Genomic DNA, 57,671 nt, shown 5'->3' with positions numbered 1-57,671 from the left:
TTGGATGGTGATTTCCGGACGGTTCTGGAATAAAGTCAATACTTCTTCCTGCATACGGATCATATCCGCAACATTGTCCTGAAATGCCTGTACCAGCGGATGACCACTTTTGGCAGTCATGGCCGGAGCGTTAGCGGAATATTGTTTTGGCGAATCGAAGGATTGAGCCAACGCTTTCACTTCTTTAAAATTACGGATGATAGGTGAACCTAATTCCAGTTTAATACCTTTTCCTGAAGCTCTTTTCGATTGATTTTGAATTTCTAAAAAGTCAAGGGCAATGGTTTTTCCTTCTACAAACAAGGAGGCAACTACCCTTTGTAATTGAGCCAATGCAGAACGGGTCGGAACGCTGGAAGCGATGGTACTGAAAGCTTTTCCTTTCAAGGTATCATCAATAAATCCAATCAGACCGCCAGTTCCGACCTGAATGAAGACTCTTGCGCCTTCTTCGTATAATTTATCGGTCAGTTCACGGAAACGGACAGGTTCTACCAAATGCTCGGCACTCAGTTTTCTGATCGCTGCCTGATCTGCAGGATAAGGTTCTAATGTGGTAGCAGACCACAATGGGATTTTTGTCTGCTGGAACTGTGCTTTTTCCATCCCCGCAAGGATCACATCCAATTTATCAGCGATAAAAGGAGAGTGGAATCCTGACTGGAACGGCAGAACCTGATGGAAGATCTGTTTTGCTTTTAACAAGGGAACCAACTCATCCAGAGCAGTATTGCTTCCGCAAAGAATCACCTGATTAGGGCAGTTGTCATTGGAAATATATAAGTCTGAAATTTCTGAAATAAAGTGCTGTACTACCTCAATTCCGGCTCCTATGGCGATGAATCTGGAATCTTTTAATTCAAAAGTTTCAGGGTTCAGCACGTCAATTAAAGCTTTTACAGAATTTGCTTCTGCCAGCTCGGACGAATATCCTGCCAGCCATTCTCCTAAACTGTGCCCTGCATTCATATCCGGAATAATTCCCAGTTTTTTTAATGAATTATCAAGGATACTGCAGCTGTTGAAGATGTTTAAGGCATCGGTTAGAAGCCCTTCACCTTCTGTTTCGATAGGTGCTGATAATCCGAAATAACGGCTTACCGTTTCTACCTCACCTTTTGCCAGACCATCTAATCCAGGGAATACAAAGGCTACTTTACCGCCATCTTTTAATAATGGAGTAGAAGTGTACCAGATATCCTGTTTGTTTTTCCAGGTGATATTTTTGGAAACAATTTTAATGGCTTTTTCTATTCTTGCTGGTGTTGGATCGAATATCGCAACCCTGAAATTTCCTTCACCAATGGTTGTTTCATTATTTTGTAATGCGGAAAGCAATTCTTCGTGTGTTGGTCTTGCCAGAATTAGCACCTTATCTTTTTTAGGCATATCATAGCCTTCCAGAACAACATGTGCGTTGATACCTCCGAATCCGAAAGCATTCACTGCCGCTACTTTAGGTAGTCCTGTTTTTGACCAGTTTCTGGCTTCCTGTACCGGTTCAAACCTTGTATTCTGCATCTCCGAATTCGGATTTTCGCAATATAGGGTTGGTGGTAAAGTATCGTGATGTAAGGCAAGACAGGTTTTAATTAATCCAGCAATTCCGGCTGCCGGCATGGCATGCCCGATATTGGACTTTACAGATCCGATACCCGCAGCCGGAGCTGTTTCTTCTTTTCCGAAGAACTGGGCTAAGGTCTGAAGCTCTGTTTTATCTCCAAGGGGCGTTCCTGTGCCATGAGCCTCAAGATATCCCACTTTATTTTTATCTAAATCAGCATTGATCCATGCCTGTTCCAACGCTTTCAGCTGACCTTTTACAGATGGGCTCATTACGCTGGTTCCGGTACCATCACTGCTTACGCCCACCCCTTTGATCACAGCATAGATTTTGTTCTGATCCCGAACAGCATCTTCCAGTCTTTTTAACACCACGAAACCACAACCTTCACCAATCAAAAGACCGTCAGCATCCATACTGAACGGCTTGATCTGCTGCTGGCGTGACATCGCTCCCAGTTGGGCAAAAATACTCCAGAAGGCAGCGTTCTGTCCTGTGTGTACACCTCCTGCGATCATGATGTCGGAACGACCTCTCTGAAGTTCCTGTACGGCATGATCTACAGCAATTAAAGCAGATGCACAAGCGGCATCCACGGTAAATGCAGTGCCTCCCAGATTGAAACGGTTGGCGACAAGTGAAGCAACAAGATTGGGAATTAATCCCATGGCGGTATCTGCTGCAAAACGGCCTTTACGTTCCTGAAAAGCATGTTTTACCTTTTCAATATCGGAGGAAGAAACATGAGGTAACAGTTCCTGTAATAATGAGGAAATCTGTTCTCCGGTTCTTACGATTTCGATAGCACGGGTTGCTCCCGGACCGGTATAGTTTCCTTTACCGATGATGATTCCTGCTTTTTCAAGAGAAGCATTCTTTTGAAATATACCTGCATCTTCCAGTGCTTTCTGTACCAGATCAAGGGTAAGCAAATGATCGGGTTCCGTTCCTTCAACAGCCAGTGGCAAAATACCAAATGCGGTAGGATCAAATGTATAATCAGGGATAAACCCTCCACGCTGACAGTAAAAACGGTCAACGGGACTTGTGGCATCACTGAAATGAACAGGATCTATCCGATCCGCCGGAGCGACTTCGGTAGAATCAACTTTATTGACAATATTCTGCCAGAAAGTGTTGGCATCCTGTGCCCCGGGAAAGACACAGGATAAACCAATTACAGCAACATCTGTTTTTTTCATACTTTGTTTATGCAGAGTTTTACCAATTATTTCCTGACATGATCAGCACCTGGCTTTCCGTTCCGTATTTGATCTCATTAAGGAAGATTTCTTTTCCTTCATCCAGCGGTATCATGGAAATACCTCTGCGTTCGTATTCTGATTCCAGGGTGGAAGAAACCATTCCGGCTCCTTTCCATGGTCCCCAGTTGATAGAGATTACTTTTCCTTTTAATCTTTTGTTTAAAGCATTGGCGTAATCATCCAGTACACTGTTGGCTGCCGCATAATCTGTCTGACCTTTGTTACCGTATACGGAAGCGATACTTGAGAATAATACTACAAACTGACAGTCGGAACGAAGCTGTTCTGCCAATACACGCAGGGGTTTCACTTTGGTGTCAAATACACGTCCGAAAGAGCTTGTGGTCTTTTGTTTGAATAATTTATCTTCTAAAAGACCTGCTCCGTGGATGACTCCATCCAGGCGGTCGTATTTTTCATAGATATTGCTGATTAATCTGCTCAAACCTTCTTCGTCACAAAGATCCAGTGATTGGTAAATGATCGTATTTCCAAGTTCTTCCATATCACGGATGGTGCGAAGAATCTGATTGTTTTTGAAAATTTTCGTTGTTTCTTTTTCAATCTCTGCCGGAGAAGTGAATTGTCCGGATCTGATCAGGAATCCTCTGATTTCCTCTTTGGTTTTCATTCCCTGAAAATCTTTCGCAGAAAGTTCATTTCTTGGGTCTGCGGATCTTCCTACCAGAATATAGGTACAAGGATAAGCCTGAGACATATGCTTTACCAGTTCGGCGGTGATTCCCTGTGCACCTCCAAGTACCAATACCACAGATTTTTGGTCCAACTGAATATGCGCTTCATGCAAGCTTGTGGATAATGGAGAAGGGATAATGTCTATTTTATGTCTCTGATCATTTTTGTAAATGATTTCAGCGGGTTTATCATTTGTAAGGATTTCCTTTAAAGTAATTTCAGCAATCTGATCCACTTCCTGAGGCGTGCTAAGGCTGATCAGTCTGCAGGCGGTATTGTCAAATTCTCTGGCTAAACTTTTGAAAAGTCCCGGATAACCCTGATGATGGCGCAATACGCTTACATCTGTGATTTCCTGAAGATGTGCAGAAATATCTGAGATCAGGTATACCCATTTTGCTTTATCAAAATCCAGTTTTTTGATCAGATCCACATGATCGATAATGCTTGGTTTATCAGCTGCTGAGAACAGGTCCAGCATAATTAATCCGTCAATGTTGGAAAGATCTTTTTCTGTATCTGCCACTTCTACGATGGCTCCGTGTTTTTCCAGAGCTTCTTTGATTGCGGAGGTATGATTGCTGTTATCCTGGGTAATGGCAAAACGTTTTCCCTGCAATACTTCTGTATTTTGCACTAAAGAAGGATCAGTAGGCGTGATGTCAAAACGAAGACGTGAAAGTACATTTTGAGCTGGTTCTGCTGTATTTTCTGTTTTCACTTCCTGAGTTGCTTCATTGGTTTCGCCATTCATTTCACTGATCCAGCTTGCCAGACCACGAAGGGTTTTGATAGCCGCCAGTTTTTCCATCACATCATCCGCCTGTTCAAGGTTTTGACCAAAACCGATCTTGGTTTTAAGATCACCTATGATTTCCATACGTTTGATGGAGTCTATGCTTAAATCCGCTTCCAGATCCAGATCAAGACCCAGCATTTCTTTCGGATATCCTGTTTTCTCACTTACGATATTCAGGATTGCATTTTGAAGATCTTCAAGAGAAAATGCCGGCTGAGCCTGTAGTTTTGAGGCTGCTGATTCAGCTGTAGATCCATTTTTTTCTGTGCCAGCAGTTGTTTCAGCACCTGAGAATTCAGTAAGCCATGAAACTAATCCGCTTAATGTTTTTATGCCTGCCAGCTGCTCCATAACGGTGTCTTCGCTGGTGTTTCCGTTGCCCAGAGTTCCCAGTTCGTTACGAAGTGTTCCGATGATTTCAACTCTTTTGATAGAATCGATGCTTAAATCCGCTTCCAGATCCATTTCCATACCCAGCATTTCCTGAGGATATCCTGTTTTGTCACTTACCACCTGCAGTAATAAGGATTTGATATCTTTTGAAGGAGCCTGTTTCACGGCTGCAACGGCTACTGGTCTTTCCTGCTGAACAGGCTGAACCGGAATAGCAGAAACTGGCTGTTGAGCCGGAGCCTGATAAACAGGAGCAGGAAACGCCTGAGGATTCTGTCCCATAAAGGAAAGCATCACATCGCGTTGTGCCTGTATCATTAATTTCATACTGTTTAAATATTCCTGCAGCATACGTTCAGCGGTAGATTGCGCTTCAGCTGCCGGTGCCTGATGATTCGTAGTAAAATTGTTCATGGGAATAGGGTTTATGAGTGGTAATGCACCGTTAGATGGCAGATTACCATGAGTTGGATGGGCAGTCTGCCCGTTAACACGCCAGATGGCTGGACTTTTCTTATAAAGCTCAGGTTGGTTAAGATCAATAACCTTCACGTTTCGTCCATCAAAAAGTTTTTCAATATTAAAGCTTCGGCCGGTTCCTAAATATTGTGCCAGCATACAAAGCAGGTGACTGAATTTATTGTGGCTGTTGTCTTCAACATATAAGGTCAGCTGATCTTTTTCCAGACAGGATTTGGTTAATCCGGTAAGAACTTTTCCCGGTCCTACTTCAATGAAGATTCTCGCTCCGTCATTGTACATGGCCTGCAGCTGCTCTACAAATCTGACAGGCTGTACCAGGTGGTCAGTAAGTCTTTCTTTTATTTCTGCCGGATCTGCCGGATATACTTCTGCCGTGGTATTGGACCACACTGGAATCTGCATTTCCCCGAAAGAAATATCTTTCAATACCTCAGCATATAATTCCTTGGATTTTGCTAACAACGGACTGTGGAATGCACAGGCAACTTCCAGTTTTTTAGCAGAAATCCCTTCCTGTTTAAGCGTCTCAAGCAGTTTATTGATCGCATCCGTACTTCCGGCGATCACACATTGTGTTGGCGCATTGAAGTTGACAGGATAACATCCTTCTACTTTCGCAATAATCGGTTGCAAACGTTCCGCTGTAGCGCTTGCTGCCAGCATTGAACCCGGATCTCCTCCTTCCACAGAATTTAAAATAGACTGAGCTCTCTGAACACTTAAGTCTACCAGTTTATTTTCATCAAATACTCCTGCAAAGCATAAAGCCGGAATTTCACCGTAGCTGTGGCCTGCCAGCATATCTGGAATAATACCCAATGATTCTAAGAATTGAGCCAATGCAAGGTCTACAATTCCTAAAAGTGGTTGTGCTAAACGGGTATCTTTAATGGTTTCTTTCTGTTGTTTTACATCAGCCTCATTAAAAGTTTTAGATGGGAAAACCACTTTTTCAAGCTCAGGATAATTATCAATAATCTTACGCATGGCCGGGAAAACGACAAATAAGTCACGGGCCATATTGATTCTCTGGCTGCCTTGTCCAGGGAATGTGAACGCTACTTTACCTTCTTTTTTATTTACGGTAAATGTATCTTTAGTCTCAATCCCTAGCAATACCAGCTCAACCTTCATCATCAGATCTTCAACCGTATCTGCCACAATGCTGAACTGGATAGGCTTTTCTGAACTGATGCTTAAGCTGTAGGCAATATCCTGTAACGGAATACCATCATTAATTTCTAATAAAGTTTTAATCTGACCGGACTGTTCTTTCGCTTCTTCATACGTATCTCCACGGAAAACAAACAGTTCTGAAGGCCATGACTGCATGGCAATTGAATCATCCTGTTTTGGATGGTTCGCAATAACGGTGTGGAAGTTTGTTCCTCCAAATCCGAAAGCACTGATTCCTGCATAACGGTTTTTCTCTGCCCATAATCCACTTTCCGCATGGAATGCAAACGGACTGGTTTCTGCATTGTAATACGCGTTAGGCTGCTGAAGGTGAAGGGTAGGTGGCTTTACACCGTGATATACTGCAAGAGAAGCTTTGATTAATCCTGCTAATCCTGCTGCGCATTTTGTATGACCAATCTGTGTTTTTACAGATCCTAAATGAGTCTGCCCCGGTAATGCCCCTGAACGGCTGAATAAATTAGTCAGTGCACTTAATTCGGTTTTATCACCTACCACCGTTCCTGTACCGTGAGCTTCCACTAATCCAACAGATGCAGGGCTTATACCTGCCTGGGTGTAAGCACGTTCTAATGCTCTTACCTGACCTATCTGTCTTGGAGCAGTCAAGCCCAATGCTTTACCGTCACTGGATCCTCCAACGCCCTTAATCACTGAATAAATACGGTCTCCATCACGTACGGCATCCTCATATCTTTTTAAAACAAGGATAGCAATACCTTCTCCAAGAGCAATACCGTCTGCATCGCTGTCAAATGTAGCACATCTTCCTTTTCTGGATAGGGCATGCGTGCTGGAAAACATCAGATAATCGTTAATTCCATTGTGTAAGTCTGCCCCTCCGGCAAGAACCATATCAGATTTTCCTAATACAAGTTCTTGACATGCCAGATCAATGGCTGCCAAAGAAGAAGCACATGCTGCATCTACCGTAAAGTTTCTTCCACCAAGGTCTAATCTGTTCGTAATCCTACCTGCGATTACATTTGCCAGAATACCCGGGAAAGAATCTTCAGTCGTATGTGGGAAGGCTTCTTTTACTTCTTCATGAAGTTCTCCGAAAACCTGCTTATAATATCCTCTGAAACTATAGCTGTTGGCAAGATCATTTCCTCCTTCAGCACCTATGATGACAGAAATGTTTTCTCTGTTGATGTGTTTTTCTCCATATCCTGCATCTTCCATGGCACGCTTGGCGACCAATAAAGTTAACAACTGAGTAGGTTCAATAGCGGCAAGAGATTGTGGCGGAATACCGAATGCCAGCGGATCGAAATCAATTTTGGGAATAAATCCTCCCCATTTGGAGTGGGATACATCCGGTCCGTCAGAATCCGGACGGTAGTATAATTCCTTATTCCATCTTTCGTCGGGTACTTCAGTGACACTGTCTTTTCCAAGAATGATGTTTCTCCAGTACTCATCAAGGTTTTTAGCTCCCGGGAAAATACATTCTATTCCTACGATGGCGATGTCCAGCGGTTTTTCAGTAGAAACGGGTTCTTCCGGTAATGCCGCCTCCTGAATATGTTCGTAATTGTCTACAACGCTTTGATGAAGTGCTGCCAATGAGATCACACGATTCTGCATGGTGGCTACCTGTCCGATCATATACATTCCTAAGTCCAGCTGATCCTCTTTAGGAATATTGACAAGCTTATCACCCTGACGTTCTATGCCTTTAGCAGCAATACGTAAACGGCCTACATTTAATTTTTCAAGCTGTTCCCAGACCTGTTTTTTATCCATTCCGGCAGCAAGAAGTTTTGCTTTTTCGGTGTTGAAATGGTGGGCAAATGCTGTATTTAAACAACGGGTTTCGTGTCCTGGAGCTGTTTCCAGCAAGACCGTATCTTTCGCCTGCATAGCCTGGGACTGAAATTCTTCCTGAATGGCACCTGTCTGTACAGCTTCATGAGTATACAGATAGGCTGTACCCATCAATACCCCGATTTTTACTCCTCTTGCAGCCAGCGGAGCTGTCATGATGGAAACAAATGCCGTTGAAAAGGCGTTATGGATTCCCCCTGCAAAAAATACACTGATGTTTTCAGGATGCTCTTCTTTTAAAATACGTTCAATTTGTTTTTCCCAAAGAACAGTACTGGACAGCGGACCTACGTGGCCTCCGCATTCACGCCCTTCAAAAATAAAGTTTTTAGCTCCTTCTTTAAGGAAAATATCCAGAAGAGCAGGGGACGGAACATGTAAGAATGATTTTATTCCCGCTTTTTCAAATACTTTAGCCTGTGCAGGTCTTCCTCCTGCAATTAAAACTACCGGAGGTTTTGCTTCCAAGATATAAGAGGTTTGCTCATCTCTTAATTCCTGAGGGGCAAATCCTAAAATTCCTACTCCCCATGTTTTTTCTCCGGCCAGCTTTTTGGTGTCCATTACCAAAGACTTTGCAGATTCTCCTTTCAATAAGGATAAAGCAACAAAAGGTAACGCTCCGGCATCTGCTACCGCGTTGGCGAATGAAGGAACGTCACTCACACGGGTCATCGGGCCCTGAGCAATAGGATATTGCAGTCCCAGTTCCTGAGCTAAAGAGTTTCCTTTATCAATTACTTTGAGTGCTTTTGCCTGCTTCAGATGTCCGTACATGGCTTCTTTGAAACCGAAGATAAGTTTTTTCAGTGTTTTAAAGTCTTCATACAGATCTATAGCCAGCGAAATGTCCTGTCCCATTGGAATATAACAAGTGCTGAGATCCAGGCCTGTAAAATATTGTTTCAGATCTCCGGCAGCTGCATTCTCGGGTAAGGAAGGTGAGTTGGGTCTCACCAATACACGATGATTGGCAATCACCTTAGTTTCTGTACCATTCAGTTTTGAGCATACTTCTTTCAGGTCCTGAGGAACTGAACTTTCGGGGAACAACGCTAGCTGGCTGTCCAGTACAATTCCTGTTGCTCCCAAAGCTTTTGTTGCCGCTGCGGTATGGAGACCTATTCCTCCCTGTACCCACACCGGAATGCTCTGGATTTCTTTGATCACACGCTGGAATAATACAAACGTGGATTCATAGCCTACCCATCCGCCTGCTTCATTTCCTTTGATAATGATTCCTTCTGCTCCCGCCTGTTCAGCCTGTCTTGCTTCTTCCAGACTGGTTACCTGATAAACTGCAGGCAGCGCAGAGGGCTTAGACATTCCGAATGGAAGGATCGCAAATCTTACCTTTTCAGGAATTTGAAGAGAGACGAAGTTGTCTGCAGAAAAATAAATACCATAAGATGGTACGTCTATCTGATCAAGTTGATGTAACGCTTCCTGTGCAGCCGTTATCTCATTTCCTAAACTTAAAACGGGAAATGCACCCGCCTGGTGTAGTCTGGATATAAGAGTAACGTCCGGCTTTTCAAAAGGCGTCAGTCCAATAATGGTTAAGTTTTTCATGGCGTGATAATTATTGAATGATAGCAGAGATTCATAACAATATGCTTTGCCTTTCGGTAATAAGGCAATTGCTTATCATTATGATATAATAAAATTGGTTTTTGTTAGATCGTTAACGAATTGAATCGTTTTATGGTAATTATTTAATGATCTATTGGTTTGGAATAGATTGCATAATATAAGGTTAGAGTCCGGTTGTTCAAAGGGCATCAGCCTGATTTTGGTCAAGTTTTTCATAGCATTTACGGTATTGGGATAGTTAATGTTATTTCATAACAAAACATCAATATCATTGGGATGTGCAATGATATTTTGTTATGATGAAATAAAAATAATAAAATTATATAATATGCTTAATCATAAATGCAATTTGATAACTATTTTTTAATATAAAAAGTTTAATTATTCAAATGCTATTAAAGTATATTTATTGTTTTATTATTCTTAGAAACGTGACGATACAATCTTAGTAATTTTAACTATAACTATTTATAGTTAAAAAAATGTTAAGCAAATATAGGAATAAAAAATAAAATATTTCAAAAACAAGAGATTTGTTTTGAGTAATATTACAAAAAGATAATATACAGTGATAAGAGTCGGAAAGTGTAAGAATCTCCTTTGTCAATCTGATAAATGGACAGCGCAAATTTATATAAAATTAATCAATGTATTGTGATTTACTTTAAATTATTTATGAATTTTTTCTATCTTTTTGATAAATAAACAGATAGGATATTTTAAGAATAATTAATATATCTTTTCGAAATTCATAAAAAAACAGTAAATGTATAAAATTGGTACTCTTTATTTTTTAAGGTAAAGAATCTGTTTATTAATGTGTTATCTATTGGTGATATTCTGGGATTTAAAAAAAACAATTGTTTTTTTTATTATAATTTTTTGATTACATGGGTATTTATAAAACTTTTGTATTTTTGTACTCTTAAGAACTCAATCATAATTTGATTTGATGAAATTATGATGTACATATGCCTGTATTTGTAATAGTGAGCTCGTTATCTCTTGTTTTTGCAATTAAGATAATGTAACGGGTTTCTAATCCTATCCATTACTCAATTCGTATTGACTTCCTTTTCTGAAATTGGCCAATTTCCGGTCGATCTTGAATAACTGTGGTCAGATTCCATAGATCCGACTTTTCGGGTGCATGATACAGAATTTGTTTTTGGATTTAAAAAGTACAACAAAAGAAAACAGGTATATGAAACAGACAACAATTTTCAGATCAGATGCTCACAAAGAAAGGGTGCTGGAGCAATATGATACTGCATTAGCAAATTTTAAAGGAAATATCCGTCAGCAGGCGGTCCCGACAAGCTTTGGAGAAACCCATGTTCTGAGTTATGGAAATGAAGATCATCCTAAGCTTATATTACTTCATGGAGCTAATTCTAACGCTGCATCCTGGATGGAGGATCTTGCTTTGTACAGCAAAGAATACAAAGTATATGCTATTGATATTATCGGGGAACCGGGTAAAAGTGAACAAAACAGACTTCCTTATAAAGGCAGTTATTACAGTGATTGGCTGTTTGAGGTTTTCCAACAGCTGAAAATAACAAAAGCTTCTTTGGTGGGATTGTCTCAAGGCGGATGGCTTGCGATAAAGTTTGCAGTCAGATATCCGGAAAAAATCAGTCAGCTTGTCCTTCTTTCTCCGGGAGGAATTGTAAAAACACAGCGTAGCTTTATTTTAAAAGCGATATTCTTTTCTCTACTTGGAAATGCAGGGAAGAGAAAAATCAATAAACTGATAACGGGTTCACAAAAAATAGATCAGTCTGTTCTGGACTTTATGAATCTCATGCAGTCTTCTGTGGATTCAAGGATGGACAAAGAGTATATTTTTTCTGATGAAGAATTAAAAAATATGACGATGTCTGTCTTTTTTATAGGGGGAGCAGGTGATGTGGTCAGGGATTCTCAACAAATAAAAGAAAGACTGGAAGGATTACTTCCTGATTTTGAATCCTATATTGATCCCGACAAAGGACATGTGCTGGTTGGGCTTGCAGATAAAATAAATACATTTTTACTAAAGAGAAGGAATGATTAATCCTTTATGCAAATTCTCCAAAACAAAATGTTTTGGAGAATTTGTTATATTCTATGTACTTGAACCTTTAAAAGATACTTAATCCATACTGTTTGGCCAGATCTAAAATCATATGATAGCCGGCCAGAGAATTTCCATGCTGGTCTAAAGCAGGACTGAAAACTCCGATTCCTATTTTTCCCGGAACACTTACGGTAATTCCGCCTCCTACACCGGATTTGCTTGGCAGTCCTACCATTCTGGAGTATTCACCGCTGAACTCATACATTCCGGCAGTCAGCATTTGTGATTCTATCAGTTTGGCCATATCGGCATTTTTAAAAGTGGTATCTCCGTCGAATCTTACACACTGGTTGGCAAAAAAGTAACCTATTTTGGCAAGATCCTCAGCGGTAAGTTCAATGGAACACTGCTTGAAATAGTTGTCCAGCTGGTCTTCGTTTCCTGAAATCAGTCCACTGTTTTTCATGATGTAAAACATCCCACGGTTGCGGTGTCCTGTTGATTTTTCAGATTCGTAAACTGATTTGTTGTAATCTATGGATGAATTTTTGGTAATATATCTTACCATATCCAGTATTTTCAGGAATGGTTTTTCTCCGTCACCGGAAATTAATGAAGTAGTAAGAATTGCCCCTGCATTCATCATAGGATTAAGCGGTTTTCCTGTAGTTTCAAGGTTGGAAAAATGGTTGAAAGGTTTGTCGGAACCGAAATATCCCATTTTCTCAAAGATGTTGGTTTCTCCTTTTTCATTGACAGCCACCATTAATGATATGATTTTGGAAATGCTCTGCATGGTGAATTTTTTATTGACATCTCCGGCATTGAATACTTTCCCGTTTTTGTCTACCACTGAAAAGGCTATTGCTTTAGCGTCCATTTTTCCCAGTTCAGGAATGTAATCAGCTACTTTTCCCTGGCTGTAATAAGCTCTGTTCTTCTCCAGGATGTTGTTTAGGGTTTTGTCCGAAATGGTTGATATATCTGCGGTTTTCTGAGCATAAACAATTGTGTTTAAGAAAATAAAAGCTGCTGTACAGATTCCTTTAGCAGAAAATAAAAAGCTGTTGTTTTTCATAGGAAAGGTGTATTCAAATATAATGTTGATGATAAGCCTTGAAAAACAAAGATAAAGTATTTTAATCTTGTCAGCAATTCTCATTACCGTAGTTACGAATATCGGTGCAGGTGGGCATAGGTGATGCTTATAGAAGAAGAATAAATTGCCGGATTGCATGAGAAATTTTTTAAGAAAAGAAACGGATAAAAGTTTGTTGTTTTACCTGTTTCGTATATGTGATTAATTTTAATTTAAATTATTATTTTAAAGTAAAAAATTAATTTTATTTACTTTTTTGTTGTTTGTTTTGGATTTTAATACGCTAAAATGAATGATTTTATTCTATTAAAATGGGGTTGGAGCGCTTAAATAGGCCGGAGCACAGGGATTTTTTTACATAACTAATGTGTTTGTGAAATAGTATATAATCACGAATTTGTTTATATTGTTGAAATTCAGTTGTGAAATAATGTTATTTTTTCACGATTAAATGATTTTTGTATTATTATTTTTATTAATTTGACAAAAAATTAATAACACTTTTTTAATAACTATGAAAAACAACACCTACTTTGGCAGGCAGCACGTCTTCAGATGGCTCCTGCTATGTTGGCTTCTGGTACCGTGGGTACTGCAAGCACAAGCTCAAATTACATGGACCGAAGAGGTCGGATGCCAGGAATTCCGCGGCGAAAAAGAAGGTCAGATCCCTGACAACGGTATCGCCAGTTCCTACATCAATTCTTCGCAGTGCCTCCGCGTCTGCGAGAAGTCAATAGACCCTGTCAAATATCTGGTTCAGGGATCCAACGTTTCTAATGTACAATGGTCAGTTTCGGGAGGAACTGCCACAATTTCCGGAACCGGAAATACCTTGGCGTATGTTACGTGGGGTGCCGCCGGTAATGGATCTTTACAGGCTGTTATCACATACAATGACGGAACTGTGGAAACACAGACCATCTGTATTGAAAAAATCAACAGGCCTATTGCTAAGTTTGAATTGCTTAATCTGGATTACACGGTATGTAATAATACAACGGTGTATTTTGATAACCTTTCCGAACAAAACGGAGGGTCAGATATTGTCAATTATTTCTGGCAGTTCGGAGATGGAACTACTTCCACTTCCACAGCTTTTGAACCGTCTCATGTCTACACTAATCCCGGTAATTACACCATTCAGCTTACCGTAACCAATAAGTGCGGATGCCAGAGCAAGTACAGAAAGGAAATCAAGGTAGTAAAATCTTATCCTGTACAGATCAATTGTGCTTCTGTAGTATGTGAAGGAAGTACTGAGAAATACAATGCTCAGGATGGATGTAACAAAGGACAATGGAAAGTTATTGGTGGAAACATTATAAACAATAACGGTAACGAAATTGAAGTAGTTTGGGATCAGGTGGATCCTCTGGACGGTTTCGGATATGTCATGTATATGTCTGAATGTGCCTGCCCTGAATGGACTACAGTTAAAATCCCAGTGATTTTAAAGAATGCAAAAGTTAAAGGACAGGATAAAGTATGCGCCGGAAAGCAATATACCTATTCTATTCCTCAATGGCCTACGACAAAAGTTAACTGGAATGTATCCGGGCCTGGAACAGGGCTGCTGGTCAATACCCAGCAGAGAAATGAAATTGTTTTCTCGGCTACACAGCCCGGAACATATCACCTTGAGGCAACCTACTACAATACTTTATTAGCTTGTGAAGGAAATGCTTCTATTGATATCACTGTTGAACAGCCTGTAACGATAAGCGGCGGTACGGATGAGATCTGTGCGGGAACAAGCCAGACATTTACAGCTACCCCTAACGTACCTGTTATCTGGAAAGTAACTACCGGAGGCTCTACTGTGACTTCGGGAGTAGTATCCGGGCCATTCAGCTATACTTTTAACACTGCGGGAACTTATACTATCGTTGCGGTGAAGCAAGGAGGAGATTGTGAAAGTAACCCAAGAATTATTAAGGTATTACCAATTCCACAGCCTCCTACAGGAACTATTTCAGGAGAGAATAAAGTATGTCCTGGAAAACCTTATGTGTATACCATCAGTTCAGTGGATCCGGGAATGGTACCTGTTTGGAGTGTCACTAACGGAACCATCCAAGGCAGTAATGCAGGATCGTCTGTAACGGTTATCTTTAATACGGGGGCTTCATCATATTCAGTATCTGCACAGAATAAATCGATGAGTAATGCAGGATGTCTTTCTGCTCCGATTTCGTTCAGTGTAGCGCCGTTAGATCTTAATACCATTACGGTTAATCCTAATCCGGGCGGACCTTTCTGTCCGAGCAGCACACAGACATTTACTGCAAATCTGAACGGTATTGTTCCCGATTTTATGGAATGGACATTCGCAAGTCCTAACTTCGGAAGTGTTGTAGGAGGACAGGGTACCAGTAACATTACTGTCAACTTCAACGAAATCTCTACAACAAGCAGCACTATGCTGAACCTGAGAGTTGTAAAATGTGGAGTTACAAAAATCATAAGTGTTCCGGTATCTTTATTACCGCTTCCTGTGGTAAGCTTCATAAATGTTGGAGGAATCTGTTTAGGTTCCAACCTTACATTCTCTGTTGATCAGGGATCAATCACTTCAGCAACGGGTGTAACTTTCACTTTTGCAAACGGAAATACCTATAATACCACTTATAATCCATCAGGAAATTACAGCTTCCCGAATAACGGATATATTCAAAACGGATCAGGAAGTAACGTTTCTCAAACGGTTACAGTAACTTATACAGGAACTAACGGATGTAACTATAAGCCTACTGCAAGCGCAAACTTTACAATCTATCCTGAAACTATTATTACAGTTTCTCCGGTATATAATATCCTGGTATGTGATCCTACAACAATGACACCGTATACGCTTACGGCAAATAGTTCTACAGGGCTTACCAATATTACTTCCTGGCAGTGGTTCCAAAACAATTCACCTATATCAGGTGCTACCACCAATTCATACACCATAGGCGGTGCAGGTGCTTTTGGAACTTATAGAGTGCAGGCTGTAGATATTAATGGTTGCGTGGTTTCTTCACAGAATATTAATGTGAGCCAGCTTTGCCCAAGCAGCGGAACTTGTAATACAGATCCTCAGATCAACTTTACAGCTGCGTGGTCAGGTTGTAATACAATTTCAGCATCAGGGTTAACGTATAACGGAACTCCTGATCAGATAGAATGGTCATCAGACAACGTACTTACTTTAACTTCTCCTCAGGGACAGCCTACAGCAACGTATCAGACTACACTTGCGGGAGCACATATTGTTTTTGTACGTTTAAGATATGGTTCATGCTGGTACAGCAAAGCAGTAGAAGTAAGAAAGAACTACGAGCCTAAATTCAGTGTAAGCACAGTGTGCAGCGGAGGCGGATATAACGTGACTCTGTTTAACAGCTCTACTATATTTGAGATTAACCAGTCATCTATTACATATACATTCACCAGCCCGGGTCAGCCAACTCAGACAGGACAGACGGCTACTTATAACAACCTTGCGCCAGGTACTTATACCTTTACCATGACAATGTCTGCGCCAGGGAAACCAGCGTGTACCACTACACAGACGATTACATTAGCTCCGGTTCCTAGTACCAGCTTCCTGGTTCCGGCATGGCTATGTGTACGTGAACCTATTACATTCACTGCACCGGGATACAACTCGGCTAATACCTACACATGGCTTTTTGATGGTACGGCGTATGTAGCTTCGGGAGCAACTGCTACGGTTACCTATAATACAAGTGGTGCCAAGACAATACAGCTAAAAGTAACTACTCCTAACGGATGTGTATATACTTCACCAATTGCAAACATTAGCGTGAATGAAGCTTCCATTGATGGTAATATTTCACCTGTTAACGTACTTGCCTGTGCAGGATCTGTTCCGACACTTGTATTTAATGGTTCGGTAGGAACTGCCAGCCAGTATATCTGGATGAATGGTTCACAGCCGGTGCCTGGAGCTCCAAATTCAATGACATTCACACCTACTCAGTCGGGAACTTACTGGCCGGTATTGGTATCACCTGATGGTTGTAAAACAAGCATCATGAGTACTAAACCTGCAACAGTAACGGTTAAAAATGCTCCATATGTAAATATTTCTGGTAAAGCTACTATCTGCGCAGGATCTTCTACCATACTGACTGGTCTTGTAACAGATAATACATTAGAATACCAATGGAAGAAAGCAGGTTCAGTAGTTATACCATGGACTTCTGCTCCTTATCCGATCACTCTTAATACAGGATCATTAGCTGCAGGTACCTATGTTTATACTCTTGAAGTAAGAACTCCGGGTACATCAGGATGTGTAAGCTCTAAAAACTTTACCCTTACGGTAAGTAATCCGCCATCATCTATTACGGCAACGTATAGTTTGGTGAGCTGCCAGCCTTATAAAATCCAGTTAACTGCATCAGGACCATCTACAGGAAATTATAACTGGAGTAATGGAATGTCTGGTCAGACAATTACAGTCAATGAAGGTGGTGTATTCCAGGTTACTTATACTGCGCCAAGCGGTTGTAAAGTATCCAGCTCTGTGGAAGTACCATTAAGCCTTGAAAGCCTGATGTGGGTATTCCCTACAGGATGCTATGATGAATGTCTTAGAGAGAAGAATTACATTATAGGACCAAAAGGGGTATTTGATCATCATGACTGGATGTTGTTCGGAAACAGTATTCAAACCGGGAACAATAACTTTATCTTCCCGTTATATATAGGCTCTCCTGGTACATACCAATTACAGGTCAATCACTTAGGATGCCAGTATACATCAGGAACCATGAATTATTATCCAGGTAAAGATTGTGGATACGAAACAGATTGTAAGATTGAAGGAGATATTAAACCAATGAAGTGGGTAGGAGACCATTACTCTGTTTCTGGTATTATTCACAATGCCGGAGGACAGCCGATAAGTCTTAATGTTTCAAGTGTTAACGGATACGGAACTTATATTCCGTCTATTATTACCATTCCTGCAGGAGGAGTGTATGATTTGAATGCTAATCCATTAGCTTTCTATCCAAATCCAAACTTCCAGGGTACAGACGAGGTTTTATTCTATAATGAGACATGTAAGTTTAGTACCAAAGCGGTAGATCCGGAATGGATAGGCATGAGAAGTGCATCAAGAAGTGTTACCGCTGCTGCTGTTTCTTCTCTGAAAATGATACCAAATCCTGCGAAGGAAAAAGTGAAAATCTCATACAATACAGGTAACGAAAAGTTATTGGCAAAACAGATTACAGTTTTTGATGCCATGGGCAATGTCAAATTCCGTAAAGAAGTGAAAGCGGCTTCCGGAGAGGTAGACGTGGAAGTTTCCAGCTGGCTGCAAGGCGTTTATATCGTTATTGTACAAACGGGAGACACATCATTACAAGGGAAACTAATTAAAAATTAGTGACTTATAAATCAGTGTTCTCTTCGGAGAGCACTGTTTTTTATAGTATGTGATAATTAAATGAATTTATATGATACAACTAAAAAACAAGCTTTGGGGATTACTATTGATGTTGCCGGTATTATCTTTTAGCCAGACTTACCAGTGGCAATGGGCAAAACAGGCCGGCGGCCAATCCGGTTCTGCCGATCCGGGGTTTAATTACCAATTTGATGAATCTATACGGGATATTGTTGTAGATAACAATAACAACACCTATTATCTCGCAAGTGTATGGAATGGAGGTCAGAATCTGAATGGGGTAGCTGTACCTAATTATGGACTACGTGATCTTATTTTGTTTGCTACGGATTGTCAGGGTAATGCACTGTGGTCTACCGTTATTGGCGGATCAGAAGATGGTGAAAATGCCTGGCATATTGAAGTGGATAATAATGGTGGTTTATATGTAATGGCTACTCTTTATAATAATTCTTACAGCGGCGATCCTACCGCTCTTCCTATGCATTTTGATGCTACTCACACCATGCCTTTGTATACCTATTATGATCAGACAGTAGAACCGGCGCATAAAGCGGCATATCTGCTTAAATATAAAACTTCTGACGGAACATTGGATTGGAGTAAAGCCTTGCAGGGAGATGTCAGTTATCTCAGCAGACGCTGTGATGTTCAGATGATGTATATGGATTCATCCAAAAATATTCATGCTGTTATGGGTTTCAGAGCAGGAAATCATTTAAATGGTTTAATTACCGTGCCTTCAACCTTCACTACCTCCTTTCAGTACTATCTGGTTAAATTCAACTATGATAACGGGAGTATGACACCTGCAACGCCACTGTTGCTTCCTATAAGCGGAGGACTGACTGCAGGAGGAACTGATGGTAAAGTAAATCTGCTGTACGATGAAAGCTTAAACAGATATTATCTGGCAGGAAAAAGAATGGTAGGAAACTACAGCAGTACTATGGAAAGTCTTTCGTACAATAATATTCCTTTTACAAAAAATGCCTATATACTTGCGTTTAACGGAAGTACCGGAGCTGAATTATGGAGAAAAGAATTTGACAATAGCTTACCGGCATTTATGGATGATGAAATTCATTCCGTAATCAAAGGTTCAGGTTCTTCAGATATTTATATTTCCGGACGTTATTTTTCAGGAACAGTTCCTACCACTTTTGGAAACTATTCTTTTCCTGTACAAAATTATCAGGGACAAACTCCTTTTGTGATGAAGCTGAATGCTGATGGAGCTGTACAATGGGCAAAAGTTCCGGATGGGCTTACAAGCTTTTCTGCGTACCGTTTCATGAAAGGAAAACTGGCACTGAACGGAAATGAACTGGCCTTCGCCAAAGGAAGCTGGAATGAGATTTGGGGAAGCTTTTCAATGACACGTCCTAATTCAGATTTATCAGATCCTTTGCTGGTACGTTTCAATAAAGATACGGGTGCAGTAATTGGTACCGGAGAAATTCATAGCAATTTTCAGGTTCAGGATGAATTTACAGCCATTGCTGTAGATAAAGATGGAAACTATGTACTAGGCGGTCTTTTTCATGACCAGCTCTTTACAGATTCCAATGATAATGTCAATACCATGACAGTAAATGTGACGGGAGGAAAATCCCAGTCTTTCATTACAAAATATTCTAAGTCAGCATGCAGCCAGATGTCCGTAGAGGAAACAGCCGTACAGGCAGGAATTCAATTATTCCCGAATCCGGTTCAGGATGTGCTTACCATCAGGAGTAAAGAGCCTTTGGTTTCTTATGAAATCTTTGGAACTACGGGACAACTGTTAAAACAGGGAACTTTGACTATGATGCAGGAACAGATCGTATTATCTTCTCTTCAGACAGGAGTATATTATATTAAACTTAAAACAAAATCTTCAACAGTAACAGAAAAGATACTGAAGAAGTAAAAAAACAAAACTGAAAATTAATAACCTTAGATATAAACAGCATTCTTTAACAAGGATGCTGTTTTTTTTAACCTTCATCTTATGCGATTGAAAACCTATTCCGTATTTTTGTGCAGAATTAAGCAGCTAAACTGTTTATTCCAACCTATGAGCACTGCATTTTCCGGCCATGATCAAATTGAGGTGGTTTCTTCTTTTTCTGAACTTGTCAATACCCGTTTTCAAGGCGTTATGAATGCCATTTGCTGGCATAGGAATTTAGTGGGTGACTTTAAAGAAATCGTCACAAAGCTTCAGCTGAAAGATGATATTACAGAAGTTTCCGGCGAAGATCTTTTAGCATTGGAATTGTCAGAAGAGGGGAGTATGGCGAGAGAAATTATTTTAAATGACCTGCAGTTATTGACAGATTTTGGTGCATCTCCGGTTCTTAATTTGCTTAAAAACTATGAGCGGGACGAAGAACTCGGTTTTATTTCAACGGATGTATACTCATATCATGTTGACCGTTCGCCTGTTGCAACAGATACTTTTCTATGCACTTATCACGGAACAGCTAGTGATATCATTGCTAATGATCAGGTGGAACAGAAAATTGTAATTCCTGAAGTCCGGGAACAGCTCAAAAAATTACATGACGGCACTGAAGACGAATTTGAAGACTTCCTGAAAGAGTATTTCTTTGATCTTCATTATCAGCCTAAGCCCGATGCAGAGCCTGTCAATTTAGGAATTGGCCATCTTTGGCGCATTGCAGTAGATCATCCTGAGCAATCCGCTTTGCCTTGTGTTCACAGGGCACCCGTGGAAAATGATGGTGAATACAGGCTTCTCCTGATTTGTTAATTCAATTTGCATCGAAATCATGAGGTCATGAAAAATCCAACATCTTCAGGATATTGGATTTCATAGTTGATAGACCGGATTACATATCAGTTATTTATTTTCAGAAGATCAGCTTCACCATTTTATTTTTATTTTGGGCACTACCTTTTTTATTTCTTTGGCTACATTAGTTCCTGCTTTTCCCAGCTCGTTACTAATGTTTCTGACCACTTTTACCGCTTCGTGATTTTTTCCGGGACCGTATTGTAAATCATGAACAGTCGTATTCCATGTTTTGACGATATCGTTATTAGGACCAAACTGACCTTTTAAAGCGTCTCCAATCTGGTTTAATCCTTTAACAATCGTATTATTTTTTCCGAAACATCCATTGTCACCACCAACTCCGTTTGTTAGACATTTATTTAATTCACGATAGGTTAACTGGCCGCCCGCACATCCTGCAAATGCGTACGGCTGGCCTCCGGTGCTTACCGCACATTCCACGGCTATTTGAGCTTCCGTATTCAGATTAAGCTTACTTGCTCCATAACACACGGCAGTTCCCATGAAAGATATTTCTCCACTGTTGGCCTGATCTTTAAAGCAGGAAACTAATTGCTTGAGTTCAGGATCATTGACTTTATCAGCAAAACAAAGGGGATACATTTCATAATTGCCGCCATATTCTTTATAGCACTTCATCATATCCCGGGTAATCTGTTTTTCTTTTGAACCGCCTAAAATACTGAGCATACAAAGGCTTTGTTCCTCCATGGTTGCTGAATTTTTGGCACATTTATAAATTTCAAGTTCTTTCTGTCCTGCCATATTCGTTACCATACAGTCCCCGAATTTCAACTGGTTTAATGATCCGTCAAAATTCAAAGAATTTTTATAACAGTCCACGGCATTCTGCTCACTGGTCATCATGACATCCCCATAAGGTTTTTGTTCATCAATAATCTGCGTAGGTAACGGTCTTAGTCCGTCAGCGGTTTCAATTCCTATCTGATGATCATATGTAGGCTTTGGCAGATACATAACCGGCTGCGGAGGAACAGGAATATTGGAATAACCCACGACGCGGTATCCATATCTGTAATCCAGCTCTATAATATTTTTATTAAAATCCAGAAAAAATGCCTTTTGGTAAGGAATGGCAGACGGCAAGAGTAAATAATTAATTCCGGTCTGATCATATACGGCCTGGCCGGCATTTCCCGGATTGCCATCCTGAACAATCACCCCGGTATTATACATCGTAAAAGACTGGCCATAAGTGGTCAAAAACATCTGTCCGATTGGATAAACCTGCGCAAACAGGAAGGAACAGAAACTCATTAGTGAAATCAGCACACTTAAAATGGATAGTTTTTTAATAATTGCGTTCATGATACTTATTTTTTGATAAAGTTACCGTGTAGACCATTACCAGGGAATTACCCTTTTTCGCTATTTTTTTGTTGAAGAGGCTTAATAAAGAAAAAAACAGCCTTGGAAAGGGCTGTCTTTATGTTTTTGGATTTGAAATTGAGTGGTGATAGAGGGAATTGGAGCTATCTTTCGATACGGAAAGTTGCTTCTCGCTTTTTATAGGGTGTTACAGATAATTAGTATCCAATTCATTACTTTGTAATCAATTTATTTAGATTTTGATTCAATATAACTTTTAAGTTTAGTTGATATTTTATCTAAAATTTCAGTTAATTTATCTTTATAAACTGATATAAAATTAAGTGAAATAAACATTTTTAAATTTTCAAGCTGTTCGTTTGTTAAATTATACTCTTTTGGTTCCCTCCCATCAAATAGACAAACTTCGATTTCATCTGAAATTTTTTTGAAAAAGTTATAGATTAATTGTTTTTCTTCACTAGATAAGCCATTCAATAATTCTACGTAACTTTCTATTATTTCTTTTTCGGCAAATTCTTTATTTAACCCCAGACTGAGATATTTGTTATTAATAATACCAACAGTTTGAGCGTCTTTAAAGCCAGAGCCTTCGTAACAATTTTGAATATCATTAATAGATAATTCTAAATTATGAAATGTACAATTTGCAAACTTTTCCCAAATACATCCTGAATAAAGTGATAATATTGTATGATAACATAATTGTGTATCTCTTGGAAATATCCAATGATTTACCCCTTCCTTAATTGAGTATTCGGTTCGTCCCCATGGTTTCTTATAAAAATCATCCCATGAAATTACAATATCTTCAACCTTTGGTTCAGGTTGTATGTCGTTTAAAAGAATATTAGCAATAAAATGTCCAGTTTCATGAGCAAGCACATTGATAATCAATCTAACATTTGTTTTTCTTAAAAAATCTCCCATTATCTTCAATAGTTAGTTGTTACTCTATATTCCTTATAATTCCACTTGTTGTCATAATAATTTTTAATTAAACCTTTGATTTTTAACCTTTCCAAAAGAATTCTATTATATTCTGTTTTGTCAAATGTTGGCTTGCGATTTTTAAATAAATTGTCATAGTTCCATATACTCTTCAATAGGTTAATAATATCATCGTTTGTTATTTTTTCAAAATATAAATTAATTAGTAATATTCTTTTTTCAGAATTTAGTTGATTAGTAACAATAGATTTTAAAGTATCAATATTGAAATCAACAGTTTTAGATTTTTGTAGAATAATTTCTCCTACTTTTTTTGAAATTTCTTTACTACCGGATACAGTACTTTCATTCAATATCATAATGTAATCAAATTTCTTATCAATCACTATTTTATCAGAATTTAGTAACAGTAAAATATCAATGTTCTCAGTTTCAAATTCTGTATTTTTATCTAAAAAAGTTTTAAAATTTTTCTCCAAAAGTTTTATGTGGTTATTTTTAAACCCTTCCTTTAACAAATCATAGTTGGTTTTAGTGGTATTTAATATCCTTTGTGTTAAATAATCAACTTTATCTTTATCTAAGTTTTCAAATGCTAATTTATCTCTGTAATAAATACTACTTTCCAATATTTTAGTATAACTTTCATTTGATAGTTCATTAGTTAAAAGTAAATTTTCTCTGAAAACACTATACTCAAAAGTATCACTTTTATGTATCATTTTCTCTTTGGATAAATCAGTATAAACATTTTCAAAATTTAAAAACTTAACCAAACTTTCATTTATTGTATCTTCGCTATCACTATAATAGTTAGTTACATTATTCCATTTAGGAATTACTTTATTATTTAAAAGTAATTGTTCTTTTATAACTGACTCATTGATGTTATTTAAATCAGAGATTTTCGTTTCTACTTTTTGAATAATTTTGATCTTTAATGTAATATCTAATTTTTCATTATTTAAGAGTTTAATTAGACTTTCTTCTTCATCAAACTTATTATCTTCTAATTTTAAATAAACTTTTTCTATATAGATAGATAAATTACTGCTAATATATTCAATAAGTGCATTACAATCTGATTTCAATATTGTTGAATAATTCGAACTCTTAAAATCTTCCTCATCAACATCTTTTCCAAATAATAAAACTTGTTGTAAAAGGTTATCACTGTTTATACTGTAATGACTATTATTGTAAACATATTCAAACAATTTCTCAGTGTCTTCATTCGGATTATTTAATCTTTCAAATTTAATGCTCAACCCTTTCAAAAGATTTGTAATCTTATTATAATAATCTTTCCCACTAACATTTTTAACTAATGATAAAAACTGTGGATTCGTTTCAATCATTTCATTTAAAAATTTCTTACTCTGATTATTTAGTATAGTTTCAGCTTTTGTGTAAATAATCATTAACCTTAAATATTCATCTACTTTACTTCTATCATAAACAGATTCTTCCACAATATACTCCCAAAAATCTTTCCAATTTTCTACTAACTTTTCAAAGAAAATTTCTAATGGTCTATCTTCACTTTTAATATAACCATCAATAAACTGTATCGAACGCTCTTTTTCATTACATAATAACAGAATTACTGCATCATATTTTATAGAATATTTGTTGTAGTTGTTTCCTAAATGATCTAATAAATCGAAATTTAAAATTGCATCTCTTTCAAAATATTTCAATTCTGATAAATGTTTATCTTGCAACAAGTTATCAATATTCACTAATTTGTAATTAAAATCTGAATTAAATCTACTTTTAACATTTTGTTCAAATTTTTTATCATCCTTTGTAAGAGAACCTTCATAAAACAACGATATATAATCATTATAATTTTCATTAATATATCCTTCCAAAATTAGACTTCTCAATAGTTTAACGTCTAAAAATCCATCTAAATATTGATTAATATCAACTTCGTTAAATATTTGTTTTAAATCCCAATTCTGTATTTCTAATTTTTTATTTTTTAATTTGTTGATTTCATTTTTTAATGAATTAACTTTATCTTCTTGTTTTAATTCTATAAACTCTACTCTTTCTTCATAAGTAAATTCAGGATTAATTTCATTTTCAATTTCAGAAAATTTAAAATCAAATTCATTATCAAATAAATCAGCATAACCTCTATTGTGATATTTATAACTCAACTTTTGTTTTGAAATTATCTCATCAAAATCATTGTTAATAGTAGTTCGGTTAATCAGCGCATTTGTAGGAATTTTTGATAATATTTTCTGAAAATATATACTTTTTAGCTCCTCAATGTTATCTATTGTTTCACTTTCAATATTTCCGATTTCCTTGTTCTTCTCTAAAATTTCTTTATCTATTTTGGTTACAAAGTTTATAATATATTCTTTCTTATTATTTATCAAATTATATAATTTCCCCTCATTCTTATTAAGTTCTGTAAAATCTGTTGGATATAAATTTTTATATGTAATCATCGCAAATAATTCATCATTTTTCTTAATAAATTCAGGCTTTAGTGTTTTTCTATAAATTACAAATTCTTGAAAAATATTGGTTAATAACCTCATGTCAATATCATCAATAAAAGTTGTAATATCTGTTATAAATTCTCTCGTAAATATATTTTCGTCTAATCCTGATTCTTTTATTAATAAACTTAATTGTTCATCAGCATTCGAAGAATTAATAAATGGAATAACAGGGATTATGTATTCAAAAAACTTAACCCTTTCTTTTCTGTCATTAAATAAATCATCTCCAACCGCATATACAAAATTAATTTCTCTATCTATTAACAGTGAGTTATTCAACAATATATTGATTTCTCTAAGTTTTGTAAAAATATCAGTACTATCAAATCTATCTAAATCTTCAATGATTACTACATTGTATTTTGTACGTTCAAAAAAGTACAAAATCTCTTCTAAGTGTTCATTAAATACAGATTTATTTACATTATCTCCTAATTCTAATTCTCCTTTTATATTTACTTTGTTAATTTTTGAATTACTAAACAAGTTGATTATAAGTTTAGATAATACACCCAAACCACTAAAAGAAATTAAAAATATTGGTACACTCCACCAATCAATACTATTTTTTGTATTCCAACTAGTTGGATTAATTTTATCTAAATAGTTGTATTTCAAAAGTAAAGTTGCACAAACAACCCATAAAACAAAACTTATAGATATACCAAATATCCTCCAACCCGAAATATTATCTATTCTTTTAAAACGTGATTCAGGAATTTGTTGTGGTTTAACGTGATAAAATATTTGTTGTAAAATACTTACTTCTAGCAATCTTTCCAGTTCTTCTTTCTGTACTTTTACATCTGTTTGATTATTATTTTCGTTTTCATCTTCTTTTTTCTTATTAAAAGAAGCCAATGATATATTTAGATATTCATACTGTTTGTTTAATGATTGAAACGTTTTTATTACTGTACTTTTCCCCGAACCATAACCACCAGTTAATGCGATATTACTAATTCCTTTCGTATCTATAGTTTCTTTGAGCTTATCTAAATAGGGTTGGATTTTCTCAATATCCTCTGTTTTTGTTAATATTTTTGGAGCAAGCGAACTTAGTAAAGTTTCGGTTTTTTCTTCATCAATTTCTTTATTTTTAAAGAATTTCGAAAATAAATTTTTATTCATATTTAATGGCATTCTTACAAATTTAACTAAAAAAGTCCTCTTTTCAAAAAGAAGACTTTTCCACGATTATCATAAAATCAATAGATTCTACCATTTTATTTTTTACATACATCAAAGTAAAGGCAAAGTCTCCTGACTTTGAGTCAGTAATAAATCTCCCAAGTTTGGAAATTTCAAACAGAGACTTCAATAAACAAAAAAACAGCCTCAAAAAAGGCTGTTTTTTATTTTGAATTCAAAATTCTTAAAATATGGTAAAGAAGGTCGGATCTATTTCCCAATACAAAACTTAGAAAAAATATTCCCTAGCACCTCATCATTGGTAACTTCTCCGGAGATTTCTCCAAGATGTTCCAGTGCATTTCTAAGCTCATACGCCAGTAACTCCGTAGAGATCTGGAAAGAGATCGCTTCTTTTACTTTATGAACGGCATCCATGGATTTTCTTAAGGCTTCAAAGTGTCGTTGGTTGGTGATGACAACGTTATTTTCTTCAGTTTTTAAATGTTCCACATACGAAGAAAGTTCATTTTTCAGATCCTGGATGTTTTGATTTTCAACGGCTGAGATTTTAATAAAATCAAAATCATGAGAAATGGCGTTTCTGAAAATATCTTCTACCGTTTCGTATTTTGTGGGAATTACTTCATCAATTTTTGTCGCGCAGATAATCAGCTTCAGGTCTTCTCTCAACAAAGATTGGATCATTTCAATATCTTCAGAAAAATCCTCGGTCGCAGCATCTGCCAGATACACCAGAATATTGGCGTTTTCTACCTTTTCTTTAGCTTTTTTTACCCCGATCGCTTCAATTTCATCCACCGTTTCACGAAGTCCTGCAGTATCAATTAACCGGAAAGCATGACCTTTAATATGAAGAACTTCCTCAATGGTATCTCTCGTGGTTCCGGCAATATTACTCACAATCGCTCTTTCTTCCTTCAAAAGAGAGTTCAGCAGCGTAGACTTTCCGGCATTCGGTTTTCCGATGATGGCAACAGCGGTTCCATTTTTAATGGCATTTCCGTATTGGAAACTTTCAATCAAAGAATTTAGTTTGACTTCAATTTTATCCAATAATCCACTTAAAGCACTTCTGTCAGCAAATTCCACATCTTCTTCCGCAAAATCAAGCTCCAGCTCAATTAAGGAAACGAAATTTAAAAGATCCGTTCTTAATACAGAGATTTCATTGGTGATGCCTCCTTTTAATTGATTGATCGCAACTTTTCTCGAAGCTTCATTTTCAGAAGCAATCACATCGGCAATTGCTTCTGCCTGGGAAAGGTCAATTCTGCCGTTGATAAAGGCACGAAGGGTAAATTCTCCTGCTTTGGCCATTCTCGCCCCGTTTTTGATCAGGGTTTCAAGAATACGTTTTCCGATATGCGGAGAGCCGTGAAAAGCAATCTCCACAGAATTCTCAGTGGTGAAACTTTTCGGAGCCAGGAAAATGGAAAGCATCACTTCATCAATCGCTTCATCTTCATCCATAAAATAACCGTAATGGATGGTGTGGGATTTCTGTTTTTCCAGGTTTTTGGCCGGAAAACTTTTCTGAACTACAGATAAAGCTTCATTTCCTGAAACACGGATGATGCCTAAAGCACCTATTCCATTGGCCGTAGCCAGCGCGCATATCGTATCGTTATTCATGCTGCAAATTTACGGTTTTTAATGTGAATTTGGATGGAAGTCTGTTATTCAGATTATCTATTGCTGTATTCAGTCGAAAACTGCGGAGATCTAAAACAGGCTGTGTTTGGAGAGGCTTGTTGTATAAAAGAGAAACCTGTTATATCAACAAGCGCAGAATTATTTCTATTAAACACAGAGCGAAAACAGGAATTAAAATATAAAATTTAAAAAATAATTCTGCTGAATATAAACAGAAATTGAAGGATGTAGTTGGTTGTGGTGTAAGATTTATAAGGGTTTTTTAACAACGCCGGTAATGATGTAGGGTGGTAGAATATCATGTAAGCATTAAAAAATTAAACAGTTGTTTGGTATATTAATTGTTGTTAGTGGGGTCGATGATGTTGAAAGTTTAAAAATTTATTATTAAAGCAGTAATAATTTGTTAAAGTATTATAAATGTATATGAATAAAGTATTTTTTTTTATTTCTAATAAAAAATTGATTTTTTTATTAATGCTCGTTTTCAGTGCTGCAGCCTATGCTCAGTGTATCCCTTATACAGGGCAGGCCATGACAAGCGGAAACACGTATTGCCTCAATGGAAACCTAAGTGTAAATACCAATATCAGCATTCCGAATGGAGCTACCCTTATCATACAATCCGGACAGCTGCAATCCAACAGTATTCAGGTTGATGGGATTCTGGAAATTACTGACGGAACAAGTGTTAAATGTACGGGAACTGTGAAAGTAGGAACGTTCGGGTCTCAGAAAAATTCAAAAATTAAACTGGGAACCAAATCTTTCTTATCTCTTGTAGGATCGGTGATTCAGGAGGATCCGACATTTGGCGGTTTTTATCCCGGAACAACTTCTGTTATTGAAATGGGAACAAGCAGCGTGGTAGAAATTTGCGGAACATTTACCCAGCAGTCTACGACATACCCTTCTGTTGAATATGTAGGTGTTCCTACCGGAAGAGCGTACTGTATTGCAAAAGCAGACGTAAGTGGTGGTGGTGGAGCTTCCATTATCAGTGATGACAGCCAGATCGTAACCATTGCCATGGGATCTGTTATAGGATTGGGAATGGGGAATTCAAGCTTCTGCGGACCCAATGCAACCAAAGCCATGTGTCCTGCTCTCTGGCCTGAAGGATTATCAGAAGACAAAACAAGCTGTGGAAATGCTCCCGTGATTATTGATGAGATCGACGGATTTTGTACAAAGCCCGGAATTTCTGGGACACCGGACGGATATACAAAATTTGGAATTACCATACAGCAGAAAAGCGATTCGTGGCCTGAAAATATACCTAACGGATTCCTAGCCATGGAATCAAAAAATAAAGGCTTTGTGATTACCAGGGTTCAGCATGTAAGCCAGACGCCACAGCCCGGAGACGCCATCGCAGAACCGAAAGAAGGAATGCTTCTGTATGATATTCAGGATAAATGTGTAAAACTGTACAACGGTACGGAATGGAAATGTGTAGAAAGAAGCTGTAATGATTAAACTGATAAAGAATATGAACAATATAAAAAATATAAGTATAGCAGCTGCTTTGGTTATTTCCAATACATTTTTTGCTCAGGTTGCGATTGGTAAACAGTCCGTGGATGGAAACAGTACGGTCTTAGATTTTGATAACGTAGCAGGAAATACAAAGGGTATAATTCTTCCCGCAACATCTGGTTTTCCTGCAGGATCTTTGGAGAACGGAACATTCATCTTTGATGTCACGGATAACAAAGTAAAAATGTACGAAAATGATGTGTGGAAATCCCTGTCAGATGCCGGTAATTCAAGTGTGGTTATCGCTAATAATTCTGCAGAAACGGGAAAAGGAGTCATTATGGGGGAGGCTGCAAGTTCTGCTGATGGCGTATTGGTGCTGGAATCTCAGAATAAAGCGATGATTCTTCCTCAGATAGCAGCACCGCATCTTAATGTTAAAAATCCTTATCCGGGTATGATGTGCTATGATACAGTTAGTAAAACACTGGCGGTATTTGACGGATCAGTCTGGAATTACTGGAAATAGATGATGAAAAATTAATCTCATATTGATTGACTATAAAAAGCAGCTGCATGTTTTCACGCAGCTGCTTTTTATTTTGTCTTAAACAATCTGCGCACTTTCCTTAATGCTGTTCATGACAAAAATGCTCTTCGTCTGGCCGATTCCTTCAATTTCTGATAATTTGTTCACGAAAAACTCATGAAATTCATCCATATTGGGAGCAAGGATCTTCAGCATAAAATCAAAGTCCCCGCTGATATTGTAAAATTCTACCACTTCCTTCAATCTGCCCACTTCCTCAATGAATTTTCCCGCAGTTTTCTTGTTGTGAACATTTAAAGCGATCATACAGATCACCATCATTCCTTTATTAACCTTTTTACGGTCAACCACAGCAGTATACTCTTTAATGATTCCCTGTTTTTCCATACGTTTGATACGCTCATGAGTAGGTGTAGGACTTAAGTTGATTCTTGCCGAAATATCACGGACACTCATCTTCGCGTCTTTCTGAAGCAAACGGAGGATGGATAAGTCTTTTTCATCAGGAATATAATTTTCAGTTGCCATTTTGTTCTGTTTTTATAGGTTTTTTATGGTGTATCAGGTGTTTTGTTCTTTTAAATATTTTAAATGTTTAATATTGTTCCAAATTTAAGGTTAAATTTTCAAATACGTTCTGTTAATTTTAATTTTGCAGGAAATTTGAAACATGGATACAAGGAAGAATGTAATATTAATTTTAGCATCGGTAGGAACATTTGTAGAGGCGTTGGATATTGCCATTATTAATTTGACCATTCCTTCTATTCAGCAGCAGTTTCAGATTGGAGCCGAGACGGTTCAGTGGCTGCAGACACTTTATGTGTTATTCTTTGGCGGATTTCTGATCATTGGAGGAAAACTTTCAGATCAGATCGGAAGAAAGAAAATGTTTTTATGGGGAGCCCTGATTTTTATGCTGACTTCTTTAGGAGCCGGACTATCTCAGAACTTTGAAGTGCTGACCGTATTCCGTGCTTTGCAGGGACTGGGAGCAGCATTGGTAATGCCTTCTGCATTGTCTATCGTGACCAATACTTTCAGAGGAGAGCAGGAGAGAAACCGCGCTATCGGAATTTTCAGTTCATTTGCTGCCATTGGTTCAGGAAGTGGTCTTTCAGTAGGAGGAATCATCAGTACTTACCTGAGCTGGCATTGGGTCTTCCTGATCAATGTTCCTATTCTTTTAATCACATTGGTGCTGTCGTACTATTATCTGCCAACAGATGAAAAAAGCGAAACCGCTCAGAAAACCGATATGGTTTCAGGAATATTGATGGTGCTTGGATTGCTAAGCCTGACTTACGGAACACATGAATTGGTTCACATCAAAGAACAGCCTTTCCTGGTAACAGGTTCTTTAATACTCGCTTTAGTACTTCTTGTTATGGTGTACTACCGTTTAAAATCCGTTGCAGAGCCATTGGTAGATTTAAAACTGTTTAAACACAGATCTTTAGTAGTTTCCAATGCTGTATTCTTTACTCTTGGAGCATTTTTTATAGGATTTTTATTCCTGATTTCACTGATGCTTCAGAAAGATATGGGCTACAGCGCTGCTTCTGCAGGATTAATGCTTGTTCCGTTCAGTATTCTGTCTGCTTTGACGGCCAAATTCATTCTGCCGCACATATCAAAACTTCTTAGTTCTTCTCAAATGGGTGTTTTAGGATGGTTGTTTATGCTGGCCGGTGGTTTGCTGCTCTTAATTTCTGTATATGCAGGACATCCGCTGACTATGGTTTTGCTTGGAGCAGCATGTATTTCAGGAATAGGAATGACGTTCTGTTTTACCGCACTTTCAGTAATGGGAATTCAGGATGTTGAACCAGCACATTACGGATTGGCTTCAAGTCTGAGCTCTACAAGTTACTTTCTGGGAGCAGGTATTGGATTGTCATTCATGACGTTAATGAGTCAGATCTTTCCGTCAGAACTTTCTGTGGGAAGCCTGAATCTGATTATTTTGATCAGTTACGCTTTACTGGCTCTCGGAATGTTATTTTATTTTATATTGAAAAGCATAAAAGTGAAGCAGGCAGAAGTAGCCGTTTCATAGCAAGCGGGCTTAAAAATACACAAACTATATGACGAAAGAATCGGTGCTTAGGGGCCGGTTCTTTTTTTCGATTTTTGTTATTCTGCTTCCCTTTATTACCTTTGCTGTTTACTATATATCATGAAAATACAGATTATCAGCGATCTTCACCGGGAATTTGGGAGTACGGAATTATGTTTTGATCATGCCGATATAATTGTGCTGGCAGGAGACGTCAACCTGGGAACCAAAGGAATTGAATGGATGAAAGAGGCTATACCTGATAAACCTGTCATCTATGTTTTAGGTAATCATGAATATTATAAAGGCTCATATCCGAAAACACTTCACAAGATTAAAGAAGCAGCCTTGGGTTCCAATGTTCATGTGTTGGAAAATTCATATACAGATATTGATGGTATCCGTTTTCATGGAGCCACTTTATGGACGGATTTTTCCATCTTTGGAAATCCTGTTGAGTACGGAATGCTTTGTCAATCTAAGATGAATGACTATAAAATGATAAAAAGAGATCCTTCCTATTCGAAAATGAGAACATTGGATACCTTTAAAATTCATCAGCTTTCAAAACAATGGCTAAAAGAAAATCTTGAAGACTCAAAAGGACTTAAAAATATAGTAGTTACACACCATGCACCCAGCATACAATCTGTGCCAGAACATTACAAAAATGATCCTTTAACAGCGGCTTATGCTTCAGATTTGGAAGATGTAATTAAAGAATACCAACCCTTATACTGGATTCACGGGCACATTCATACTCCCGTAAGATATAAAATCGGAGAAACGGAAATTATCTGTAATCCTCATGGTTATATTGACGAAAAGTATAATGGATATGATAAGGAGCTGATGATTGTTGTTTAAAAATAGAAGTAAAATTTCCACAGGATTCTTTGTAATGTCTTACAATGATAAAGTAAAATTGAATCTGCTTCGTCTGTAAGGATGAAGCAGGTTTTAATCCATTATCATTATGAAGACAACTATACAGGAGGGGATTATTCTCATTCCGGATTTCAGCGGATTTACTGAATTTGTGTTCAATACAAAATTGTATACAGGTGAGTATATTGTACGGCAATTACTGTCGACACTCATTGATGTGAACGATCAGTATTTTGAAATTTCCGAGATTGAGGGAGATGCCATTTTATTTTACCGTTATGATGAAAATCCGTCTTACCAGAGTATTTCAACAATGCTGTGGAAGATGCGGACTGCTTTCAACAGGAAAATAGAAGAGTTAAGTAAAAGTTTAAGTACCAAAATTGATCTGGCTCTCAAGTTTATTGTTCATTACGGATCTTTTTCACAGTATAATATCGGAAACTTCAGAAAATTATATGGAAAAACAATTGTCGAGGCTCATCAGCTTTTAAAAAACGGAGTCGCTGAACAGCCTTCTTATGCACTTTTCAGTAATTCTTTTCTGGAAAGCAGCAGGAATAAAGAATCCGGTTTTAATAAAGATCCGTTCCGTCTGCCTGAGGTAGGTGTTATTCATTACTTTGAAAGTGTAAACTAGCATATATTTTTTAATAGTAATCCTTGTCAATTTGCTATTGCTAACGGCCCGGGTGAGATCCGGGCTTTTTTTCTGGTCAAACTGTTGGAATTTTAAATAAATTTTCAATTTCGTATAAATATTGTTTTTTAAGAATATTTATAATGAAAGTGAGTTTTATTGGCTTGATTTGTTGAAAAATTTACATCATTTTTAAATTTATGTTTATGTTTTAATTGTTATATGCTTGAAAATTAAATAATTATTTTACTTTTTTTTATTTTTTGATGTAACATATTAATGAAGATAGTGGTCTTATAGAAAAAACTATAATTTCACATGAAAATATTATTATTTCCCATAGCAATATTAACAGGCGTATCAGCAATGGGCCAACAGGTTCCAGCTCCGGCTGCCAACGATACTGTAAAAGGAAATGCAAAAGAAATAGAAGCGGTTACGCTGGTTGCCAGAAAACCAACCGTAGAATCTAAAGTAGACAGAACTGTATTTAATGTAGCCAACAGTGCAATTCTGGCGGGAAATACAACATGGGATGTGCTGAGAATGACTCCTCTGGTAAGTATTGATAACAATGATGAGGTAAAAGCTGAGGGACAATTGGTTACCGTATATATCAATGACAGGAAATCTGTTTTTACAGGTAAGGAGCTCAAGGAATATCTTAAAACAATTCCTGCCGATAACCTGATGAAAATTGAAGTGATCACCAGTCCGTCTTCCCGTTATGAAACTTCCGGTTCCGTGATCAATATTGTCCTTAAAAAAAGGGATGATGAAGGATTAAAAGGAAGTATATCTCTCAACAACAGACAGAGTACCAAAAACTCGCAATACACGAATTTCAACTTGAACTACCATAAGAAAAAGTTTACCCAAACCCTTATAGGAGGTTATAATAACGGAACTTATGTACAGACGAATCAGACATGGGATAACCGCTATGCGGAAAATAAACTGACACAGTTTAATCTGAAAAATGTAATGAGAAATGAAAGCCCTTCTGTTTCTTCCACTTCGGAGTTTGAGATTAATGATAAAAATAACTTCGGGCTTGTACTGGAATATTCACAAAACAGGAATTTTCACACTGCAGAATCTGATGGGACCACTACAAAAGACGGAGATCCGGGAGAATCTTTCCTCCAGAACCAAAACAACTGGGGATTCAGCCGTAATCTGGGGACTAATGCTTTCTATAAATACTATGATAAAGAGAAAAACAGGATTTTAGATATTAATTTAGGAACCAATTATTCCAGTGATAATAATGATAATCTGATCGACAAGCAAATTACTAAGCAAGGGGTGATAACCCATCAGCAGCTGGGCGTTATCAGTAGCAATCAGATGCGTAATTATTATCTGAAAGTTGATTATACACAACCTTTTGGTAAATCGGGAGGCACCATGGAAGTAGGAGGGAAGACCGAAATAAACAACCATGTTATTCCTAACAGCCTGTATGGATTCAGCATTGATAATGCCATCCCGGAATTCGCTAATCTTTCCCGCAATGACAGATTCCATTATGAAGATCATCTGAGTTCTTTATATGCCAATTACAGCAAGACATTTTTCGAAAAACTGGAAACCAGAGTCGGAATCCGTTACGAATATATTGATTATAAAGTAAGACAGGATGTGGCAGGTACGGAAAGAAGGGATTCTTACGGCTCTTTTCTTCCCAACTTATTGCTGAAATATAGCTTTTCAGAGAAGTTTGACCTGAGTCTTACCTACAACCGAAGCATCTGGAGACCCTGGTATTCTGAATTTAATCCCTTCCTTATGCCTGAAATTAACGGAACGTATTCCAGAGGAAACCTTTATCTGAATCCCAACCCGAATGACAGGCTTTATCTGAAGTTCGGAATTCTGAAAAAGTACTTTATCTCTGCAAGGTATATGCACACGAATCAGGATTACTGGACGACGTACGTTACGGAAAACGGCAGAACAGTTTCACTGCCGGGGAACTTTGATGGAAAGGTTGAAAAATATTACCTATTTGCCAATACCAATCAGAATTTCCTGAAAAATAAACTGAATGTGAATGCCGGATTTGGATGGTACTACATTAATAATAAGGATTTTAACGAGAAGAATAAATTGGGAGCTAAGGATTATATCAGCTATTGGGGAGCCTCAGCGAATATATCTTATACTAATCTGTTTAATAAAAACATTAATGTAAGTGCATGGATGGAACTTGCCAATCAGAATAACGGTAACTCATATGCCAACAATACCAATGTTTTCCATAATATTTCAGTGACTAAAATATTCCCGAAAACCCAGATGGAGCTGAGCATGCAGCTGATGAACATCTTTAAAAGGCCTTATGGCGATAACACAACATACAGCGCGGACGGAACTTTCAGAGAGTACTCAAAATGGGACTGGTATGGAGTTTCTCTTACTTTTGTAAAGCGTTTCGGAAACCAGAAGGTAAAGGAAAATACAAAAACCGACGTAGAGAAAAACGGCGGCGGCGGAAAATAATTCAGGATTTGTTAGATACGTTAAAAGCAGGTTTTCAATCGGGAATCTGCTTTTTATTTTTGGCTGGAAGCTGGAAGCTAGTAGTGAGGTACGTCCTTGATTGTCTTTAAAAATCTGTGCAATCTCTGTAATCTGTGGGAAAGAAGAATAAATTTTAACGCAAAGTTCTTATCTGAATTTCTTATTATTTTAAGCCGGCAAAGTTTTGAATCAATTACATTGATTCTTTCTAAGCGAACGTACAATCATAATCCTTCTTAAGCAACAAAGTTGCTTTCTTAGCTTCCTTAAAAATGTTACTTTTTTTATTTAAACTTGCGTTAGAAAAACGCTGATAAGTTTAGCACCCACAAAAAAGGAGCAATAAAAAAACAGATCCCAATCCGGAATCTGTTTGCATTCTATCAAATAATTATAAATAGAGTTTATACTCAGTTTTTCTATTTAAGGGTAAATTTCACTTTGGTTTTAATAGCATCGGAAGAATTTCCTATCAGTGCTTCAAAGTCTCCCGGTTCAGCTACCCAATCGTGTTTTTGAGCATCAAAATAGCTTAAAGCCGTTTTATCAATGGTGAAAGTCACTTCTTTCTGTTCTCCCGGATTCAGATATATTTTTTCAAAACCTTTCAATTCTTTTGCAGGGCGTGGAACAGAAGATTTTAAATCGCTGATATAAAGCTGGGCCACTTCAGCTCCTGCTTTTTTACCTGTATTTTTAACGGTTACTGTAAATGTAATTTTACCATCCTGTGAAATAGTAGTCTGGTCTGCTTTTGCTTTTCCGAATTCAAAAGTAGTGTAGCTCAATCCATGTCCGAAACTGAAAAGAGGTTTTATATTTTTGGTATCATGCCAGCGGTATCCTACAAAAATGCTTTCGTTGTACGTAATATTGATAGGATTTTTCTGGTCTTTTCCTTTTCCTGCTGCCAATTCATCTTTCTGTCCCGGATATTCTCCCAGCTGGTGTGCTGAATTGTCTTCAAGTTTTACCGGAAATGTAAACGGAAGTTTTCCTGATGGGTTGGCATCTCCTGCTAAAATGGCAGCAATAGAGTTTCCGGCTTCGGATCCAAGATACCAGGCTTGTACAACCGTCGGAACTTCTTTGATCCACGGCATTGCCACAGCATTTCCGGAAACTAAAACCACAGCAAGGTTTTTGTTTGCTTTGGCCAGAGCAGAGATGATTTGATCCTGATTGTAAGGCAGTCCATAGCTTTTTCTGTCGTTTCCTTCACTGTCCTGGAAATCAGCTTTATTCAGTCCGCCTACGAAAATGACGTAATCTGATTTTTTAGCTAATTCTACAGCTTCATTCAATAATTCAGCCTCAGATCGGGTGTCTTTTAAATCCTGTCCGGATTTTACGCCATTGTATTCACCTCCGATATCTCCTACATAACCTCTTGCATACTGTACATCAGCCTGTTTTCCAAATCTGGCTTTGATTCCGTCCAGAGGAAGTGTTTCATATTTTACTTTTAATGAAGAAGAACCACCGCCTACAGTCATTATTTTGATGGCATTTTCTCCGATAACCGCTATTTTTTTAGCCTTGTTAAGATCAATCGGAAGAATATTTCCCTGATTTTTTAACAGAACAATTCCTTCTTCTCCGATTTCTTTGGCAACTGCTTTATGCTCTTCAGAAGCAATATTTCCGAAAGGCTTGTTGCGGTTCATCGTTGTTTTGTAGGCAAGACGAAGTAATCTTGTTACTTTGTCATCCAGTTCCTGGGTTCCTACTTTTCCTGCTTTAATCAAATCAAGGTAAGGCTTTGCCAGATAATAATTGTCATAGGCATTTTTAGTTCCTGCAGAAAGTCCGTTAGTCCATGACCCGAATTCAAGATCAAGACCATTGTGGATAGCTTGTTCTGTATTGTTTACAGCACCCCAGTCTGATACAACAACCCCTTTATAGTTCCATTCTTTCTTTAAAATATCATTTAAAAGATATTGATTCTGGCTGGCATACTGGCCTTTGTACATATCATAAGCTCCCATGATCGTCCACGAATCACCTTCTGTTACCGCTGCTTTGAAAGGTGGCAGATAAATTTCATACAATGCTCTGTCATCTACATTCACATTGCTTGTATGACGGAACATTTCCTGATTGTTCAGAGCAAAATGTTTCACAGAAGTAGCGACTCCGTTAGATTGTACACCTTTAATATAAGGAACCACCATCTTGGATGTCAGATAAGGATCTTCACCCATGTATTCAAAATTTCTGCCGTTTAGTGGAGTTCTGTAAATATTAACGCCAGGTCCCAGAAGAATATCTTTTTTTCTGTAGCGGGCCTCTTCGCCCAATGCTTTTCCATAGTTCCATGACATTTTTTTGTTCCATGTTGCGGATAAAGCAGTCAGGGCAGGGTAGGCGATAATAGAGTCGTTGGTCCATCCAGCCTGATCCCATTCGTCCCACATTACTTCAGGACGAACCCCGTGAGGGCCATCTGTTGTCCAGAATTCAGGAATTCCCAATCTTGGTACACCCGGTGAACTGAATTTGGACTGTGCATGAAGCATAGCCACTTTTTCCTCCAGTGTCATTCTTGATAGTGCATCCTGAATACGCTGTTCAACAGGTTTGGATTCATCCAGATAAACAGGAATGGTAGTATTAGTCTGAGCCATATAAGAAGCAGAAATAAAGGTGAATAAACTTATAATGACGGTTTTCTTTAACATAATGCCTTTCTATTTGATTAAAAACAAAAATAGAGAAAATTTTTATTATCTCAAATTGAGAAAATAAAAAAATAGCAAATAAAAAACTGTCTACCCATTTGAAGACAGCTTCTTATTAAATATTTTTAATTATTACGAGAAAAAATGAAGAGAAGTTGATGGGGAAACATACAAGTGAAAAGGCTAAAAGCGAAATTGCAAAATGATAAAAGACGAATGAAGCTACTCTCGTATACTTTTATTTAACACCTCGAATCATACAACGCTCCTAACACAGTGTTTAGATTCCTATGGAATGATAAGGCGGACGTATCGGTATAGCGTGCAGTTTGTTCATTCCGAAGGAATCTACACTCAAACCCTCTTACTCTCAAATCCTCCAACTCGTATCCCGAATCTCGTATCCCGAATCCACTATCATAACTCTAATACTCTCAAACTCTCCCACACTCAAACCCTCTCACTCATCAATCCCATCCTTTCACAGCACCTCCTTTGAAAATTTCTTTGGCTTTCTTTTCCACTTCGGGAGACTGATAGGCTTTTACAAAGTTTTTTACTTTCTGGCTGTTTTTATTATCCTGTCTGGCGACTACCACATTCACATAAGGAGAATCTTTATCTTCCACAAGAATACCTTGTTTTTCCTGATCCAGACCTGCCTGTGCTGCAAAATTATTATTAATTATCCCCACAACAACATCTCTGTCATCCAGAACCCTTGGAATCTGTGCTCCTTCAATCTCCATAATTTTAAGCTGTTTAGGATTCTCTGTAATATCCGTTACTTTAGGTAGAAGCCCAACTCCGTCTTTCAATTTCAGCAGGCCGTTTTTCTGTAAAAGAAGTAAGGAACGTCCTCCATTGGTAGGATCATTGGGAATAACAATCGTATTACCTGCCTGTAATTCACCAACGTTTTTAATTTTTTTTGAATAGGCTACAATAGGATACACAAATGTATTTCCTACAGGAGCAAGATTATAGCCTCTCTGCTTGGACTGTTCCGTTAAATAAGGAATATGCTGGAAGGCATTGGCATCAATATCTCCGTTAGTCAGGGCTTCATTGGGAACTACATAATCGTTGAAAGGGATCAGTTCCACTTCAAGATTGTACTTATCTTTAGCCACTTTTTTAGCCACTTCGGCAATTTCCTGTTCCGGGCCATAAGTAATTCCTACGCGGATAAAATTCGGATCATCCTTTCTTCCCGAACAGGCACTGAACAGCAATATTCCGGCAGCCACTAAACCAAAAATCTTTATTTTTTTCATTCTATTTTTTATTTAAATACTATTGAACCAAAGGAGTAAAAAATGATCTTATCCATCCTCACATCCCGAAAGTCGCCCCCCGAATCTCAAACCCTCCAACTCAAAACTACCTGTGATCAAACCTTTTTGACAACCTGTCGCCCATAAACTGGATGATGAATACCAAAAGAACAAGCAGAATCAAAACGGTATTCATAATTACAATATCATATCCGATATATCCGTACTGGTAACCTACCTGTCCAAGTCCGCCAGCTCCTACAGCACCACCCATTGCAGAGTAACCTACTAAGGTAATCAAAGTGATAGTCGCATTATTGATTAATGAAGGAAGTGCTTCGGGCAGCAATACTTTTCTGATGATCTGCAGCGGCGAAGCTCCCAAAGCTCTTGCCGTCTCTATAAGACCGTGTGGAACTTCGATAAGGCTGTTTTCTACAAGTCTAGCAATAAAAGGAGCAGCTCCCACACTTAACGGAACCAAAGCGGCATTCACTCCAATGGAAGTTCCTGCCAGAATCCTTGTGAAAGGAATCATCCATACAATTAAAATAATGAAGGGAATGGCACGGAAAATATTTACCAATATAGATAATCCTCTATGGTAGGCTGCATTTTCCAGCAGTTGTCCTTTTCTTGTTAAAAATAGCAGGATTCCTACCGGAAGTCCCAGCACAAATCCAAAAAATCCGGATAAAAATGTCATATAAACCGTTTCCCAGGTTCCTTTTGCCAAAAGGGCAATTACCGCATCACTAAGCATATCCTTTTACTGTATTTTGAATTTTATTTTGATTGAAATAATAGATCGCCTGCTGGTTTTCTTCGGCTTCACCCTGAAGCTGCAAAAGTAGTTTACCGAAATTGGAATTTCCAAAATATTCTACATCCGCCTTTAACAATTTATATGGGATTTTATATTGGTTGTATAGTGTTGAAAGAATCTGTTCAACACTGATATTTTCGTTAAGTTCTATTTCGACCAGTGGAAATAAACCTTCTTGAGGTTCTTTCTGCAGTCTGCTGATGAGTTCCTGTGGCAGGGTCATGATGTCTGAATTGATGAACTGACGGATGATCGGGTTCTCTTTGTCCGAAATAATCTCGCTTAAAGTTCCTTTTGTTAATAATTTTCCTTTATCGATCACGGCCACATGGTTGCAGACCGATTTGATGACTTCCATTTCGTGGGTAATTAAAAGGATGGTAATTCCCAGTCTCTGATTGATATCTCTTAAAAGCTGCAGAATAGACTGTGTTGTAGCCGGATCCAGTGCGCTGGTTGCTTCATCACAAAGCAAAAGGTGAGGATCATTGGCTAGCGCCCTAGCGATGGCCACTCTTTGTTTCTGGCCGCCTGAAAGACTTTTGGGATAATCGTTGGCTTTATCTTCAAGTCCTACAATCTTCAGGAGTTCGTTGACTTTCCTTTTGATTTCGTCCTTGCTGGTATGATCAAGTTCCAATGGAAGCGCTACATTGTCAAAAACAGTTCTTGAAGAAAGAAGATTGAAATGCTGGAAGATCATTCCGATTTTTTTACGCTCCTCAGCCAGTTGTTTGGAGCTAAGTTTGGTAAAATCCTTTCCATTAATAATAATTTGTCCTTCATCCGGCCTTTCCAATAAATTAACGGTACGGATCAGCGTACTTTTTCCTGCCCCTGAAAAACCGATAATTCCTACGATATCTCCTTTATCGATAGTAAGACTTACCTTATCCAGTGCTTTGAAAGACTGTTTTTTCTGATGAAATGTTTTTGATATGTTTCTGATTTCTATCATTCTGATTTTATATACTTTTTAAATAGGCTGATATCTTCTGCCTGTTCTGTTTAAAAATCTCCTTACTCTTCTGATTTTGACCTTGGCCCGTTTTGAAAGTCTGAAATACTTGGTGACATTGGTTAGAAGTACTCCCAGCAATATGATGAATAAACCATACAGCTGACCTCCATTGATGCTTTGGTGGGCAACAATCCAGCCAGCAATCACTGTTACAATAGGATTGATGTAGGTGTGGGTGCTTACCAAAGCAGCGGGTTTTACGGACAGAAGCCAAATGTACGACAAATAAGCGACTATCGATCCAAAGAAGATCAAAAATAGAACCCCAAACCATGCCGATAGCGGAACCGCAGAAACTGAAAAATCAGTCCATTCTTTTCTGAAAAAAGCGATGAGAAAAGAGGCTAATCCTGCTATTATAAGCTGTTGGGCAATATTCATAAAGGTAGATTGGGATGCCGGATTTTTCTTTGAATATAATGAACCCAATACCCAGGCAATGGAGCTTAGTCCTAATACCACAAACGCAGTAATACGCAGGTTTCCATCTGCCAGTGCATGAGCATTAGAATTTACACTGCCTTTTAAAAACATTATCAATCCTGCGAAACCAATCAACAATCCTATGGGAATAAATTTATCCGAAAAATAATATTTCCAGTTCTTTTTGTCGATAGCAATAAACCAGAATGGCCCTGTTGCAATAGAAATAGCTGCCTCAGAAGCGGTTACATATTGCTCTCCCCAGGCTACAAGCCCTGTTCCTCCGGTAAGAATAAGAATACCTGTAATGGCATTTTTCTTCCAGTTGATCAGCGAATTTGCTTTTTCTCCCTTAGACAGAAGGTATCCGATCATCAGAATTCCCGCTACCAGAAATCTTAATCCGGAAAGAATGAATGGCGGAAATCCTTTTAAGCCAAATGAAATAGCTAAAAACGTAATTCCCCATATCACATAGATGTTTGTAAACGCTAATGGAATTAACCATTTGTTTTTAGAATTGCTCATTTTTATGTTTTTAATGTTGTTGTGTTCAATGAAAAAAGGCTCTACCACGTGGTAAAGCCTTTGAAAATATATCTAAATAAAAGTAAGGTCAACCACAGTATTCTTGATGTGCAGGCATACACATATCCTTCATCATATTATTGATGGTATGTTTCTTAATTGGATTATATTTTAATTCTGCCTTCATTTTGTCTTATTTCCTGAATACGGTTGCAAATATAGAATATAATTTTTATTAGTCCACTAAAAAAGTAGACATTTTGAATATTAAATTATCGTTAATGAATTAATTAGCTTTATTTCAGTGTTTTATGTATTTTTATTTTTTGCTTATTTAAAACTGTTTATCAATGTTTTATGCTTTTTAATTCAAATGCTATAGAAATTGACTGGTAATTGGGGTTGTGGAAAACGTAAAATAAATTGAATTTTTTGAGGATTGTGTAAAGTTGGTTGAGGGCTGTTTAAAAAATGATTTAAAATGTGTTTGCGGAAACGGAGTTTTGCATTTATTAAACTAGTTAAATGCGCAGGATTTCTGTTCACTGTAATTTAGCATCAAAATTAAAAGACATGGACAATAGAATTTTAGGTCTGCATCATATTACTGCTATTGCAGACAACGCGAAAAGAAATTTAGATTTTTATACCAAAGTTTTAGGAGTAAGACTGGTAAAGAAAACTGTAAATTTTGACGATCCGGGAACGTATCACTTCTATTTCGGAAATGAAAACGGAACCCCGGGAACCATTCTTACATTCTTTCCCTGGGAAGGAATAGGAAAAGGAAACAACGGAAGCGGAATGGCAACTCATATCGGATATTCAGTACCGAAAGGAAGCCTTGAATTCTGGAAAAACCATTTACAAAGCTTTAATGTAGCCGCAGAAGAAGGAGAAATATTCGGCGAAAAGATGATTTCTTTTAAAGATCCGGACGGCCTCCAGTTACAGCTGATAGAGCCTCTAAGTGAAGACAACAGAAAAGTATGGACAACAGATGATATCAAAGATGAAAATGCATTAAAAGGTTTCCATAATGTGACTTTAACCTTGAAAAAAGCAGATCCTACGATCAAAGTTCTGACCGATATTTTAGGATACGACTTGCAGAAACAGGAAGGCGAAAGATACAGACTGGCTACTGATGCCATTGATACCGCTAATATTGTGGATATTATTGAAAACGAAACCATTCCATCCGGAAGAAATGCAGCGGGAACCAATCACCACATTGCATTCAGGGTAAAAGATGATAATGTTTTAATGGAATACCGTGAGAAAGCCTTATCCGCAGGACTAAGCATCACTCCGAAAATCAACAGAGATTATTTCTACTCACTGTATTTCCGTGAGCCAGGTGGTGTTTTGTTTGAAATAGCAACCGACAATCCTGGATTCACTGTAGATGAGCCTTTGGAAGAGTTGGGAACCCACCTTAAACTTCCTGTTCAATACGAAGGAATGCGTGAGAAAATACAAGGAGTATTGCCGAACTTATCATAGATCATCGGTCATATTTTATAAAGATGCTAATTTTGAATAAAGATTTAAACATCCGGAATATAAACTTATTTTAGGTAATTGTAACAGGGCGCTTCATCGAATCAACTTGTTGATTCCATTCTTAAGTCAACTTAAAATATGAAGGATTATTATTAAATCTTCGCGTTAAAAAAAACACGATTTAATATCAAAAAAAATAAAAAATGGAAAGAACAGAAATAGTTTTAGAAGGAAGAAAAGGAGAGATCCAGCTTTTCTCAGACGATCATAAAGCAGGTAAAATGGACATATCAGTTATAGGAAAAAAACTGACTGTTTACCACACCGAAGTAAACCCGGAATACGAAGGAAAAGGCTTTGCCAAAATTTTACTGGAAAGACTGGTTTCTTACGCAAGAGAAAACGAATTAAAAATTCTACCGCTATGTCCCTATGTTCACGCACAGTTCAAGCGTCATCCGGAAGAATATAATGATGTATGGTTGAAGGAAGAACTGTAGGGAGTTTGAGAGTCGGGATGTGGGATTCGGGATTCGGGATTCGAGTTTTGGGATTCGGGTTTTCGAGTTTGAGAGTCTGAGAGGAAGAGGGTTTGAGAATCTTGAGCTAAAAAACAGAAGATGAATAAAGTTATTCCCGAATTTATCAACTCGAATCCCGAACCCCGAAATCTCGGATCCCATCATAATAACCAATTAACAATTTTATCACAATGAAACTTATCACAGGATTGCATCACGTTACGGCAATTACCGGCAATGCACAGGAAAATATAGATTTTTATACCGGAGTTTTGGGACTTCGTTTAGTCAAAAAAACGGTCAATTTTGATTATTCAGATGTTTATCATTTTTACTTCGGTGACGAATACGGAACACCGGGAACGATTATGACTACTTTTCCTTATGGTAAAGATCTGATCAATGGCAGACATGGGAAAGGAATGCTCAATACAACAGCTTTTTCAGTTTCCATCGATGCCCTGGATTATTGGATGAACCGTCTGGAACAATTCAATATTCCTTTCAAACAGCCGCAGCAGAGATTTTCTGATGAAGTTTTCATTTATCTTGAAGATTTTGATGGATTGGGATTGGAATTGGTTTTTAATGATAAAGACGAAAGAAAAGGATATTACAATGGTTATATTCCTAAAGATTATGCCATCAAAGGGATTCATCATGTAGAAATCTGGCAGGATGCTTATGAAAGAACAGCAGCACTTCTGACCACTCAGATGGATCATAAAGTGATCAAAGAAAGCCCTGACCGATTGAGATTGGGAACAGAAAATAGACCGGGGAGATATGTAGATCTGCTTTCTACCCCAAATGCTTTAAAAGGTTTAGCAGGAAGAGGAACAGTTCACCACGTAGCTTTTGCCACTCCCGATGCGGAATCTCAGCTTGAAATGGTAAAAAGATTAAATGCATACGGATTGGAGCATACCGAGGTGAAAGACAGAAAATATTTTACTTCCGTATATTTTAAAGAACCGGGAGGCGTTTTGTTTGAAATAGCAACTTCAGGCCCAGGTTTCGATGTAGATGAAGAAGCTGCATTTTTAGGAGAAGATCTGCAATTGCCGCTACAGTTTGAAAAAAGAAGAGAACGTTTGAACGAAGTTCTTCCTAAAATCGATTATCCAACAGAAAAATTCAGATAGAAATAATGAGTCATACTTTAAATATAAAAACAGCAGGAATTCCATTAAATCAGGCAGAAAAAGCTTTAATAATGATTCATGGACGCGGAGGAAGTGCTCAGGATATTCTGAGTTTATCCCAGCATTTAAATGTAAAAGATTATGCACTGCTAGCCCCACAAGCTTTGAATCACACCTGGTATCCTTTTTCATTTATAGCTCCGGTGGAACAAAACGAACCGTGGTTATCATCAGCCCTTGAAATGGTTGAAGAAACCGTAAAAGCGGCTGTCAATGCAGGAATAAAACCCGAAAACATCTACTTTTTCGGATTTTCCCAGGGAGCTTGTCTTACCCTTGAATTTTTAGCCCGTAATGCTCAGAAGTTCGGTGGAGCTGCAGCTATTATTGGTGGCGTGATTGGAGATAAAATCAACCGTGAAAATTATAAAGGCGATTTTGCAGGAACTCCGGTTTTCCTGGGAACCAGCAATCCTGATTTTCATGTTCCGGTAGAAAGGGTATATGCTACAGCCAATATTTTAAGAGAAATGAATGCGGAGGTAACAGAAAAAGTATATGCTAATTTCGGACATTCTATTAACGAGGAAGAAATAGAAATCGCTAATTCAGTTATATTTAAATAGTTTAACCACAAAAGTCCCAAAAGATTTGATAAGTAAATGTCGAACGCTTAAAAAGAACACTTAAGTTGTATAAAAATCTTTGATTTTTCTCTCATGTGATCTTTATATTGTATATTATTAAACTTTACAAACATTTTAAAACAAAAACTTTGTGACTTTTGTGGTTATTACATTTTAAGTAACCTAGTGAAGTGGAGATTCCTACGGAATGGCAAAGTATGAGGATTAACTATCCATACAGATTGTCACTCCGTAGAAGTCTCAATAAATAAATTAACATTCAATAGGGGCGGGCTTTAGCCCGCCAAACAAAAAACAAAAAATCACTGGCTTTAGCCCAATCCTAAATCATTCGAACCTGAAAACTAACCTCTAATTTCTAAAAAACATGCACGAACAACTCCTTTTAATCCTTGGACTTTTATTACTCGTCATGCTGCTGGTCATGCTGGCACAGCGGATCAAAATTGCCTATCCTATCTTTCTGGTACTTGCCGGATTGGGGATCAGCCTTATTCCGGGAGTTCCTGTTTTAAAGCTGGATCCGGAGATTATATTTCTGATTTTCTTACCACCACTTTTATATGAAGCAGCATGGTATACTTCATGGAATGATTTCTGGAAATGGAAACGTCCCATCAGTCTCTTGGCTTTCGGGTTGGTATTTCTGACCTCTTTGGTTGTTGCTTACACTTCACAAATGTTGATTCCGGGATTTACGCTGGCATTAGGATTTTTATTGGGTGGAATTGTTTCGCCGCCGGATGCTGTAGCTGCCACAACAGTTTTAAAAGGATTAAAAGTACCGAAACGTACCCTCGCTATACTGGAAGGAGAAAGTCTGATTAATGATGCTTCTTCACTGATTGTTTTCAGGTTTGCGCTAGCTGCAGTAATGACAGGTGCTTTCTCAATGCATGAAGCGACTGGACAGTTTTTTCTGGTAGCAGGTATGGGTGTTGTCGTAGGGATTGCAGGGGCTCATGTTTTTTATGCCATTCACCGTTTTTTACCTACAACACCTGCTATTGATGCAGCGCTTACGGTAATGACGCCATATATTTTATTTCTTTCTGCAGAACATTTCCATTTTTCGGGAGTGATGGCTGTCGTGAGCGGAGGATTGTTTATGTCTTTCCGTGCTCATGAGATTTTCAAAACTGGAACTACCAGAATCAATATGACAGGAGTCTGGAACACCCTGATTTTTGTGATGAACGCTTTGGTTTTTGTATTGATTGGTCTAGAACTTCCTGATATCATTAATGGATTAGGGGACATTTCAGTAATGGAAGGTATTAAATATGGTTTGATTATAAGCTTAATCGTCATTGTAGTACGTCTTTTATGGATCTATCCCGTGGCTCATCTTCCAAGATGGTTCAGTGAAAAAGCCCGTCGTGATCCGAGTCCGGGATGGAAAAATCCTTTAATCATAGGCTGGGCAGGAATGAGAGGAGTGGTTTCCCTGGCAACAGCTTTGTCTATTCCGGTGATGATGAATTCACAAGCTGAGTTTCCGATGAGAAATCTGATCATTTTTATCACATTTGTGGTCATTTTTGTGACATTAGTGTTTCAGGGACTTACCCTGCCCTTGATCATTAAATTAACCAAAATAGGAGAGATTGATCATATTCTGCCTTCTCACGAACAGCAGGCCGGAATTCAGATGAGACTGGATAAACTTGCCGTTCATAAACTTGATAATGAATACAATGAAGCTGTGAACAGCAATGGTCTGCTGGAGAACCTTAAAAAGGCGCTGGAAAGTGATATCAAACTTCACCAGAATCATCTCAATTCTATTGAAATGTGTACCAACAGACGAAATGATATGGCAGAATATCATAAAGTAATGCTGGATATATTTGCCTTACAGCGAAAAGAACTCTTTAAAATGAAACGTGAAAAACTTTTCAGTGATGATGAAATCCGAAAAGCAGAATCACAACTGGATCTGAATGAATTGAAAATTACGGGGAATAAGCATTTGTAGCGGGTTTGCGGGTTTGCGAGATGCGGGTTCCGGGTTTGAGGGTAAGAGAGTTTGAGAGTGGGTGCGAGGTTTCGAGGTTTTGGATACGAGTGGGAGAGTTTGAGGATGGGTGCGTTTGAAATTATAAGAGTGTAAATTGTTACAGACAGAATGGACAAACTGCGCACTTTATTTATCCATGCACTATGTCATTCCGCGGGAATCCAAATCGTCATTTTACTATTTACGTAAACAATATAAACCTTAAACCTTAAATTTTAAACTTTAAACATTGAACAACATGAAAACATTACATTTTTTAGTCATTGGAAAAAACCAGGAAATTCTGGATACTTTAAAAAGAATTATAGAAAACAATGAAGGCTGGACAGCAGACATACAAAGTGATGAAAATTTCTGCTATGAGTATATAAAGAATAATATGGTGGATATTGTCCTTTTAAGCTCTGGCCTGGAGGAGGATTTTGAGAAAGAGATAAAAATATTCTGTGCCGGTTTGGATAAGGATGTTAAAGTAATCGATCATTATGGAGGAGGAAGTGGACTTTTAAAGAATGAAGTTTACAGTCTTTTTCCTAATTTGCAGGGATAAAACCTGACATTATGTTCGAAAATATCATCAAAAATATTACGCGATTTATTTCAATCACTCCCGAAGAAGAAAAAACCTTTACAGATCTGCTTGTCTGCCAGTCGTTTCCAAAGAAAACGGTTTTACTCAGAGAGGGAGAGATTTGCCAGTTTGAAGGGTATATTCATAAAGGATGTGTGAGAATGTATTGTTTGGATGATAATGGTTCCGAAGTAACGTTACTGTTTGCCATCGAAGATTGGTGGATCAGTGATATTGCCTCATTTCATGAACAGAAGCCTTCTAAGGTTTTTATCGAAACGCTGGAAGATTCTGAAATCTATATGTTGAATACTACAACAAAAGAAAAACTGCTGCAGGAAGTTCCCAAATTTGAAAGAGTTTTCAGAATGCTGGTTCAGAGGAACCTGGCAACCCTGCAAAGCCGACTGGTGAATACCATTTCAAAGACTGCATCAGACAGATACCTTGAGTTCATCAAAGTATATCCTTCAATCCCCCAAAGAGTAGCGCAGTATTATATTGCTTCCTATCTGGGAGTTTCAAAAGAATTTGTCAGTACCATAAGAAAGCGCCTTGCTTCAAAGGAGAAATAAATCTTAGTTTTTTATACTTGCAGATTGCAGAGATTTGCATGGATTTTATAGGTGTGAATATTACTGTGAAATTATAGTCACCCATTTTATCGGAGATAAAATCCTTGCGTCATAAAAATATTTAGCTTAGAAAACAACTTGCGTCTTTGCGTTTTCCAACTATTTTTTTGCTTGTCATTCATACAGAGGTTCCTATGGAATGACATAATTGAAATGATGGTCTTACCCACACAGTTTGTAATTCCGTAGGAATCTAAGTGAAGTTATTCTTTAAAATATTGTATCAAATTAAATAGTTCCTAAGAGTAAAAAGACTTTTACACTTTCCAAAAAATAACAATCCATTATAGTTATACTGCCGGATACAAAAGTATCCGGCATTTTTTTTTGCTGCAAAGTCATTTATTAAACTAGTTAAATGTGCAGGGTTTCCGGTCTCTCTAAATTTGTCCTATCAAACAAGAACAAATAACAATCTGATATGGACAGAAAAGATTTTTTAAAGAAAGGATTATTGGGAACAGGAATGTTTGTAGCATCAGCTTCTTTGGCCGGCGCTATGAAAAATGACATCGACGAGATCGAGCCACTAGAACCGATCGGATACAATCATCTTCCCAATACAGAATCAAAAATAAAAGAAAACTCTGTGATCCACAGAGCCGACTCAAGAGGGAAAGCGGATCACGGATGGCTGTTGAGCCAGCACACTTTCAGTTTTGCCAATTATTACAACCCTGAAAGAATGCACTTCGGAGTATTGAGGGTTTTGAATGATGATAAAGTGGAAGCAGGAAGAGGTTTCGGAACCCACCCTCACGACAATATGGAAATCATCAGTATTCCTTTGGAAGGTGACCTTGAACACAAAGACAGCATGGGAAATACAGCAGTGATCAGAAGCGGAGATATTCAGGTCATGAGTGCAGGAACCGGAATTATGCACAGCGAATTCAACAAAAACAGTGATCAGCCGGTGAAATTCCTTCAGATCTGGATTTATCCGAAAAAAAGAAATGTGACGCCGAGATATGATCAGATCACTTTAGACAAAACTAAAGGTCATAATCAATTTCAACAGATTCTTTCCCCCAATGCAGATGACGAAGGTGTATGGATTCATCAGGATGCATGGTTTCACCTGGGAACTTTTGATCAGAATAAAGAAACCCATTATCCAATCAGAAAAAAAGGAAACGGAATCTATGCTTTCATCCTTAAAGGAAGCGCAGAAATAGCCGGAGAGATTATAGAAGAACGTGATGGATTCGGAGTCTGGGATATTCAGGAAATTAACATCAAAGCCCTTAAAGAAGGTACCGAAATCCTTTTGATGGAAGTACCAATGACACTATAAATAAAAAATTAAACAAAAATAACAACCCTTAAATTTTAAATTATTATGAAAAAATTAATCCTATCATTTGCAGCTGGTTTATTATCATTAACAGCATCAGCTCAAAACCCCGGAAAATCATTATTAAACCCTACCAATCACGCAGTAGTACTCATCGACCATGAAGGACAAATGGCTTTTGCCACAAAAAGCATCAGCATGGAAGAATTAAGAAATAATGTGGCACTGGTAGCAGGAGGATCAAAAATATTCAATGTTCCTACAGTAGTAACGACGGTGGCAGAAAAGTCATTCAGCGGACCTGTTTTCCCGGAAATTTCAGAAGTATATCCTCAAGCAACAAGCGGATATGTAGACAGAACTACCATGAATACGTGGGAAGATGTTAACGCTCACAAAGCCATTACAGGAAAAAATAAAAAGAAACTGGTTTTCGCCGGATTATGGACAAGCGTATGTATCGTAGGACCTGTATTATCAGCGATTGACGAAGGATATGATGTATATGTAGTAACCGATGCTTCAGGGGATATTTCTAAAGAAGCGCACGATCAGTCAATCACCCGTATGGTTCAGGCAGGAGCACATCCAATCACTTCTGTTCAGTATGTATTGGAGTTGCAGAGAGACTGGGCTAGAAAAGAAACCTACAAACCGGTTAATGACCTGATGAAAAAACATGGTGGAGCTTACGGTATTGGAATTCAGTATGCTCAGGAAATGTTAAAACACTAATGGAGCTGTTTCGGCAGGCTGAAAGCCTGCCGAAACCTTCAAACTTAAATATTGAAATAATGAAACTACTGAATATACTTACACTTTCCACGGTTTTGGCAGCAGGAATTCTGAATGCTCAGAAAGCAGACATGATCATTACCAACGGGAAGATTACCACAATGGATGATAAGAATCCGGAAGTACAGGCTGTTGCCATCAAAGACCACAAAATCTTACAGGTGGGAACCAACGCCCAGATTTTAAAATTAAAAAGTGGCAATACAAAAGTCATTGATGCTAAGGGAAACAGAGTGATTCCCGGCTTGTTTGACAGCCATTTGCATGTAATCCGAGGAGGAAGATTCTACAATACCGAACTTCGTTGGGATGGTGTGAAATCTTTAAAAAGAGCTTTAGAAATGCTGAAAGAACAGGCTCAGAGAACACCGAAAGGACAATGGGTAAGGGTCATCGGAGGCTGGAATGAATACCAGTTTGAAGAAAAAAGACTCCCTACGCTGGCCGAAATTAATGAAGCTACAGGAAATGTGCCCACTTTCATCATGTATCTTTATGGAAAAGCGTGGTTGAACAAAGCCGGATTAAAAGAACTGAACATCAATGGAGATACTCCCAATCCTACCCAAGGTTTAATTGAAAAAGACAATAACGGAGATCCTACAGGATTACTGGTGGCAGAGCCTAATGCATTTATTCTTTATTCAACATTGGCGAAACTGCCGGAGCTGAAAGAAGAAGAAAAAGTGAATTCTACTCTTCAATACATGACGGAACTGAACAGATTAGGAGTGACTGCCGTAATGGACGCAGGCGGAGGATTTCAGAATTTCCCGGACGACTACGGAACAACAGATCAACTGAACAAACAGGGGAAAATTACCGTTCGTCTTCCTTACTATTTATTTGCCCAGAAGAAAGGTTCTGAACTTGCAGATTACACCAAATGGATCGGAATGGTAGAAATTGATGACCATGGTCATAATGATTTTAATGAAATCGATTATCATGTCAACGGAGGAGGAGAAAACCTCGTATCAGACGGAGCCGATTTTGAAAATTTCCTTTTCCCAAGACCGGAACTTCCAGCTACGATGGAGAAAAATATGAAAGAGGTGGTAAGTCTTCTGGTAAAAAATAAATGGCCTTTCAGAATCCATGCGACGTATAATGAAAGTATCACCAGATTTTTAAATGTCATTGAAGAAGTTAATAAAGAAACCCCTTTGAACGGATTAGTATGGTTCATTGACCATGCAGAAACCGTTACCGAAGATAATATGAAAAGAATCAAAGCGTTGGGTGGAGGAATTGCAGTACAGCACAGAATGGCGTATCAGGGAGAAAGTTTCATCCATAGATATGGTAAAAAGCCCGCTTTAGCTTCTCCTCCCGTGAAAAAAATGCTGGAAATGGGAATTCCGATTGGATTGGGAACAGACGGAACAAGAGTCGCAAGTTACAACCCATGGGTAGCTTTATACTGGATTACTACAGGAAAAACAATAGGAGGAACTCAGGTGATGGGTAAAGAAAATACGCTGGACAGAAAAACTGCTTTATCACTTTCTACTTACGGAGGATACGAACTCATCAAAGACTACCAGAAAGGAAAAATCCAGAAAGGATACTTTGCAGATCTTACTATTTTGGACAAAGATTATTTCACAGTCAATGATGAAGAAATCAAAAACATTACCTCAAAACTGACGATCGTAGATGGGAAAGTAGTGTACGGAGATGAAACTTACAAAACAGAAGCACCCGCACCACTTCCAGTCATCCCGGACTGGTCACCTGTAAAATATTACGGAGGCTATCAGACAAAATAATTTTTTAGCCACAAAAGTTTTTAATTATTCAAGTATCAACCAACGTTCCAACTGAAGGGGTAAAAATTCCCTCCCTTGGAGGGTGGCAAAAATTCAAAGAATTATTGACGGGGTGGTTTTACACTCAAAGCTATCAACAGTATTAAATACCCCCAATCATCCGTGTCAATCCGTGTAATCTGCGGTTAAAAAAACAAAAATCATTTTAAAAATTCATTCCAATCATGAAAAAGTTAATCCATATCATCACCAATACCAATCCGGGAAGAAAATTAACAGATGTTGCCCTTCTAGCTTTCAGAGTCTTACTTTCCGTAGAATTAATCGTAGCGCACGGATTAAAAAAAATAGGAGTAGGCGTTTCAGAAGCAGAGCAGGTACCCAACCCGCTGCATCTTCCTGAAGCTTTCAACAGCCTTTTCGCTGATGCTGCCAATCTGGTATTTCCGGTATTTGTAATCCTTGGTTTTTTCACAAGAATTGCTGTGTTGCCGATCTTAGCGGTGACGCTTACAGGATACTTTATTCTCCATTGGAATGATGCTTTATTGGTGAAAGATACTCCTTTTATGTACAGTTTGTGTTACCTGTTTTTACTGTTTATGGGAGCGGGAAGATATTCTGTGGATCATTATTTAACAAAGAAATCATCATGAAAAAACTGATTGCCATTGTACTGTTGCTGCAGATTTTTATTCCGGTTAAGCTTTCTGCTCAGTTCAAGCTGATGAGGTTTGATGAAGATTATGCTTCCTATAAAGACTCTGCAAAAACTTTTTACAACTCCATCAAATACATACCCATTGCAGAAAAAAGCAACCATTATCTGTCATTGGGAGGAGAAGCAAGACTGGAATTTGTAGACTTTAATAATGAAGATTGGGGTAGAACGGATATCGGGAGCAATCCTTTTCTGATTCAGAGATACAATGTACATGCAGATCTGCATCTGGGCTCACGGGTAAGAATTTTCGGGCAGGTGAGAAGTGCATGGGAAAATGGAAGAAAGAACGGGCCGAGACCTATTGATGAAGATCATTTGAATATCCAGAACCTTTTTATTGATATTGATGTTCTGAAAAATGAGAAAGAAAAGCTGACTGTGCGTGCCGGAAGACAGGAACTTGATTATGGAAGCGGAAGACTGATTTCAGTAAGAGAAGGCCCGAATTTAAGACTCTATTTTGATGGATTCAAGTTCATGTACAAGAGAGGGAACTTCAGATCTGATGCCTTTATGATGGCCGCCAGTGAAATCAATCCGGGAGCTTTTGATAACAAGTCTTCAAAATCAATCAATCTTTGGGGAAGTTACAACACATGGATTATTCCCAGAAGCGGAAATCTGGAGCTGTATTATCTGGGAATTCACAGAAAGGATGTACGCTTTGAAGACGGCCTTTCCGATGAGAACAGACATACTTTTGGCGGGCGGTTCTGGAAATATGGAGGAGGTTTTATTTACAATTTTGAAGCCGCCTATCAGTTCGGGAATTTTAATAAAGGAAATATCAGCGCGTGGACGGCTTCTGCAGACATCGGATATATGTTTGAAAATGTAAAAGGAAAACCGACCATCAACCTTAGAAACGACTATATCTCAGGAGACAGCAATAAAGGAGACGGAACATTGGGAACATTCAATCCGCTGTACCCGAAAGGTGGGTATTTTGGATTTAATCCTCAGATCGGTCCGGTTAATTTAATTGATATCCATCCTTATGCCACTATTGATTTTGGTAAAAAAATAACGGTGCAGGCAGATGTAGTTTTCAACTGGAGATATTCTATCCAGGACGGAATTTACAGACCCAGCGGAACATTGAACCTGGCGTCTTCCAACTCAAAAAAGAGATACATCGGAACTGCATTTTTAGGAAGTTTCAATTATAAGATCAATCCATTTTTAACCTTTAATACCGGAATACAATATTTCAATACCGGAGCCTTCATCAATGATGTAATTGACAACCACAAAGACGGACTCTTCATCAACTCCAGAATTGTATTTAAATTCTAAAAAAACATAGGGAATTTGAAAATTTGAAAATGAGATCATTTGAAAATAAATTCAACAATTACCCCAGATCAATGCACCTCTCCATCACAGAAACTACCTTTGAAAAACAAATAAAATAGCCGGAGCGAAGCGACTTGCGCCTTAACAACATAAACCTTAAAAAACTTAGCGCCCTTGCGTTATTCCAACAAACAAAAATAACAAGCAACAAAAATAACCCGCAACTCGAATCCCGAACCCCGCAACAAACAACAAAAAATAAATCACATGAAAAATACACTAAAACACTTACTGGTAACTACAGCTTTAGCATTATCAACAATTAATTTTGCCCAAACTACAACTACAGCTCCTGCAAAGACAACAGCCATCGGAACTTCCAAAACCTGGGGAACCGTAGACGGAATTTCCATAATAGGATTGGTACAGGGGCCATCGTCTGCTGACGCCCAGCTTCAGGTAGCCTGTGTTTTTGAATATACAGAAGGTGATATTTTCAGTCCTCAGGCATTACCCGCTAAATTGAACGGATTGGTTCACCTCGATGAGGCTTTAAAAGGAGAACTGACCAACCTTAGAAAAACAGGACAGTTTCAGGGGCATTCTTTGGAAACCATTTTAATTACGCCGCCTGCAGGATCGATGTCTGCAAAGAAGTTATTATTGATCGGTTTAGGTGATCGTAATAAATTCACACCCGATTTAATGACTTCCGTAGGCGAAGTAGCAGCCCGTGAAGCCATGAGATTAGGCGTTACCAATTTTGCATTCGCCAGCGACCTGAAGGATGCCGGAATAGATTCACCAACCGCTTTGGTAGCCGGGAATGTGGTAAGAGGAATCGTACATGCCAACCGTTCTGAAAATTACCTTAAAGAACACAAATTATCCACCACCAAAAAATTAGAAAAAGTATACCTTCTGGCTGGTCCTGCCTTCTTTGAAACTGCAGGCGGAGGAATTTCCGATGCTATCTCAGAAGTTAAAAAGAAATA

The 57,671-nt window shown here is 38.0% G+C and carries 36 protein-coding genes (2 of these 36 running past the window's edge); 23 read left to right on the top strand and 13 right to left on the bottom strand.

Annotation, left to right across the window (positions count from 1 at the left end):
- A protein-coding gene (locus AC5YGI_RS06240; RefSeq protein ID WP_496167809.1) for a beta-ketoacyl synthase N-terminal-like domain-containing protein crosses the window boundary here: on the bottom strand, positions 1–2,766 show its 5' portion. 1,485 nt of this gene lie to the left of the window's left edge; only the first 2,766 of its 4,251 coding nucleotides appear in the window; its start codon is at positions 2,764–2,766; its stop codon lies beyond the left edge, outside the window.
- A 19-nt stretch (positions 2,767–2,785) separates the two neighbouring features.
- Positions 2,786–9,799, bottom strand: coding sequence for an SDR family NAD(P)-dependent oxidoreductase (locus AC5YGI_RS06235; RefSeq protein WP_496167808.1), 7,014 nt, complete (start codon positions 9,797–9,799; stop codon positions 2,786–2,788).
- A 1,225-nt stretch (positions 9,800–11,024) separates the two neighbouring features.
- On the opposite strand from AC5YGI_RS06235, the gene AC5YGI_RS06230 reads away from it, so the two are divergent.
- A complete protein-coding gene (locus tag AC5YGI_RS06230) occupies positions 11,025–11,879 on the top strand; it encodes an alpha/beta fold hydrolase (protein WP_330747134.1) in 855 nt (284 codons plus the stop codon).
- Between the two features lie 67 nt (positions 11,880–11,946).
- Here the strand turns inward: AC5YGI_RS06230 and glsA are convergent, their stop codons facing one another.
- Complete coding sequence (gene glsA / locus AC5YGI_RS06225) at positions 11,947–12,960, bottom strand: glutaminase A (protein WP_330747675.1); 1,014 nt, start codon at positions 12,958–12,960, stop codon at positions 11,947–11,949.
- 535 nt (positions 12,961–13,495) lie between these two features.
- Here glsA and AC5YGI_RS06220 point away from each other — a divergent pair.
- The 3 genes from AC5YGI_RS06220 (at position 13,496) to AC5YGI_RS06210 (ending at position 21,167) form a co-directional block, all read left to right on the top strand.
- Entirely contained in the window at positions 13,496–18,388 is a 4,893-nt protein-coding gene (locus AC5YGI_RS06220; RefSeq protein ID WP_496167807.1) for a PKD domain-containing protein, read from the top strand.
- A 70-nt stretch (positions 18,389–18,458) separates the two neighbouring features.
- On the top strand, positions 18,459–20,321 hold the full coding sequence (locus AC5YGI_RS06215) for a T9SS type A sorting domain-containing protein (protein ID WP_343639237.1): 1,863 nt from the start codon (positions 18,459–18,461) through the stop codon (positions 20,319–20,321).
- Positions 20,322–20,468: 147 nt separating this feature from the next.
- Complete coding sequence (locus AC5YGI_RS06210; protein ID WP_446105294.1) at positions 20,469–21,167, top strand: DUF1826 domain-containing protein; 699 nt, start codon at positions 20,469–20,471, stop codon at positions 21,165–21,167.
- Between the two features lie 114 nt (positions 21,168–21,281).
- On the opposite strand, the gene AC5YGI_RS06205 is transcribed toward AC5YGI_RS06210, so the two are convergent.
- The 4 genes from AC5YGI_RS06205 to mnmE all read right to left on the bottom strand — a co-directional run bounded on the left by AC5YGI_RS06205 (position 21,282) and on the right by mnmE (position 28,825).
- A complete protein-coding gene (locus tag AC5YGI_RS06205) occupies positions 21,282–22,541 on the bottom strand; it encodes a hypothetical protein (RefSeq protein ID WP_496167805.1) in 1,260 nt (419 codons plus the stop codon).
- Positions 22,542–22,790: 249 nt separating this feature from the next.
- Positions 22,791–23,492, bottom strand: a complete 702-nt coding sequence (locus tag AC5YGI_RS06200) for a hypothetical protein (RefSeq protein ID WP_496167804.1) — start codon at positions 23,490–23,492, stop codon at positions 22,791–22,793.
- Between the two features lie 5 nt (positions 23,493–23,497).
- Entirely contained in the window at positions 23,498–27,169 is a 3,672-nt protein-coding gene (locus tag AC5YGI_RS06195; protein WP_496167803.1) for a YobI family P-loop NTPase, read from the bottom strand.
- Positions 27,170–27,439: 270 nt separating this feature from the next.
- Positions 27,440–28,825 (bottom strand): tRNA uridine-5-carboxymethylaminomethyl(34) synthesis GTPase MnmE, encoded by a 1,386-nt coding sequence (gene mnmE / locus AC5YGI_RS06190; RefSeq protein WP_496167802.1) that lies wholly within the window; start codon positions 28,823–28,825, stop codon positions 27,440–27,442.
- Between the two features lie 483 nt (positions 28,826–29,308).
- Between mnmE and AC5YGI_RS06185 the strand changes: the two genes are divergently transcribed.
- Both AC5YGI_RS06185 and AC5YGI_RS06180 read left to right on the top strand, forming a co-directional pair.
- Positions 29,309–30,325, top strand: a complete 1,017-nt coding sequence (locus AC5YGI_RS06185) for a phage tail-like protein (RefSeq protein ID WP_496167801.1) — start codon at positions 29,309–29,311, stop codon at positions 30,323–30,325.
- Between the two features lie 13 nt (positions 30,326–30,338).
- Complete coding sequence (locus AC5YGI_RS06180) at positions 30,339–30,854, top strand: phage tail-like protein (protein WP_330747125.1); 516 nt, start codon at positions 30,339–30,341, stop codon at positions 30,852–30,854.
- 78 nt (positions 30,855–30,932) lie between these two features.
- Here the strand turns inward: AC5YGI_RS06180 and AC5YGI_RS06175 are convergent, their stop codons facing one another.
- Complete coding sequence (locus AC5YGI_RS06175; protein WP_131435042.1) at positions 30,933–31,403, bottom strand: Lrp/AsnC family transcriptional regulator; 471 nt, start codon at positions 31,401–31,403, stop codon at positions 30,933–30,935.
- Between the two features lie 142 nt (positions 31,404–31,545).
- Here AC5YGI_RS06175 and AC5YGI_RS06170 point away from each other — a divergent pair, with 142 nt between their 5' ends.
- The 4 genes from AC5YGI_RS06170 (at position 31,546) to AC5YGI_RS06155 (ending at position 36,967) form a co-directional block, all read left to right on the top strand.
- Positions 31,546–32,934, top strand: a complete 1,389-nt coding sequence (locus AC5YGI_RS06170) for an MFS transporter (RefSeq protein ID WP_496167800.1) — start codon at positions 31,546–31,548, stop codon at positions 32,932–32,934.
- A 120-nt stretch (positions 32,935–33,054) separates the two neighbouring features.
- Positions 33,055–33,801 (top strand): metallophosphoesterase, encoded by a 747-nt coding sequence (locus AC5YGI_RS06165; RefSeq protein WP_496167799.1) that lies wholly within the window; start codon positions 33,055–33,057, stop codon positions 33,799–33,801.
- Between the two features lie 109 nt (positions 33,802–33,910).
- Entirely contained in the window at positions 33,911–34,462 is a 552-nt protein-coding gene (locus AC5YGI_RS06160; RefSeq protein ID WP_227941854.1) for a DUF2652 domain-containing protein, read from the top strand.
- A gap of 318 nt (positions 34,463–34,780) precedes the next feature.
- Positions 34,781–36,967, top strand: coding sequence for an outer membrane beta-barrel family protein (locus tag AC5YGI_RS06155; RefSeq protein WP_496167797.1), 2,187 nt, complete (start codon positions 34,781–34,783; stop codon positions 36,965–36,967).
- Between the two features lie 440 nt (positions 36,968–37,407).
- Here the strand turns inward: AC5YGI_RS06155 and AC5YGI_RS06150 are convergent, their stop codons facing one another.
- From AC5YGI_RS06150 to AC5YGI_RS06130, 5 genes are all read right to left on the bottom strand, one after another.
- Entirely contained in the window at positions 37,408–39,618 is a 2,211-nt protein-coding gene (locus AC5YGI_RS06150; RefSeq protein ID WP_496167821.1) for a glycoside hydrolase family 3 C-terminal domain-containing protein, read from the bottom strand.
- 521 nt (positions 39,619–40,139) lie between these two features.
- The gene (gene metQ, locus AC5YGI_RS06145) at positions 40,140–40,949 is read right to left on the bottom strand and encodes a methionine ABC transporter substrate-binding lipoprotein MetQ (RefSeq protein WP_496167796.1); all 810 of its coding nucleotides are present in this window, start codon (positions 40,947–40,949) and stop codon (positions 40,140–40,142) included.
- Between the two features lie 106 nt (positions 40,950–41,055).
- Complete coding sequence (gene metI / locus AC5YGI_RS06140; RefSeq protein WP_110010601.1) at positions 41,056–41,712, bottom strand: methionine ABC transporter permease MetI; 657 nt, start codon at positions 41,710–41,712, stop codon at positions 41,056–41,058.
- Entirely contained in the window at positions 41,705–42,733 is a 1,029-nt protein-coding gene (locus AC5YGI_RS06135) for a methionine ABC transporter ATP-binding protein (RefSeq protein ID WP_330747119.1), read from the bottom strand. The genes metI and AC5YGI_RS06135 overlap by 8 nt, the downstream gene beginning before the upstream one ends.
- Positions 42,734–42,751: 18 nt before the next feature.
- Positions 42,752–43,747 carry an EamA family transporter gene (locus AC5YGI_RS06130; RefSeq protein WP_330747118.1) on the bottom strand — a complete coding sequence of 332 codons (996 nt, stop codon included), beginning with the start codon at positions 43,745–43,747 and terminating at the stop codon, positions 42,752–42,754.
- Positions 43,748–44,320: 573 nt separating this feature from the next.
- On the opposite strand from AC5YGI_RS06130, the gene AC5YGI_RS06125 reads away from it, so the two are divergent.
- The 13 genes from AC5YGI_RS06125 to AC5YGI_RS06065 form a co-directional block, all read left to right on the top strand.
- Positions 44,321–45,253 (top strand): ring-cleaving dioxygenase, encoded by a 933-nt coding sequence (locus AC5YGI_RS06125; RefSeq protein ID WP_496167795.1) that lies wholly within the window; start codon positions 44,321–44,323, stop codon positions 45,251–45,253.
- A 203-nt stretch (positions 45,254–45,456) separates the two neighbouring features.
- Positions 45,457–45,753 carry a GNAT family N-acetyltransferase gene (locus tag AC5YGI_RS06120; protein WP_034696941.1) on the top strand — a complete coding sequence of 99 codons (297 nt, stop codon included), beginning with the start codon at positions 45,457–45,459 and terminating at the stop codon, positions 45,751–45,753.
- Positions 45,754–45,965: 212 nt separating this feature from the next.
- Entirely contained in the window at positions 45,966–46,919 is a 954-nt protein-coding gene (locus tag AC5YGI_RS06115) for a VOC family protein (protein ID WP_496167794.1), read from the top strand.
- A 5-nt stretch (positions 46,920–46,924) separates the two neighbouring features.
- The gene (locus AC5YGI_RS06110) at positions 46,925–47,545 is read left to right on the top strand and encodes an alpha/beta hydrolase (RefSeq protein WP_496167793.1); all 621 of its coding nucleotides are present in this window, start codon (positions 46,925–46,927) and stop codon (positions 47,543–47,545) included.
- Positions 47,546–47,933: 388 nt separating this feature from the next.
- Positions 47,934–49,544 carry a Na+/H+ antiporter gene (locus tag AC5YGI_RS06105; protein ID WP_496167792.1) on the top strand — a complete coding sequence of 537 codons (1,611 nt, stop codon included), beginning with the start codon at positions 47,934–47,936 and terminating at the stop codon, positions 49,542–49,544.
- Between the two features lie 280 nt (positions 49,545–49,824).
- The gene (locus AC5YGI_RS06100) at positions 49,825–50,136 is read left to right on the top strand and encodes a hypothetical protein (protein ID WP_496167790.1); all 312 of its coding nucleotides are present in this window, start codon (positions 49,825–49,827) and stop codon (positions 50,134–50,136) included.
- Positions 50,137–50,147: 11 nt separating this feature from the next.
- Entirely contained in the window at positions 50,148–50,732 is a 585-nt protein-coding gene (locus AC5YGI_RS06095) for a Crp/Fnr family transcriptional regulator (protein WP_202839206.1), read from the top strand.
- Positions 50,733–51,213: 481 nt separating this feature from the next.
- A complete protein-coding gene (locus tag AC5YGI_RS06090; protein ID WP_330747112.1) occupies positions 51,214–52,089 on the top strand; it encodes a pirin family protein in 876 nt (291 codons plus the stop codon).
- Positions 52,090–52,134: 45 nt separating this feature from the next.
- Positions 52,135–52,824 (top strand): hydrolase, encoded by a 690-nt coding sequence (locus AC5YGI_RS06085; protein WP_110010611.1) that lies wholly within the window; start codon positions 52,135–52,137, stop codon positions 52,822–52,824.
- Positions 52,825–52,883: 59 nt separating this feature from the next.
- Positions 52,884–54,656, top strand: coding sequence for an amidohydrolase (locus tag AC5YGI_RS06080; RefSeq protein ID WP_330747111.1), 1,773 nt, complete (start codon positions 52,884–52,886; stop codon positions 54,654–54,656).
- A 224-nt stretch (positions 54,657–54,880) separates the two neighbouring features.
- Entirely contained in the window at positions 54,881–55,312 is a 432-nt protein-coding gene (locus tag AC5YGI_RS06075) for a DoxX family protein (RefSeq protein WP_330747110.1), read from the top strand.
- Positions 55,309–56,676, top strand: coding sequence for an alginate export family protein (locus AC5YGI_RS06070; protein ID WP_330747109.1), 1,368 nt, complete (start codon positions 55,309–55,311; stop codon positions 56,674–56,676). The genes AC5YGI_RS06075 and AC5YGI_RS06070 overlap by 4 nt, the downstream gene beginning before the upstream one ends.
- Before the next feature lie 267 nt (positions 56,677–56,943).
- Positions 56,944–57,671, top strand: partial view of a M17 family peptidase N-terminal domain-containing protein gene (locus AC5YGI_RS06065; RefSeq protein ID WP_330747108.1) — the 5' portion only. 1 nt of this gene lie beyond the right edge of the window; the window shows 728 of its 729 coding nt (coding positions 1–728); its start codon is at positions 56,944–56,946; the stop codon is cut by the window's right edge — 2 of its three bases fall inside, at positions 57,670–57,671.

This window comes from Chryseobacterium sp. CS3K3.1 (assembly GCF_059515165.1).
Note: the sequence above shows the minus strand (reverse complement) of the source record. Positions and strands in the feature narration are given on the sequence as shown.

Coding starts and splice junctions, on each gene's coding strand:
- AC5YGI_RS06110 (WP_496167793.1), top strand. CDS start 46,925: ATGAGTCATACTTTAAATATAAAAACAGCAGGAATTCCATTAAATCAG.
- AC5YGI_RS06095 (WP_202839206.1), top strand. CDS start 50,148: ATGTTCGAAAATATCATCAAAAATATTACGCGATTTATTTCAATCACT.
- AC5YGI_RS06150 (WP_496167821.1), bottom strand. CDS start 39,618: ATGGCTCAGACTAATACTACCATTCCTGTTTATCTGGATGAATCCAAA.
- AC5YGI_RS06230 (WP_330747134.1), top strand. CDS start 11,025: ATGAAACAGACAACAATTTTCAGATCAGATGCTCACAAAGAAAGGGTG.
- glsA (WP_330747675.1), bottom strand. CDS start 12,960: ATGAAAAACAACAGCTTTTTATTTTCTGCTAAAGGAATCTGTACAGCA.
- AC5YGI_RS06160 (WP_227941854.1), top strand. CDS start 33,911: ATGAAGACAACTATACAGGAGGGGATTATTCTCATTCCGGATTTCAGC.
- metQ (WP_496167796.1), bottom strand. CDS start 40,949: ATGAAAAAAATAAAGATTTTTGGTTTAGTGGCTGCCGGAATATTGCTG.
- metI (WP_110010601.1), bottom strand. CDS start 41,712: ATGCTTAGTGATGCGGTAATTGCCCTTTTGGCAAAAGGAACCTGGGAA.
- AC5YGI_RS06205 (WP_496167805.1), bottom strand. CDS start 22,541: ATGAACGCAATTATTAAAAAACTATCCATTTTAAGTGTGCTGATTTCA.
- AC5YGI_RS06235 (WP_496167808.1), bottom strand. CDS start 9,799: ATGAAAAACTTAACCATTATTGGACTGACGCCTTTTGAAAAGCCGGAC.
- AC5YGI_RS06200 (WP_496167804.1), bottom strand. CDS start 23,492: ATGGGAGATTTTTTAAGAAAAACAAATGTTAGATTGATTATCAATGTG.
- AC5YGI_RS06135 (WP_330747119.1), bottom strand. CDS start 42,733: ATGATAGAAATCAGAAACATATCAAAAACATTTCATCAGAAAAAACAG.
- AC5YGI_RS06070 (WP_330747109.1), top strand. CDS start 55,309: ATGAAAAAACTGATTGCCATTGTACTGTTGCTGCAGATTTTTATTCCG.
- AC5YGI_RS06155 (WP_496167797.1), top strand. CDS start 34,781: ATGAAAATATTATTATTTCCCATAGCAATATTAACAGGCGTATCAGCA.
- mnmE (WP_496167802.1), bottom strand. CDS start 28,825: ATGAATAACGATACGATATGCGCGCTGGCTACGGCCAATGGAATAGGT.
- AC5YGI_RS06210 (WP_446105294.1), top strand. CDS start 20,469: ATGAGCACTGCATTTTCCGGCCATGATCAAATTGAGGTGGTTTCTTCT.
- AC5YGI_RS06080 (WP_330747111.1), top strand. CDS start 52,884: ATGAAACTACTGAATATACTTACACTTTCCACGGTTTTGGCAGCAGGA.
- AC5YGI_RS06180 (WP_330747125.1), top strand. CDS start 30,339: ATGAACAATATAAAAAATATAAGTATAGCAGCTGCTTTGGTTATTTCC.
- AC5YGI_RS06170 (WP_496167800.1), top strand. CDS start 31,546: ATGGATACAAGGAAGAATGTAATATTAATTTTAGCATCGGTAGGAACA.
- AC5YGI_RS06085 (WP_110010611.1), top strand. CDS start 52,135: ATGAAAAAATTAATCCTATCATTTGCAGCTGGTTTATTATCATTAACA.
- AC5YGI_RS06075 (WP_330747110.1), top strand. CDS start 54,881: ATGAAAAAGTTAATCCATATCATCACCAATACCAATCCGGGAAGAAAA.
- AC5YGI_RS06215 (WP_343639237.1), top strand. CDS start 18,459: ATGATACAACTAAAAAACAAGCTTTGGGGATTACTATTGATGTTGCCG.
- AC5YGI_RS06100 (WP_496167790.1), top strand. CDS start 49,825: ATGAAAACATTACATTTTTTAGTCATTGGAAAAAACCAGGAAATTCTG.
- AC5YGI_RS06115 (WP_496167794.1), top strand. CDS start 45,966: ATGAAACTTATCACAGGATTGCATCACGTTACGGCAATTACCGGCAAT.
- AC5YGI_RS06165 (WP_496167799.1), top strand. CDS start 33,055: ATGAAAATACAGATTATCAGCGATCTTCACCGGGAATTTGGGAGTACG.
- AC5YGI_RS06220 (WP_496167807.1), top strand. CDS start 13,496: ATGAAAAACAACACCTACTTTGGCAGGCAGCACGTCTTCAGATGGCTC.
- AC5YGI_RS06195 (WP_496167803.1), bottom strand. CDS start 27,169: ATGAATAAAAATTTATTTTCGAAATTCTTTAAAAATAAAGAAATTGAT.
- AC5YGI_RS06130 (WP_330747118.1), bottom strand. CDS start 43,747: ATGAGCAATTCTAAAAACAAATGGTTAATTCCATTAGCGTTTACAAAC.
- AC5YGI_RS06120 (WP_034696941.1), top strand. CDS start 45,457: ATGGAAAGAACAGAAATAGTTTTAGAAGGAAGAAAAGGAGAGATCCAG.
- AC5YGI_RS06105 (WP_496167792.1), top strand. CDS start 47,934: ATGCACGAACAACTCCTTTTAATCCTTGGACTTTTATTACTCGTCATG.
- AC5YGI_RS06175 (WP_131435042.1), bottom strand. CDS start 31,403: ATGGCAACTGAAAATTATATTCCTGATGAAAAAGACTTATCCATCCTC.
- AC5YGI_RS06090 (WP_330747112.1), top strand. CDS start 51,214: ATGGACAGAAAAGATTTTTTAAAGAAAGGATTATTGGGAACAGGAATG.
- AC5YGI_RS06125 (WP_496167795.1), top strand. CDS start 44,321: ATGGACAATAGAATTTTAGGTCTGCATCATATTACTGCTATTGCAGAC.